Origin of the sequence: Brevundimonas sp., from assembly GCF_035626975.1 — a bacterium.
Classification (GTDB): Bacteria; Pseudomonadota; Alphaproteobacteria; order Caulobacterales; family Caulobacteraceae; genus Brevundimonas.
The window spans coordinates 1-53,480 of record NZ_DASPMQ010000044.1; the positions used below are offsets into that span (position 1 = coordinate 1).

The 53,480-nt window shown below is 68.6% G+C and carries 59 protein-coding genes, 2 tRNA genes and 2 pseudogenes (1 of these 63 running past the window's edge); 28 read left to right on the top strand and 35 right to left on the bottom strand.

The genetic code is table 11. The features are described from left to right. Nucleotides 1-102: 102 nt before the first annotated feature. On the bottom strand, nucleotides 103-741 hold the full coding sequence (locus VEB62_RS11645; RefSeq protein WP_324799644.1) for a DUF924 family protein: 639 nt from the start codon (nucleotides 739-741) through the stop codon (nucleotides 103-105). On the opposite strand from VEB62_RS11645, the gene ilvC reads away from it, so the two are divergent. Further along, nucleotides 740-1,756: a ketol-acid reductoisomerase gene (ilvC, locus tag VEB62_RS11650; protein ID WP_324799647.1), complete on the top strand. Its 1,017-nt coding sequence runs from the start codon at nucleotides 740-742 to the stop codon at nucleotides 1,754-1,756. The two genes, VEB62_RS11645 and ilvC, sit on opposite strands and share 2 nt — an antisense overlap. Nucleotides 1,757-1,840: 84 nt before the next feature. Here ilvC and VEB62_RS11655 read toward each other — a convergent pair. Then, a tRNA-Pro gene (locus tag VEB62_RS11655) sits at nucleotides 1,841-1,917 on the bottom strand. A gap of 156 nt (nucleotides 1,918-2,073) precedes the next feature. Between VEB62_RS11655 and VEB62_RS11660 the strand changes: the two genes are divergently transcribed. Then, a tRNA-Gln gene (locus VEB62_RS11660) sits at nucleotides 2,074-2,147 on the top strand. A gap of 78 nt (nucleotides 2,148-2,225) precedes the next feature. On the opposite strand, the gene VEB62_RS11665 is transcribed toward VEB62_RS11660, so the two are convergent. The 3 genes from VEB62_RS11665 to VEB62_RS11675 are packed head-to-tail and all read right to left on the bottom strand — an operon-like array spanning nucleotide 2,226 to nucleotide 4,640. Further along, a complete protein-coding gene (locus VEB62_RS11665; RefSeq protein WP_324799649.1) occupies nucleotides 2,226-3,641 on the bottom strand; it encodes a hypothetical protein in 1,416 nt (471 codons plus the stop codon). A gap of 59 nt (nucleotides 3,642-3,700) precedes the next feature. After that, nucleotides 3,701-4,039: a hypothetical protein gene (locus VEB62_RS11670; RefSeq protein ID WP_324799652.1), complete on the bottom strand. Its 339-nt coding sequence runs from the start codon at nucleotides 4,037-4,039 to the stop codon at nucleotides 3,701-3,703. Between the two features lie 31 nt (nucleotides 4,040-4,070). Next, nucleotides 4,071-4,640 (bottom strand): GNAT family N-acetyltransferase, encoded by a 570-nt coding sequence (locus VEB62_RS11675; RefSeq protein ID WP_324799653.1) that lies wholly within the window; start codon nucleotides 4,638-4,640, stop codon nucleotides 4,071-4,073. Between the two features lie 81 nt (nucleotides 4,641-4,721). Here VEB62_RS11675 and VEB62_RS16760 point away from each other — a divergent pair. Continuing rightward, nucleotides 4,722-5,096 (top strand): annotated as a pseudogene (locus VEB62_RS16760) (DUF1036 domain-containing protein); the annotation flags it as partial. Here VEB62_RS16760 and VEB62_RS11685 read toward each other — a convergent pair. Beyond that, complete coding sequence (locus VEB62_RS11685; protein WP_324799656.1) at nucleotides 5,016-7,370, bottom strand: S9 family peptidase; 2,355 nt, start codon at nucleotides 7,368-7,370, stop codon at nucleotides 5,016-5,018. The pseudogene VEB62_RS16760 and the gene VEB62_RS11685 overlap by 81 nt on opposite strands. Nucleotides 7,371-7,464: 94 nt before the next feature. On the opposite strand from VEB62_RS11685, the gene VEB62_RS11690 reads away from it, so the two are divergent. Beyond that, nucleotides 7,465-8,283 carry a trypsin-like serine peptidase gene (locus VEB62_RS11690; protein WP_324799659.1) on the top strand — a complete coding sequence of 273 codons (819 nt, stop codon included), beginning with the start codon at nucleotides 7,465-7,467 and terminating at the stop codon, nucleotides 8,281-8,283. Here VEB62_RS11690 and VEB62_RS11695 read toward each other — a convergent pair whose 3' ends face one another. After that, complete coding sequence (locus VEB62_RS11695; RefSeq protein WP_324799663.1) at nucleotides 8,284-10,068, bottom strand: acyl-CoA dehydrogenase; 1,785 nt, start codon at nucleotides 10,066-10,068, stop codon at nucleotides 8,284-8,286. Between the two features lie 126 nt (nucleotides 10,069-10,194). Here VEB62_RS11695 and VEB62_RS11700 point away from each other — a divergent pair, with 126 nt between their 5' ends. From VEB62_RS11700 to VEB62_RS11710, 3 genes are read left to right on the top strand one after another with little or no spacing between them, the layout of a single operon-like run. Continuing rightward, the gene (locus VEB62_RS11700; protein WP_324799666.1) at nucleotides 10,195-10,746 is read left to right on the top strand and encodes a cytochrome b; all 552 of its coding nucleotides are present in this window, start codon (nucleotides 10,195-10,197) and stop codon (nucleotides 10,744-10,746) included. After that, complete coding sequence (locus tag VEB62_RS11705; protein WP_324799668.1) at nucleotides 10,743-11,297, top strand: YceI family protein; 555 nt, start codon at nucleotides 10,743-10,745, stop codon at nucleotides 11,295-11,297. Before VEB62_RS11700 ends, VEB62_RS11705 begins: the two co-directional genes overlap by 4 nt. Before the next feature lie 29 nt (nucleotides 11,298-11,326). Continuing rightward, a complete protein-coding gene (locus tag VEB62_RS11710) occupies nucleotides 11,327-12,211 on the top strand; it encodes an L-threonylcarbamoyladenylate synthase (protein WP_324800102.1) in 885 nt (294 codons plus the stop codon). Here VEB62_RS11710 and VEB62_RS11715 read toward each other — a convergent pair whose 3' ends face one another. The 4 genes from VEB62_RS11715 to VEB62_RS11730 form a co-directional block, all read right to left on the bottom strand. Continuing rightward, nucleotides 12,212-13,258: a patatin-like phospholipase family protein gene (locus VEB62_RS11715; protein WP_324799669.1), complete on the bottom strand. Its 1,047-nt coding sequence runs from the start codon at nucleotides 13,256-13,258 to the stop codon at nucleotides 12,212-12,214. It lies immediately after the preceding gene. A 16-nt stretch (nucleotides 13,259-13,274) separates the two neighbouring features. Then, nucleotides 13,275-14,123 (bottom strand): 3-hydroxybutyrate dehydrogenase, encoded by an 849-nt coding sequence (locus VEB62_RS11720; RefSeq protein WP_324799671.1) that lies wholly within the window; start codon nucleotides 14,121-14,123, stop codon nucleotides 13,275-13,277. A 65-nt stretch (nucleotides 14,124-14,188) separates the two neighbouring features. After that, nucleotides 14,189-14,959, bottom strand: coding sequence for a peroxide stress protein YaaA (gene yaaA / locus VEB62_RS11725; protein WP_324799674.1), 771 nt, complete (start codon nucleotides 14,957-14,959; stop codon nucleotides 14,189-14,191). A 73-nt stretch (nucleotides 14,960-15,032) separates the two neighbouring features. Next, the gene (locus VEB62_RS11730; RefSeq protein WP_324799677.1) at nucleotides 15,033-15,860 is read right to left on the bottom strand and encodes an NAD(P)H-hydrate dehydratase; all 828 of its coding nucleotides are present in this window, start codon (nucleotides 15,858-15,860) and stop codon (nucleotides 15,033-15,035) included. Between the two features lie 119 nt (nucleotides 15,861-15,979). On the opposite strand from VEB62_RS11730, the gene VEB62_RS11735 reads away from it, so the two are divergent. Both VEB62_RS11735 and glnA read left to right on the top strand, forming a co-directional pair. Then, on the top strand, nucleotides 15,980-16,318 hold the full coding sequence (locus VEB62_RS11735; protein ID WP_324777049.1) for a P-II family nitrogen regulator: 339 nt from the start codon (nucleotides 15,980-15,982) through the stop codon (nucleotides 16,316-16,318). A 71-nt stretch (nucleotides 16,319-16,389) separates the two neighbouring features. Further along, nucleotides 16,390-17,796, top strand: a complete 1,407-nt coding sequence (glnA, locus tag VEB62_RS11740; RefSeq protein WP_324799681.1) for a type I glutamate--ammonia ligase — start codon at nucleotides 16,390-16,392, stop codon at nucleotides 17,794-17,796. A gap of 73 nt (nucleotides 17,797-17,869) precedes the next feature. Here the strand turns inward: glnA and VEB62_RS11745 are convergent, their stop codons facing one another. From VEB62_RS11745 to VEB62_RS11775, 7 genes are all read right to left on the bottom strand, one after another. Next, the gene (locus VEB62_RS11745; protein WP_324799684.1) at nucleotides 17,870-18,148 is read right to left on the bottom strand and encodes a hypothetical protein; all 279 of its coding nucleotides are present in this window, start codon (nucleotides 18,146-18,148) and stop codon (nucleotides 17,870-17,872) included. A 67-nt stretch (nucleotides 18,149-18,215) separates the two neighbouring features. Then, nucleotides 18,216-19,184: a hypothetical protein gene (locus VEB62_RS11750; RefSeq protein ID WP_324799687.1), complete on the bottom strand. Its 969-nt coding sequence runs from the start codon at nucleotides 19,182-19,184 to the stop codon at nucleotides 18,216-18,218. 57 nt (nucleotides 19,185-19,241) lie between these two features. After that, the gene (gene tatC, locus VEB62_RS11755) at nucleotides 19,242-20,129 is read right to left on the bottom strand and encodes a twin-arginine translocase subunit TatC (protein WP_324799689.1); all 888 of its coding nucleotides are present in this window, start codon (nucleotides 20,127-20,129) and stop codon (nucleotides 19,242-19,244) included. Next, on the bottom strand, nucleotides 20,126-20,686 hold the full coding sequence (gene tatB, locus VEB62_RS11760; protein WP_324799692.1) for a Sec-independent protein translocase protein TatB: 561 nt from the start codon (nucleotides 20,684-20,686) through the stop codon (nucleotides 20,126-20,128). The genes tatC and tatB overlap by 4 nt, the downstream gene beginning before the upstream one ends. 29 nt (nucleotides 20,687-20,715) lie before the next feature. Continuing rightward, the gene (locus tag VEB62_RS11765) at nucleotides 20,716-20,934 is read right to left on the bottom strand and encodes a twin-arginine translocase TatA/TatE family subunit (RefSeq protein WP_324799695.1); all 219 of its coding nucleotides are present in this window, start codon (nucleotides 20,932-20,934) and stop codon (nucleotides 20,716-20,718) included. 94 nt (nucleotides 20,935-21,028) lie between these two features. After that, complete coding sequence (locus VEB62_RS11770) at nucleotides 21,029-21,418, bottom strand: type II toxin-antitoxin system death-on-curing family toxin (protein WP_324799698.1); 390 nt, start codon at nucleotides 21,416-21,418, stop codon at nucleotides 21,029-21,031. Between the two features lie 3 nt (nucleotides 21,419-21,421). Further along, a complete protein-coding gene (locus VEB62_RS11775) occupies nucleotides 21,422-21,640 on the bottom strand; it encodes a hypothetical protein (protein ID WP_324799700.1) in 219 nt (72 codons plus the stop codon). Nucleotides 21,641-21,726: 86 nt separating this feature from the next. Here VEB62_RS11775 and rnhA point away from each other — a divergent pair, with 86 nt between their 5' ends. Next, a complete protein-coding gene (rnhA, locus tag VEB62_RS11780) occupies nucleotides 21,727-22,167 on the top strand; it encodes a ribonuclease HI (protein WP_414642043.1) in 441 nt (146 codons plus the stop codon). A gap of 51 nt (nucleotides 22,168-22,218) precedes the next feature. On the opposite strand, the gene VEB62_RS11785 is transcribed toward rnhA, so the two are convergent. The 3 genes from VEB62_RS11785 to VEB62_RS11795 form a co-directional block, all read right to left on the bottom strand. Continuing rightward, nucleotides 22,219-22,677, bottom strand: coding sequence for an NfeD family protein (locus VEB62_RS11785; RefSeq protein ID WP_324799702.1), 459 nt, complete (start codon nucleotides 22,675-22,677; stop codon nucleotides 22,219-22,221). A 3-nt stretch (nucleotides 22,678-22,680) separates the two neighbouring features. Next, complete coding sequence (locus tag VEB62_RS11790; RefSeq protein WP_324799705.1) at nucleotides 22,681-23,694, bottom strand: SPFH domain-containing protein; 1,014 nt, start codon at nucleotides 23,692-23,694, stop codon at nucleotides 22,681-22,683. Between the two features lie 92 nt (nucleotides 23,695-23,786). Then, nucleotides 23,787-24,194 (bottom strand): NUDIX hydrolase, encoded by a 408-nt coding sequence (locus VEB62_RS11795; RefSeq protein ID WP_324799708.1) that lies wholly within the window; start codon nucleotides 24,192-24,194, stop codon nucleotides 23,787-23,789. A gap of 56 nt (nucleotides 24,195-24,250) precedes the next feature. On the opposite strand from VEB62_RS11795, the gene VEB62_RS11800 reads away from it, so the two are divergent. Both VEB62_RS11800 and fabD read left to right on the top strand, forming a co-directional pair. Further along, nucleotides 24,251-25,657, top strand: a complete 1,407-nt coding sequence (locus VEB62_RS11800) for an FAD-binding oxidoreductase (protein ID WP_324799711.1) — start codon at nucleotides 24,251-24,253, stop codon at nucleotides 25,655-25,657. A gap of 232 nt (nucleotides 25,658-25,889) precedes the next feature. Continuing rightward, nucleotides 25,890-26,834: an ACP S-malonyltransferase gene (gene fabD / locus VEB62_RS11805; protein ID WP_324799713.1), complete on the top strand. Its 945-nt coding sequence runs from the start codon at nucleotides 25,890-25,892 to the stop codon at nucleotides 26,832-26,834. Between the two features lie 7 nt (nucleotides 26,835-26,841). On the opposite strand, the gene VEB62_RS11810 is transcribed toward fabD, so the two are convergent. Both VEB62_RS11810 and VEB62_RS16735 read right to left on the bottom strand, forming a co-directional pair. Then, a complete protein-coding gene (locus tag VEB62_RS11810; protein WP_324799716.1) occupies nucleotides 26,842-27,123 on the bottom strand; it encodes a hypothetical protein in 282 nt (93 codons plus the stop codon). Beyond that, nucleotides 27,116-28,117, bottom strand: a pseudogene (locus tag VEB62_RS16735) (serine hydrolase domain-containing protein); the annotation flags it as partial. The gene VEB62_RS11810 and the pseudogene VEB62_RS16735, both read right to left, overlap by 8 nt. Before the next feature lie 69 nt (nucleotides 28,118-28,186). Here VEB62_RS16735 and fabG point away from each other — a divergent pair. From fabG to VEB62_RS11850, 8 genes are all read left to right on the top strand, one after another. Further along, nucleotides 28,187-28,927 carry a 3-oxoacyl-[acyl-carrier-protein] reductase gene (gene fabG / locus VEB62_RS11815; protein WP_324799719.1) on the top strand — a complete coding sequence of 247 codons (741 nt, stop codon included), beginning with the start codon at nucleotides 28,187-28,189 and terminating at the stop codon, nucleotides 28,925-28,927. Nucleotides 28,928-28,980: 53 nt separating this feature from the next. Next, nucleotides 28,981-29,580 (top strand): hypothetical protein, encoded by a 600-nt coding sequence (locus VEB62_RS11820; RefSeq protein WP_324799722.1) that lies wholly within the window; start codon nucleotides 28,981-28,983, stop codon nucleotides 29,578-29,580. 184 nt (nucleotides 29,581-29,764) lie between these two features. Further along, the gene (locus tag VEB62_RS11825) at nucleotides 29,765-30,004 is read left to right on the top strand and encodes an acyl carrier protein (RefSeq protein WP_055830235.1); all 240 of its coding nucleotides are present in this window, start codon (nucleotides 29,765-29,767) and stop codon (nucleotides 30,002-30,004) included. 106 nt (nucleotides 30,005-30,110) lie between these two features. Beyond that, complete coding sequence (fabF, locus tag VEB62_RS11830) at nucleotides 30,111-31,391, top strand: beta-ketoacyl-ACP synthase II (protein WP_324799724.1); 1,281 nt, start codon at nucleotides 30,111-30,113, stop codon at nucleotides 31,389-31,391. After that, nucleotides 31,391-32,590, top strand: coding sequence for an endolytic transglycosylase MltG (mltG, locus tag VEB62_RS11835; protein WP_324799727.1), 1,200 nt, complete (start codon nucleotides 31,391-31,393; stop codon nucleotides 32,588-32,590). Before fabF ends, mltG begins: the two co-directional genes overlap by 1 nt. Further along, nucleotides 32,587-33,486, top strand: coding sequence for a YicC/YloC family endoribonuclease (locus tag VEB62_RS11840; protein ID WP_324799730.1), 900 nt, complete (start codon nucleotides 32,587-32,589; stop codon nucleotides 33,484-33,486). The genes mltG and VEB62_RS11840 overlap by 4 nt, the downstream gene beginning before the upstream one ends. Beyond that, a complete protein-coding gene (gene gmk, locus VEB62_RS11845; RefSeq protein ID WP_324799733.1) occupies nucleotides 33,476-34,117 on the top strand; it encodes a guanylate kinase in 642 nt (213 codons plus the stop codon). The genes VEB62_RS11840 and gmk overlap by 11 nt, the downstream gene beginning before the upstream one ends. 284 nt (nucleotides 34,118-34,401) lie before the next feature. Continuing rightward, complete coding sequence (locus tag VEB62_RS11850) at nucleotides 34,402-35,901, top strand: calcium-binding protein (RefSeq protein WP_324799736.1); 1,500 nt, start codon at nucleotides 34,402-34,404, stop codon at nucleotides 35,899-35,901. Between the two features lie 286 nt (nucleotides 35,902-36,187). Here VEB62_RS11850 and VEB62_RS11855 read toward each other — a convergent pair whose 3' ends face one another. The 8 genes from VEB62_RS11855 to VEB62_RS11890 all read right to left on the bottom strand — a co-directional run bounded on the left by VEB62_RS11855 (nucleotide 36,188) and on the right by VEB62_RS11890 (nucleotide 45,340). Continuing rightward, nucleotides 36,188-36,715, bottom strand: coding sequence for a hypothetical protein (locus VEB62_RS11855; RefSeq protein ID WP_324799739.1), 528 nt, complete (start codon nucleotides 36,713-36,715; stop codon nucleotides 36,188-36,190). Next, nucleotides 36,712-37,227 (bottom strand): hypothetical protein, encoded by a 516-nt coding sequence (locus VEB62_RS11860; RefSeq protein ID WP_324799741.1) that lies wholly within the window; start codon nucleotides 37,225-37,227, stop codon nucleotides 36,712-36,714. Before VEB62_RS11860 ends, VEB62_RS11855 begins: the two co-directional genes overlap by 4 nt. 104 nt (nucleotides 37,228-37,331) lie before the next feature. Next, complete coding sequence (rsmA, locus tag VEB62_RS11865; RefSeq protein ID WP_324799745.1) at nucleotides 37,332-38,153, bottom strand: 16S rRNA (adenine(1518)-N(6)/adenine(1519)-N(6))-dimethyltransferase RsmA; 822 nt, start codon at nucleotides 38,151-38,153, stop codon at nucleotides 37,332-37,334. Nucleotides 38,154-38,162: 9 nt separating this feature from the next. Next, entirely contained in the window at nucleotides 38,163-39,164 is a 1,002-nt protein-coding gene (gene pdxA / locus VEB62_RS11870) for a 4-hydroxythreonine-4-phosphate dehydrogenase PdxA (RefSeq protein WP_324799748.1), read from the bottom strand. Further along, a complete protein-coding gene (locus tag VEB62_RS11875; RefSeq protein ID WP_324799751.1) occupies nucleotides 39,161-40,501 on the bottom strand; it encodes a peptidylprolyl isomerase in 1,341 nt (446 codons plus the stop codon). The genes pdxA and VEB62_RS11875 overlap by 4 nt, the downstream gene beginning before the upstream one ends. A gap of 98 nt (nucleotides 40,502-40,599) precedes the next feature. Beyond that, nucleotides 40,600-43,047, bottom strand: coding sequence for an LPS-assembly protein LptD (gene lptD, locus VEB62_RS11880; RefSeq protein ID WP_324799754.1), 2,448 nt, complete (start codon nucleotides 43,045-43,047; stop codon nucleotides 40,600-40,602). Between the two features lie 44 nt (nucleotides 43,048-43,091). Then, nucleotides 43,092-44,210 (bottom strand): LPS export ABC transporter permease LptG, encoded by a 1,119-nt coding sequence (gene lptG, locus VEB62_RS11885; RefSeq protein ID WP_324799757.1) that lies wholly within the window; start codon nucleotides 44,208-44,210, stop codon nucleotides 43,092-43,094. Continuing rightward, entirely contained in the window at nucleotides 44,207-45,340 is a 1,134-nt protein-coding gene (locus VEB62_RS11890; protein WP_324799760.1) for an LptF/LptG family permease, read from the bottom strand. Before VEB62_RS11890 ends, lptG begins: the two co-directional genes overlap by 4 nt. Nucleotides 45,341-45,472: 132 nt before the next feature. Between VEB62_RS11890 and VEB62_RS11895 the strand changes: the two genes are divergently transcribed. The 6 genes from VEB62_RS11895 (at nucleotide 45,473) to VEB62_RS11920 (ending at nucleotide 48,816) form a co-directional block, all read left to right on the top strand. Then, nucleotides 45,473-46,948, top strand: coding sequence for a leucyl aminopeptidase (locus VEB62_RS11895; protein WP_324799763.1), 1,476 nt, complete (start codon nucleotides 45,473-45,475; stop codon nucleotides 46,946-46,948). A gap of 159 nt (nucleotides 46,949-47,107) precedes the next feature. After that, the gene (locus VEB62_RS11900) at nucleotides 47,108-47,572 is read left to right on the top strand and encodes a DNA polymerase III subunit chi (RefSeq protein WP_324799765.1); all 465 of its coding nucleotides are present in this window, start codon (nucleotides 47,108-47,110) and stop codon (nucleotides 47,570-47,572) included. Between the two features lie 20 nt (nucleotides 47,573-47,592). Continuing rightward, the gene (locus VEB62_RS11905; protein ID WP_324799768.1) at nucleotides 47,593-47,898 is read left to right on the top strand and encodes a hypothetical protein; all 306 of its coding nucleotides are present in this window, start codon (nucleotides 47,593-47,595) and stop codon (nucleotides 47,896-47,898) included. A 20-nt stretch (nucleotides 47,899-47,918) separates the two neighbouring features. Then, nucleotides 47,919-48,200, top strand: coding sequence for a hemolysin (locus tag VEB62_RS11910; RefSeq protein WP_324799770.1), 282 nt, complete (start codon nucleotides 47,919-47,921; stop codon nucleotides 48,198-48,200). 26 nt (nucleotides 48,201-48,226) lie between these two features. Continuing rightward, nucleotides 48,227-48,469 carry a hypothetical protein gene (locus tag VEB62_RS11915; RefSeq protein ID WP_324799774.1) on the top strand — a complete coding sequence of 81 codons (243 nt, stop codon included), beginning with the start codon at nucleotides 48,227-48,229 and terminating at the stop codon, nucleotides 48,467-48,469. Next, nucleotides 48,460-48,816, top strand: coding sequence for an I78 family peptidase inhibitor (locus tag VEB62_RS11920; protein WP_324799776.1), 357 nt, complete (start codon nucleotides 48,460-48,462; stop codon nucleotides 48,814-48,816). Before VEB62_RS11915 ends, VEB62_RS11920 begins: the two co-directional genes overlap by 10 nt. A 3-nt stretch (nucleotides 48,817-48,819) precedes the next feature. Here the strand turns inward: VEB62_RS11920 and VEB62_RS11925 are convergent, their stop codons facing one another. Both VEB62_RS11925 and VEB62_RS11930 read right to left on the bottom strand, forming a co-directional pair. Continuing rightward, the gene (locus VEB62_RS11925; RefSeq protein WP_324799779.1) at nucleotides 48,820-49,074 is read right to left on the bottom strand and encodes a DUF2164 domain-containing protein; all 255 of its coding nucleotides are present in this window, start codon (nucleotides 49,072-49,074) and stop codon (nucleotides 48,820-48,822) included. After that, nucleotides 49,071-50,954 carry an ABC-F family ATP-binding cassette domain-containing protein gene (locus VEB62_RS11930; RefSeq protein ID WP_324799782.1) on the bottom strand — a complete coding sequence of 628 codons (1,884 nt, stop codon included), beginning with the start codon at nucleotides 50,952-50,954 and terminating at the stop codon, nucleotides 49,071-49,073. The genes VEB62_RS11925 and VEB62_RS11930 overlap by 4 nt, the downstream gene beginning before the upstream one ends. Before the next feature lie 148 nt (nucleotides 50,955-51,102). On the opposite strand from VEB62_RS11930, the gene ndk reads away from it, so the two are divergent. Together ndk and VEB62_RS11940 are read left to right on the top strand one after the other, a co-directional pair. Beyond that, nucleotides 51,103-51,522 (top strand): nucleoside-diphosphate kinase, encoded by a 420-nt coding sequence (gene ndk / locus VEB62_RS11935; protein WP_324799784.1) that lies wholly within the window; start codon nucleotides 51,103-51,105, stop codon nucleotides 51,520-51,522. 161 nt (nucleotides 51,523-51,683) lie between these two features. Beyond that, nucleotides 51,684-51,896, top strand: coding sequence for a YMGG-like glycine zipper-containing protein (locus VEB62_RS11940; protein ID WP_324799786.1), 213 nt, complete (start codon nucleotides 51,684-51,686; stop codon nucleotides 51,894-51,896). Nucleotides 51,897-51,947: 51 nt separating this feature from the next. Here VEB62_RS11940 and purN read toward each other — a convergent pair whose 3' ends face one another. Next, complete coding sequence (gene purN, locus VEB62_RS11945; RefSeq protein ID WP_324799790.1) at nucleotides 51,948-52,550, bottom strand: phosphoribosylglycinamide formyltransferase; 603 nt, start codon at nucleotides 52,548-52,550, stop codon at nucleotides 51,948-51,950. Then, nucleotides 52,550-53,480 carry the 3' portion of a M20/M25/M40 family metallo-hydrolase gene (locus tag VEB62_RS11950; RefSeq protein WP_324799794.1) on the bottom strand. The gene runs 449 nt beyond the window's last position, so only the last 931 of its 1,380 coding nucleotides appear in the window; the start codon falls outside the window, past its right edge — the gene reads right to left on this strand; it ends in the stop codon at nucleotides 52,550-52,552. The genes purN and VEB62_RS11950 overlap by 1 nt, the downstream gene beginning before the upstream one ends.

Consider the following 53,480-nt stretch of genomic DNA (forward strand, 5'->3'; position numbering starts at 1 on the left):
CGGGCCGGCGAGTCGAGGAGGTCCGAGAAGGGCCGGCAATCGACGGGCGGGTGGAAAACGGCCACGCGGGGCGGCCTGTCTCGTCGAAACGGTAAAACAAACTCATAGCCGGGCGAGGCCCGGCCGCCCCGCACCCTCCCCAACTTGCGTCGGTTCGCCGGCGGAGGACGATGAGACACGCATGGCCTCGACCTCACCCCCGGAACCGGTCCCCTTCCATGAATGCCCGCTCCTCCGCCGTCGTCTCCCGGCCCAGCGCCGGTTCCGATGCGGAAAGCGGCCGAAGCGTTCGATGATGGCGTGGTGATGCTCGGCCCAGCGGTCGTCGGCGGGCCGCTCCATGGTCTGGAACAGGGCCAGCTGCCGATCCTGCAGGGCGCGGTCCTCGGCGTGCTGCAGCGGCAGGTAGAAGAAACGCCTGAGGTCGTTCTCCACCGCCCGGTCGAAGCCGGCGTCCAGCGCCCTGACCGCGAACATCCGCGCCAGCGGATCGGTGGCGAAGGCGTGCGCCGTGCCCCGGAAACAGTTTCTCGGGAACTGGTCGAGCAGGATCAGCAGCGCCAGCGCCCCCTCCGGCGTCTCCGCCCAGTGGTCCAGCTCGCGTCGCGCCGCCGCGAAATGCGCCGCCGCGAACCGCTCGTGAAACGCCGCGTCGAAGGCGTCCTCCTTGGCGAACCACTTTTCCGGCCCGGCCTCTTTCCAGAAGGCGACGACGTTGGAAGGCGTTATGTCTGTGCTCATGACCGATAACCTAGGCGCCCCGCTCCCCGTCTTCCATGACCGCGACTGCGATCTGTCGATCATCCGCGGCCGGCGCGTCGCCGTGATCGGCTACGGCAGCCAGGGCCGGACCCACGCCCTGAACCTGCGCGACTCCGGCGTCGCCGACATCGTGGTCGGGCTCAAGGCCGGCTCGGCCACCCGGGCGAAGGCTCTGGCCGACGGCTTCCCGGTCCTCACCGCCGGCGAGGCCGCCGCCTTCGCCGACGTCGTCGCCGTCATGGTCTCGGACGAGGCCCACCGCGATCTTTGGCGCGACGAACTGGCCCCGGCCATGAAGCCGGGCGCCGCCCTGGTCTTCGCCCACGGCCTGTCGGTGCGCTTCGGCCTGGTCGAGCCGCGCCCCGACCTCGACGTCATCCTCGCCTCGCCCAAGGGCATCGGGCCGCGCATCCGCGACCTCTACGTCGAAGGGGAGGGGGTGTTCGCCCTGTTCGGCGTGCATCAGGACGCCAGCGGCGGGGCCCACGCGCTGGGCCTGTCCTATGCGGCGGCGCTGGGCTGCGGCCGCAAGGGCATTCTGGAGACGTGCTTCGCCGCCGAGTGCGAAAGCGACCTGTTCGGCGAGCAGGTCGTGCTGTGCGGCGGGGTCGGCCAGCTGATCGACGCCGCCTTCACCCGGCTGGTCGAGGCCGGCTATCCGCCCGAGGTGGCGTGGTTCGAATGCTTCTACGAGGTCAAGCTGGTCACCGACCTGATGTTCGAGCGCGGCATCGCCGGGGCCTTCGCCAAAATCTCCAACACCGCCGAATACGGCGCCTATCTGACCGGCCCGCGCGTCATCGGCGAGGCTTCGACGGCGGCCATGGACACGGTCCTGGCCGAGGTCCGCTCCGGCGCCTTCGTGCGTACGCTGATGGCCGACTACGACGCCGGCTCCCCCGATCTGCTGGCCCGCCGCAAGGCCCTGGGCCAGCGCCCCATCGAGGCGGTCGGCGCGCATCTGGCGAACGTCGCGGCAAAGGCGAGGGACTGAAGAGGAGGGGAGGAGGCCGGGAACCTCGATCGGCGCTCAGGTAGTGAGCCGCCGCGCGGCGAGCGATAGCGCCACGAAAGATGATGGTCGGAGTGATAGGATTCGAACCTACGACCCCTGCGTCCCGAACGCAGTGCTCTACCAGACTGAGCCACACTCCGACTTGAGGAGCGGGCTTATAACGACGGGGTTCGACCCCCGCAAGCGGGGAAACGACGCGCCGCGAAATAGTCTGGAATCCGCGTCTTGCATCGCCCGCGGCCTTGTCGTATCTCGCACGCCTCCCGGCGCTACCGCTCCGGAAACGCCGGACCTGCTGGGGAATGGTGTAATGGTAACACTCCGGTTTTTGGTACCGTCATTCTAGGTTCGAGTCCTAGTTCCCCAGCCATCCGCCTCCCGTTGACATTCCGCCCGGCGGACGACGCCGCGCCGCGCTGACCGGGGTCCGCGCGGCGCGACGCCTGCATCAGCCGATCTTCAGACGCACGAAGACCATGCCCCCGTCCGGATCTCCGCCATAGGCCGGCTCCAGCGCCTCGGGGACGCGGTTCAGGCTGTACAGCGCCCCGACGCCGAAGCGGACATGCTCCGCCAGTCGCCAGTCGTGCACCGCTCCGAACGAGGCTTTCGACACGGTATGGAGATCGCCGTGTCCGCCTCCGGGGCCCGGCAGCAGCTCGTCCGTCTCGATCCGCTCGGCCCGCGCGAACACGGTCCAGCGGTCGTCGGGGCTGACCGCCGTCTCCAGCAGCCACGCATCCTTCGACTCGCCGTGGTCGTTGATCTTGCGGCCCCAGGCCAGGGTCGAGGACCACCAGCCTTCCGCGCCGAGGCGGCGGGCGTGGATGGCGCTGGCCGACCATCGGGTCTCGTCCTCGTCCGGCTCGAGCTGTTCCGGCGCGGTCACGTCGGCGTAGGACGCCTGCAGCGACCACTCCGGCGAAGGGTTCCACGACGCCCGCGCCGACCAGCTGTCCAGCTCGGGGCTCTCGATGTCGTAGCGGTCCTCGTCCGGCTCGCGGCCGCGGAAGGACGAGGCCTCCAGCTTGAAGCCGTCGTGCACCCAGCCCAGCGTCGCCACCCCGAACACGATGTGCGTCGAGTCCAGCCAGTGGTGGGTGATCGGCGCCTCCGGGCTGTCCATGGCGCTCATGCGGTGCATGAAGGCGGGCGGTCCGAAGGCCGGCTCTCCCGGCAGGCCGATGTAGGCGAAGACGCTGTCGTGGTCGGTCAGCCGCCGCGCGTAGCTGGCTGACAGCTCCATCACCAGCTCATGCGGATGCTGGCGGTCGATCAGGGGGGTGGCGCCGTCCGCCGTCTCTCCGGCCGCCAGCAGCAAGGGAAAGCCGTCCTTGCCCATGAAGGGCTCGGGGCTGAGCATGCCGCGGAAGTTCAGCGTCGAGCCGTCGGCGAAGTCACGCCGCGCCGACCCCATGAGCATGCCGCCGACAAAGGTCTTCTCGTCCCCGCGCGGACCATCCTGCCAGTCATGGGTCAGGTTCAGCGTGGCGTGGCCCATGAAGGCCCAGTCGCCGCGCGTCGCGTGGACGCCGCCGTGCTCCGACAGGTCTGGTTGCCAGCTGGTGCCGGACGCGTCGCGGGTCATGGGCCAATGGCCGAGCGGGCTGGTCATGGCGTGGTCTTCGCTCTCCGCCATCGCCGACATGTCGTGAGCCTGAGGGCCGCCATCGGGTGTCTGGCGATCGGGGGAGGCGGCGGGCATGTCGTGGCCCGCGTGAGGATCGGCCGGAGGCGTGGCGGGGACCGGGGTTGGAGCCGGGGCGGGCGGGGCAGGGTGGTGCGAATGATCCTGGGCCGACGCCGGGAGGGCGAGGGCGAGCAGGGACGCGCCGGCGAAGGGCGCGAAAAGGCGGGCAGCCATGATGGCCTCCTGAAAGAGCTTGGAAGGCGCGCGGACACATCGCCGCGCGCGGGCTGTCTTCAGAGGAAAGGCGATCGGGGCGGATGCGGTTCAGGGGCCGGCCGTTCGCCGGACGGCAAGGCCGCAGGACGGGAAGCCGTCGCGGGCCGCAGCGAGGTCATCCGGGGGCGGTCGGGCGATCGAAGGGCCGCCGCGGTCACGCAGGCGACGCAGCAGTCCATGGTCTTCACGGCCTTGCCCGACGCGGGCGAGGGCGTCTCGGCGCCGGCATGGTGCATCGTCGTTTCATGACACGGCGGAGCCGAAGCGGCGTCGGTCAGCGCGCTCGCCGGTACGGCGCCCGTCATCAGCACCGCGAGGGCGCCGAGCAGCATCATCATGGCGTGAAGCGCGCGCATCCCGCCCAACTAGACGCTGTGGTTCATCGCTTCAAGCGAGACCGCCGGTCAGGTCGAGCCCCGGCGTCTTCGGCGGCTCGCCGTCGGGGGCGAGATCGAGCTGCATCAGGGTCACGTCCAGCCAGCGGTCGAACTTCCAGCCCACCTGCCGGTAGACCCCCGCGTCGCGGAATCCGAGCGACCGGTGCAGGGCGATCGAGGCGGCGCTGGTGTCGCTGTCGCTGATCGCGCCGATGACGTGCCTCAGACCCATGGCCCGCACCCGCTCGACCAGGGCCCCCAGCAGAGCGCGGCCGACGCCGTGTCCGCGGGCCGTCTCCTCGACATAGATCGAACCCTCGACCCCGTAGCGATAGGCCGGACGTGGGCGGAACGGCGAGGCGTAGGCGTAGCCCGCGAAGGCCCCGTCCAGCTGCGCGACCAGCCACGGCAGGTCGTGCCGCTTCACAGCGGCGAACCGGCCGGCCATCTCGTCCGGTGTCGGCGGGGCCAGTTCGAATGTGGCCGTGCCGTTCAGCACCTCTCGCCCGTACAGGGCGGTGATCCGCGGCAGGTCCGCCCCGGTCGCGTCGCGGATGGTCCGGTTCATCGGGTCAGCCATGGCACTGGTGTCAGCATCCGTCACTGGATTCGTCAGAGACCTTTGATATCCTGACGGCTGCTGTCGGGGGAGGCGAGAGCCGTGAAATCAACCTTCGTCGCGGCGTTCGTCGCCGCCTCCGTACTGGGGCTCACGCCGGGCCTGGCCGTCGCCCAGGTCAAGCCGAACAAGCTGGCCCCGGCTACGGTCGACATCCAGGTCTGCAATGAGAGCGGTCGCAACGGCACGGTCGCCGTCTCCTATGTGGAAGTGGGTACGGGTCAGTTCATCAATCGCGGCTGGTACGAGGTCGCGGACGGAACCTGCCAGAGCATCGTCAGCACCGACAACGCCAACTTCTACATGTACGGCGACACCCTGGACGGCTCGGGCCGGTCATGGTCGGGCGATCATGCCCTGTGTGTCCAGTACCCCGGTCCCTATACCTTCTGGTCCGATGGGGGCGACACCTGCCCGGCCGGCTATGAGGTCCGCGACTTCGTGGCCATGCACGCCGACGCAACCGGGACCTATACCTGGACCCTCGAACCCTGAAACAGGACGCCGGGCGCGGTCAGGCTCCCAGCCCCTGTCGATGGCCCAGACCGCGAAGGCGTAGTCGTGGGCGACCTCCTTCAGATAGTCGAACCGGCCCGAGGCGCCGCCGTGGCCGGCCTCCATGTTGATCTTCAGCAGCACCGGCTTGCCCGAGGTCGTGGCTGGCCGCAGCTTCGCCACCCATTTCTCGGGCTCCCAGTAGGTCACGCGCGGGTCCGACAGGCCGCCGGTGGCCAGCACTGCCGGATAGGCCTTCGCCTCCACCTGGTCGTAGGGGCTGTAGCTCATCATGTAGTCGTAGGCTTCGGCGTCCTCGATCGGATTGCCCCACTCGGGCCACTCCGGCGGCGTCAGCGGCAGCGAGGTGTCGCTCATGGTGTTGATCACGTCGACGAACGGCACCTGGCCGATCACGCCGGCCCAAAGGTCCGGGCGCATGTTGTTGACCGCCCCCATCAGGAGGCCGCCGGCCGAACCGCCCTGGGCGACGATGTTCCCCGCCTTGGCATAGTTCCGCGCGATCAGGTGCTCGGCCGAGGCGATGAAGTCCGTGAAGGTGTTCTTCTTGGTCATCTTCCGGGCGTTGAGGAACCAGTTCCAGCCCTTGTCCGAGCCGCCGCGGATATGCGCGATGGCGAAGATCCAGCCCCGGTCGACGAGCGACAGCCGGTTGGTCGAGAAGCTCGCCGCCATCGGGATGCCGTACGAGCCGTAGCCGTACAGCAGCAGCGGCGCGGAACCGTCCACCGGAGTCGACTTGCGGCGCAGCACGGTCACCGGCACCAGTTCGCCATCGGCGGCCGGGGCGTTCAGCCGCTCGACAACATAGTCCGCCGGGTCGTGGCCGGACGGCACCTCCTGCACCTTGCGCAGGGTCCGCTCGCGGGACTTCAGGTCGTAGTCATAGGTCGAGGTCGGCGTCGAGGGCGAGTTGTAGCCGTAGCGCATGACCGTGGTGTCGAACTCCGACGCGCCGGCCAGCGACAGCGAATACGCGGGCTCGTCCACGGCGATCTCATGCTCGGCGCCGGCGCGGTCACGGATGATGATGCGGGTGTTGGCGTCGGCCCGCTCCTGGCGGCCGATGTAGTCCTTCACCAGCGCCACGCCCTCGATGTAGCGGCCGGGCGTGTGCGGAACGAGGTCCTTCCAGTTCGCCTTGCCGGGCGTGGTGGTCGGCGCCTCGACGATCTTGAAGTCCACCGAGTCGTCGGCGTTGGTGCGGATCACCCAGCGGTCGCCCCAATGGTCGGCCTCGTACAGCCGGGCCACCTGCCGGGGCTCGAGCACCATTGGCGTGGCCGTCGGGTCCGAGGCCGGGATGACCCGGCCTTCCGAGGTCTCCTGGTTGGCGATCGAGATGACCACGAAGGCGTCGTCGGCGGTGCGGCTGACGCTGATGAACATGCCCTCGTCGGCTTCCTCGTACACGAGGGTGGCCTCGCCGCCGCGCACCGGGCGCCGGAAGATCTTGTCGGGCCGGCCGTTGTCGTCGCGGTTGGTCCAGAAGATCCACTGGCTGTCGGGCGAGAAGGTGAAGTTGCCGGTTGCCGAGCCGATCGGATCGGGCAACACCTCGCCCGTGGCCAGGTCCTTGACGAAGATCTGGTGCACCTCGGACCCCTGCGCGTCCTCGGCGTAGGCGAACAGGGCATGGTCAGGGCTGTGCTCCGCGGCGCTGACCTCGGAATAGGCCTTGCCGGCGGCCAGGACGTTGGCGTCGAGCAACAGCTGGGGATCGCCCGCGCCGGCGCGGGGCCTGCGCATGTAGCGGGGGTGCTGGTCCCCGGTCTTGTACTCGGTGAAGTATTCCCACGGCCCGTCGGCGCGCGGCACCGAGCTGTCGTCCTCCTTGATCCGCCCCTTCATCTCCTCGAACATCGCGGCCTGCAGCGGCAGGGTCGAGGCCATCATCGCCTCGCGGTAGGCGTTTTCGGCGGTCAGGTGCTCCTTGACGTCGGCCTTGATCAGGGTCGGGTCGCGCAGCACCGCCTGCCAGTTGTCGTCCTTCATCCACTGGTAGTCGTCGACCCGGACGCGGCCCAGCTGTTCGATCCGCACCGGGATCTTCTTCGCGACGGGCGGGACGGGGGCGGTTTTCGGCATCGGGGCTCCGGGAGTGCGGGCCTGGGCGGGCAGGGCGGTCGCCGCCAGGGCGGCGGCGGAGGTGGCGAGCAGGTCGCGGCGGTTCATGGTCTTGGCCCCCAGGCGGATTTGGTCGCGGGACCTTGTGCGAGCGACGCCGCCGCCGTCAAATGAACAAACGGACAAGGCCCGATCGATCCTCATGTTCGACCTCCAGACCCCGCCCGTTCCGATGCAGGAGCCACCGGTCGCCGCCCTGTCGGCGCCGGCATGGGATCTGACCGTCGGGCTGATCGCGGCCACGGTGCAACTGGACCAGCGCAACGGCGAGGAGGCCACGCGTCGGGTCGGAACCGGCTTCCTGATCGATGCGCCCCGACCGGATGGCCAGCCACGCACCGTGCTGGTGACCGCCCACCATGTGCTGAACGGCATGACCGCGCCCGACGCGCGCATCGGCTGGCGGGTCGAGGCGCCCGGAGGCGGATGGCGATTCGCGCCCGAGCCCCTGCGCATCCGCGATGAGGCCGGCGATCCGGTCTGGACCCGGCACCCGGTGCGGGACATCGCGGTGATGGAGGTGTCCGCTCCGCCGGCCTTCGCCCGCGCCGCCATTCCGCTGGGCTGGCTGGCCGACGCCAATGCGCTGGACGCCTGGCAGGTCGGGCCCGGAGATGAACTGCTCACTCTCGGCTATCCGCGCGGCTACTCGTCCAACACCGCCGGCTTCCCGATCCTGCGCGTCGGCCGGGTGGCGTCGTGGCCGCTGACCCCGATCGAGACCTTCCCGGTCTTCCTGCTCGACTTCCCGGTCTTCCCCGGCAACTCCGGCGGACCGGTGTTCTGGACCCCGTCGGCGCGCAAACTGCCGGGCACGGTCCAGCCCGAACATCCCTTCATCGCCGGGGTGCTGGTCTCGGAAGTCCGTCCCGGCGACGAGCCGCTCGGCATCGGCATCGTCGCCCATGCCGCCTGGGTCCGCGAGGCCATCGCCCTGCTGGACGCCCCGGCCGGACCCTGATCAACCGGCCAGCACCGCCGGGCTCATCCGTTCCAGCAGGTCGCCGCCCTGTTCCACGGCGCCGAGCCGGCTCGAGGCCTGTTCCAACACATTGGCCGCGTAGATCTCGTACAGGGTGATCCGTCCCTCCAGCCACGCCGGGTCACCCTCGCCGGCGTCGAGGATGGCCCGGGCCGCCAGCGCGCCTTTGGCCAGCATCCAGCCGCCGACCACGTCGCCCATCAGCTTGAGATAGGCGTCGGCCCCCGCCAGGACGTCAGCGGCGCCATCGGCCGCGGCCTTGCGGTCCAGCAGCCACTGGGTGGCGTCCCCGGCCGCCTCGACGGCGTTGGCGAAGCGCTCGACCGGCTTGCCCGACCAGAGCCGCGGCAGGATCGCCAAGGTCTCCTTCATGTCCAGGATCAGGTCACGGGCCGACTGGCCGCCGTCCTGCCCCAGCTTGCGCCCGACCAGGTCCATGGCCTGGATGCCGTTGGTGCCCTCGTAGATCGGGGCGATGCGGGCGTCGCGATAGTATTGGGCCGCGCCGGTCTCCTCGATGAACCCCATGCCGCCGTGCACCTGCACGCCCATCGAGGCGACGTCGACGCCGACATCGGTCGACCACGCCTTGGCGATCGGAGTGAACAGGTCCTCCCGGCCCTTCCAGCGGCGGTGGTCCTCTTCCGTCGCTGCGTGTCTGGCCAGATCGGCGGCGACGCCGGTCGACAGGCAGATGGCGCGGGCGGCGGCGATCCTGGCCTTCATCACCGACAGGGTCCGGCGCACGTCCGGATGGTCGAGGATCGGCGCGTTGGCCTCTCCGGTCCATGCCGAGCGGCCCTGCCGCCGCTCCCGCGCATACTCCAGCGCCTGCTGGTAGGCCCGCTCGGCGATCCCGACGCCCTCGACGCCGACCGCCAGCCGGGCCGCGTTCATCATCACGAACATATGGGCCAGGCCCTGGTTCGGTTCGCCGACCAGCTCCGCCGTCGCGCCCTCATAGGCCATGACGCAGGTGGGCGAGGCGTGGATGCCCAGCTTGTGCTCGACCCCGACCGGGCGGAAGGCGTTGCGCTCGCCCAGCGTCCCGTCCGGATTGACCACATACTTGGACGCCAGGAACAGGCTGATGCCCTTCGGCCCCGGCGGCGCGTCCGGCATACGGGCCAGCACCATGTGAACGATGTTGTCGGTGGCGTCGTGATCGCCCCAGGTGATGAAGATCTTCTGGCCGGTCAGGCTGTAGGTCCCGTCGCCATTCGGTATCGCCGTCGCCGTCAGGGCGCCGAGGTCCGACCCCGCCTGCGGCTCGGTCAGCACCATGGCCCCGGTCCACTCGCCGGACACGAGCTTCGTCAGATAGGTCGCCTTCTGCGCTTCCGTCCCGACCGCCTCCAGCGCCTCGATCGCCGCCAGCGACAGCATCGGGCACAGGCCGAACGCCATATTGGCGGCGTGCACCGTCTCATAGGCGGCCAGCTCCAGCGCCTTGGGCAGTTGCTGCCCCCCGGCGTGGGCGGGCGCGGACAGGCCGGTCCAGCCGCCCTCGGCGAACTGGCGGTAGGCGTCGGCGAAGCCGGGCGCGGCCGTCACCGCGCCGTCGGCCCAGGTCGAGCCCTTCTGGTCACCGATACGGTTCAGCGGCGCCAGCACGCCCTCCGAGAACTGGCCCGCCGCCTCAAGCACCGCCGCCATCACCTCCGGGTCGTAGTCGGGGAAGGCCCCGGTCGCGGCCACGGCGTCGATGCCCGCGACCTCGGTCAGGGTGAAGATCAGATCGCGGACGGGCGCGCGGTAGGACATGGGCTGGCTCTCGACACTTTGCGGACGTTCATGCCGCCTTGCCGCCGGGTCAGGCAAGACGCGGCTTGGCGAACCACGTCGTTCGGGCCACGTTGCGGCTCCAACGCGCTGGAGAGGGAGAAGGCCGTGGCCGAACCACGCAACCGCTATTCGACCGTATCGCTGGTCCTGCACTGGCTGATCGCCGCCCTGGTGGTCACCCAGATCGCACTGATCGCGGCCCATGAAGCGACGGAAGGGCCGATCTCGCGCGAGTTCGTCACCCTCCACAAATCCGTCGGCCTGAGCATCCTGATGCTGACCCTGGTCCGTCTGGGGTGGCGCATCGCCAACCCGGCCATCCCGCTGCCGGTGGCCATGCCGCGCTGGCAGAAGCTGCTGGCCCGGACCAACCACGTCCTGTTCTACGTCCTGCTCCTCGCCATGCCGCTGGTCGGCTGGGCGGCGTCCTCGGCGGCCGGGCGCGACATCGTCTGGTTCGGCCTGTTCGAATGGCCGCTGCTGCCGATCAGCGGCGGACGGGAGACGGCCGGTCAGCTGATGGACCTCCACGAAGCCGCGGCCAAACTGCTGATCTTCCTGGTGGTCCTGCATATCGCCGGGGCGCTGAAGCACCAGTTCCTCGACCGGGACAACGTCCTGCACCGGATGATCCCGCTGATCCCGCGCCGGCCGTGAGACGGCGCGCGGTCATCGTCGGACTGGCGGCCCTCGTTCTGATCGCCGCCGCCCCGCCTCCGGACTGGGTCGTCGTGCGCGAGGCCTCGACCATCGACCTGACGGTCCGGGCCCTGGGCGGCTCCCACCATGGCCGGTTCGAGGACTGGCGCGGCGACATCGCCTTCGACCCCGAGGCGCCGGAAGGCACACGGGCGACGGTGGTGGTTCAGGCGGCGTCGCTCAGGATGCGGTCGTCGGCCCTGACCCGCCGCGCCACAGGCCCGGCCATGCTCGATACGGCGCGGCATCCGGTGATCCGTTTTCAACTCAGGTCCCTCGAGCCTCTCGGCGGCGAGCGCTATTCGGCGCGGGCCGAGATCACAATGAAGGGCCGCACCCGGCCGGTGACCTTCCCGCTGGACTTGCGCGTCACCGGCGACCGGGCGCATCTGACGGGCGCGTTCACATTGGACCGCACCCAGTTCGGCATAGGAACCACAGGCGCGTGGAACAGGATCGTCGGTCGCGAAGTGACGGTGCGGGTGGCGCTGCAGGCGCGCCGCGCCTAGGCGCGACCGACGCCCAGGGGGCCGAGGCGCTGGCCGCCGGCGGCCTGGTCATCCTGCCGACCGAAACCGTCTACGGGCTGGCGGCTGACGCGAGCAACGCGGTCGCGGTCGCCGCCATCTTTGAGGCCAAGGGCCGGCCCCGCTTCAACCCGCTGATCGCCCACGTCGCCGACGCCGTCGAGGCCGAGGCGATCGCCGTCTTCGACGACCGGGCCCGCGCCCTCGCCGAGGCCTTCTGGCCGGGTCCGCTGACCATCGTGGCGCCGGTGCGGGACCGCGTCCGGATCTGCGACCTCGCCCGCGCGGGGCTGAACAGCGTCGCCGTCCGCGTGCCCGGCCATGTCCGCGCCCGTGCCGTGATTTCGGCCTTCGGCGGTCCCGTCGTCGCCCCTTCGGCCAACCGCTCCGGCCGCCCAAGCCCCACCACCTTCGCCGACGCCATGGAGGAGACCGGCTTCGCCGCCGCCGACGCCGTGGACGGCGGCCCCTGCGCCGTCGGGGTCGAGAGCACGGTGGTGTCGGTGCTGGACGGCCGCGTCGCCCTGCTGCGCCCCGGCTCCGTCACGCGAGAGGAAATCGAGGCCATCGTCGGGCCGCTGGAGCGCAACGGGGAGGGACATCGTTCTCCGGGCCGCGCGGCCGTGCACTACGCGCCGGACGCGCCGGTCCGCATCAACGCGACGGGGGTGGAGAACGGCGAGATACTGCTCGGTTTCGGCCCAGGCGTCGGCGACCCGCGCTGGAGCCTCAGCCCCTCGGGCGACCTGCGCGAGGCCGCCGCCAACCTGTTCCGCCGCCTGCGCGAAGCGGACCGTGAACGGCCGGCGGGAATCGCCGTCTCGCCCATCCCGGCGCATGGCCTGGGCGAGGCGATCAACGACCGGCTGAAGCGCGCGACGGGGTTCGTGGGCTGATCACAGGAACCGGGCGCCGATGTCGACGCTCGACCGGTCCCCCACTGCCCCGAAGCAGCTGTCCAGCCATCCCTCCGCCGCCTCCCGCCCATACCCCTTGAGCCGGTTCAGGAAGGTCCACTCCGTGTCGAACTTCGATCCCAGCGACAACGATCCCAGCCAAGGGTCGGCCTCGACGGCGTGCAGGCGCAGCTTGCGGTACTTGTCCGGTCCGTTCGGCTTCAGCCGCCCCTCCGCGATCAGGTCCTGAACGAAGGCCACCGCCCGCAGCTCGGCGACGAGGGGGGCGTTGAAGACGATCTCGTTCAGCCGGTCCATGATCTCGCCAGCCTGACGCGGGGTCTCGTCCCGCCGGAACGGGTTCAACGGCAGCAGCAGGATGTCGTCCGGGGTGTCGGCCTGGAACAGCGGCCACAGCGGCGGGTTGGCCAGAAAACCGCCGTCCCAGTAGGGCTCGCCGTCGATCTCCACCGCCTGGAACAGGTGCGGCAGGCAGGCCGAGGCCAGCAGCACCTGATCGGTGATCTCCGTCGTCCCGAACACCCGCGACCGTCCTTCGCGCACTGCCGTCGCCGCCACGAACAGCTTCATCTCCGAGGCCCGCACGGCCTCAAAGTCGATGGCCGTGTCCAGCACCCGTTTCAGTGGATTCAGGTTGAAGGGGTTGAACTTGTAAGGGCTCATCGACAGGGCCGCGGTCTCGGCCTGGCGCCACATCTCCGTGCCCTTGAGCCAGCCGGGGCTGAAGGCGGCGCTCCAGACGGCGCTGTCGCCGAAGACGTTGCGGCCGCCGGACTGGTTCACTTCCCGCCACAGCAGGTCCAGCCGCCTGCGCGCGCCCCCGGTTCCGCCCTCTGTCAGACCACAGACCAAGGCGGCGGCGTTCATGGCCCCGGCCGAGGCGGCGGTCACCGCCCGGATGTCGAGCCGGTCGTCTTCCAGCAACCGGTCCAGCACGCCCCACTGGAAGGCGCCGTGCGAGCCGCCACCCTGGAGCGCCAGGCTGATCGGGCGGCGTTTCGGGGCGGGGCGGCTTCGCTTCAGCATGCCTGTCCCGTGGCGGCTACTGCGCCGTCCAGCCGCCGTCGATCGAGAAGCTGGCGCCGTTGGCCGAAGCCCCCAGGTCGCTGACCAGATACAACATCATCCCGGTCAGCTCGTCCGTGGTGACGAACCGCTTGGTCGGCTGCGAGCCCAGAATGACGTCCCTGAGCACCTGCTCCTTCGACAGGCCGCGCGTGCGGGCCTGATCGGCGATCTGTTTCTCGACGATCGGCGTCTCGACGAATCCGGGGCACAGGGCGTTGCAGGTGATGTTGTCCTGCGCCAGTTCCAGCGCCACCGTCTTGGTGAAGCCGATCACCCCGTGCTTGGCCGCGACATAGGCCGACTTGAACGGACTGGCGACCAGGCCGTGGGCCGAGGCCACGTTGATGATCCGCCCGCGGCCCTGGGCCTTCATGATCGGAATCGCCGCCCGCGTCGCGTAGAAGGTCGACGACAGGTTGATGGCGATGATCTGCTCCCACTTGTCGGCGGGGAACTTCTCGACCGCCTCGACGTGCTGGATGCTGGCGTTGTTGATCAGGATGTCGACCCGGCCCAGCTGGTGCTTGCCGTAGGCGACCATGTCCGCGACCTCGTCGCCGCGCCGCATGTCGGCCCCGTGATAGCGCACCCGCACGCCGCAGCTGGCCTCCATCTCGGCCCGGGTGCGCTCGATCTCCGACGGATCGCCGAGGCCGTTCAGCACCACCTCGCCGCCGCGCGAGGCGATGGCGCGCGCGAAGGCGAGACCGATCCCGGAGGTCGATCCCGAGATGACGGCCACCTGACCCTTCAGGTCGCCGATATCGCGGAAAGGCGCGCTCCCGGCGTCCGAGCCGTCACCGCGTTTGGGCCATTGGAACATTGAGTCTCGTCCGTCTGTGTCTCGGGATCAGCCTAACCGTTCGCGTCTGCGAAGGCGACAGGCCGTCACGAATTTCCTGTTCTGGTGAATATCCAGTCCGTCTCCGTCGATCCAGCCTTGTCGAAGCGGTAGCCGTCGCGATCGAAGGCTTTCAGGTCCCCGGCACGCTCGATCCGCTCGTCGATGGCGAAGCGGGCCATGCCCCCGCGCGCCTTCTTGGCGAAGAACGAGATGATACGGCTCTCGCCATCCTTCGATTCGCGGAAATGCGGCGTCACCACCGGCAGGTTCAGCGCCTTGGCGTCGACGGCGCCGAAATATTCCTGACTGGCCAGGTTCACCACGGTCGGATCGATCATACCCGCGGCGTCGGCGTTCAGGCATTTCGAGATCCGGTCGCCCCAGAAGTCGTAGAGGCTGGAGCCGCGCCGCGTCTTCAGCCGGGTCCCCATCTCCAATCGGTAGGGCTGGATGCGGTCGAGCGGACGCAGCAGGCCGTAAAGACCCGACAGGATGCGGATGTGACGCTGGGCGAAGGCCAGGCCGGCGGAATCCAGCTCGCGGGCCCTCAGCCCTTCATAGACATCGCCGGCGAAGGCGAAGGCCGCCTGGACCCCGTCCGTCGATTCGGCGTCGAACGCCTGGAACCGCTCGCGGTTCAGCCGCGCCAGATCATCGGAGATGCCCATCAGCCGGCGCAGTTCGGCCACGGTGCGGGCGCGGGCGGTCCGGGCCAGCGACGCGGTGTCCTCCAGGAAACGCCGCTCCGAGGCGGGCAGGGCGGGGTCGGCTTCAGTGAAATCCAGCCGCTTGGCCGGAGACAGGACGATCAGCAAGGCGGCGCTCCGGCGATGGGGAGGCCCGGAATAGGCCGCTTCGGCGACGAATTGAACCGGCCAGCGTCGTGGCTCACCCCGCCCGGTCGTACAGCGCCGCCAGCACGGCCGGCAGCCTCTCCGGCAGGTCCTCGGCGATCAGCCCTGGCCCGAAGCCCCGCGCCGCCTCGGCGTGGAGCCAGACGGCCGCCCGGGCCGCATCGAAACTGTCCATCCGCTGGGCGATCAGGCCGCCGATCATTCCGGCCAGCACGTCGCCCGCGCCCGCCGTCGCCAGCCACGGCGTGCCATTTCCGTTGACGGTCAGCCGCCCGTCCGGCGCGGCGATAACCGTCGCGGGCCCCTTCAGCACCACCACCGCGCCGGCCCGCCGCGCCGCCTCGGCCGCGGCATTCTCACGCCCCGTGTCGAGCAGGCCCGGGAACAGCCGTTTGAACTCGCCCTCGTGCGGCGTGAGCACGTCGTCGCGGTCCAGCGCCTCGAACAGATCGTCCGGCCACCCCTCGAAAACCGTCAGCCCGTCGGCGTCCACCACCAGGGCCGCGCCCGTGACGGCCAGCGCCCGGACGTGGGCCTGGGTGGCGTCGGTCACGCCGGCGGCGGGGCCTATGACTACCGCGTCCATCCCCTCGGCGGCCTCGACCAGGGCCTCGGGCGAACCGAAGGGCGTCAGCATGATCGCTTCGATGGCCGGTGCGATGACCGACGCGGCGTCCGGCGGACACAGGATTTTGACCAGCCCCGCCCCGATGCGCAGCCCGCCCCGCGCCGCCAGCCGCGCCGCGCCCGTCTGGGTCGCCTTGCCGGAGACCACGGCCAGGCGCCCGCGCGCATGTTTGTGCGTTTCCGGGCCCGGCCACGGCAAGGCGTCACGCCAGTCTGGCAGGGCGGATCCGGTCATTGCGCGGGTTCTCCGTTCACGGATGGCGACGGGCGCCGAAAAACACTTGCCTTATTGTGCAATGCAATGTCCCTTTGCTGCCCGAGCGCGAGGCCTATTTCGCCCGCCTGGGATTGCCGATGAAAAAGATCGAAGCCGTCATCAAGCCGTTCAAGCTGGATGAAGTGAAAGAAGCGCTCCAGGACGCCGGGGTGCAAGGCATGACCGTACTGGAGGCCAAGGGATATGGCCGCCAGAAGGGCCACTCCGAACTCTATCGGGGAGCCGAGTACGTCATCGACTTCCTGCCCAAGATCAAGATCGAGGTCGTGGTTCCCGACGATATGGTCTCGTCGGTCATCGACGCGATCCAGACCGCCGCCCGCACCGGCAAGATCGGCGACGGCAAGATTTTCGTGTCCGACGTCCTGGACGTCATCCGCATCCGCACCGGCGAAACGGGGGCCCAGGCCGTCTGACCGCCAAGACTGCCGGCCGCCCTTCGGGGCGGCCGTTTCATTATCCTCCCCCAAGAAACGGACCCTCGAGAATGAGCGCCAAGAAAATCCTTTCGGAGATCAAGGACAAGGACGTCAAATACGTCGACCTCCGCTTCACCGACACCAAGGGGCGTCTGCAGCACGTCACCTTCGACATCGATCTGGTCGACGAAGAGTTCCTGGAAGAGGGAACCATGTTCGACGGCTCCTCGATCGCCGGCTGGAAGGCGATCAACGAGTCCGACATGCTGCTCAAGCCGGACCTGACCAGCTCGTACATCGACCCGTTCTACCAGCAGACCACGCTGTTCCTGTTCTGCGACGTGCTGAACCCGGACACCGGCGAGCCCTACAACCGCGACAGCCGCTCGATGGCCAAGAAGGCCCTGGCCTATGTCCAGTCCTCGGGCGTGGGCGACACCGTCTTCTTCGGTCCGGAAGCCGAGTTCTTCATCTTCGACGACGTGCGCTGGAGCACCGCCCCGCACGACACCGGCTACGCCTATGATTCGATCGAGTTGCCGGCCAACACCGGCGCCGAATACTCGGAAGGCAACATGGGCCACCGCCCGGGGCCCAAGGGCGGCTATTTCCCGGTCAACCCGGTGGACAGCGCCCAGGACCTGCGCGGCGAGATGCTGGGCGTGATGCGCGACCTGGGCATGCAGCCCGAGAAGCACCACCACGAGGTCGCCCCGGCCCAGCACGAACTGGGCCTGAAGTTCAGCGACCTGCTGACCATGGCCGACCGCCTGCAGCTCTACAAATACGTCATCCACAACGTCGCCGCCGCCTATGGCAAGTCGGCCACCTTCATGGCCAAGCCGACCTTCGGCGACAACGGCTCGGGCATGCACGTGCACCAGTCGATCTGGCGCGACGGCAAGCCGCTGTTCGCGGGCGACAAATACGCCGGCCTGTCGGACCTGTGCCTCTGGTACATCGGCGGCATCATCAAGCACGCCAAGGCCATCAACGCCTTCTCCAACTCGACCACCAACTCCTACAAGCGGCTGGTGCCCGGCTACGAAGCGCCGGTGAAACTGGCCTATTCGTCGCGCAACCGCTCGGCGTCGATCCGCATTCCGTGGGTCAACTCGCCCAAGGCCAAGCGCATCGAGGCCCGTTTCCCGGATCCGATGGGCAACCCCTACCTGACCTTCGTCGCCCTGCTGATGGCCGGCCTCGACGGCATCGAGAACCGCATCGATCCGGGCGCGGCCGCCGACAAGAACCTCTACGACCTGCCGCCGGAAGAGCGTAGCAACATTCCCGAGGTGTGCGGCTCGCTGAAGGAAGCGCTGGAGAACCTCGACAAGGACCGCGCCTTCCTCAAGAAGGGCGGCGTCATGGACGATGACTTCATCGACAGCTATATTGAGCTCAAGATGGAAGAGGTGATGCGTCTGCAATTGCATCCGCACCCGGTCGAATTCGACATGTACTACAGCTGCTGATCGACAGCCGGGGCTGACGATCGAAGGGGCCGGGCGGGAAACTGTCCGGCCCCTTCTTCATCTGGCGGCCGGATCAGCGGTTGGTGGTTTCGACTTCGAGGCCGTCCCTGCCGGCGCGAACGGTGGTGCTGTCGCCATCGCGGCGGTCTTCGACCACCACCGGCGGCGTCGGGACGGGCACTTCACGCTCGACCACGACAGGGTTGGCTGGAACCTCGCGGGTTTCCACGATCGTCGTATCGGTGTCGCCGTCGGCGGTGTCGGCGTCGTTGTCCGCAGGCGTGCAGGCCGCCGCGATAAGAGCGAAAGCGCCGATCGAGGCGGCGAGGGTCAGACGGTTGAGGCTGGACATGGCGGACTCCTGAAACGGGAACCCTGCCCAAACGGCCACGCTCCGGTCCGGTTCCGGTCGGCGCTCCTCAGGCCGCGGCCCGGTCGACCAACGGCTGCAAGGCCGGATCGACGCCTGGCGCGATCTCCCGCAGGAAACCGATCAGGGCGCGCTCGTTGACGTCGAACTCGCCGTCGCGGCCGATGCGATCCAGCAGCCAGCAGGCCTCCTCACGATCAACAGGTGCGGCGCTGGCGATCTCCCTCTCGTGTCTCGCGACGTGCTCAGCCTGATAGGCATGGTCGCTGCCGAACAGGGCGTCGCGAATGCGGGCGGGCGTCAGTCGGCCGGTTTCCGCCAGGGTTTCGCCCACCAGGCCGACCGGGTCTCCCTCGGGAGCCTCCAGCCAGGCCTGTCGGCGCAGGGCCTCGGCCCGCTCCGGCGGAGCCCAGCCCGCCGCCGCAGTTACCGCATTGGCCACCGCGCGCTTGAAGAAATCGGTCCAGCCGGGATCGTTGTCGCGGCCGCGGGTGGCGTCGTTCAGGTCGAACAGCGCGCCGGCCTCCTCGCGCGTCACGGCCATCCGGCCGGGCCCGGCGAGGGCGAAGACCAGACGCCGCATACGCTCGACCTCGTCGGCCGAAATGATCCCGTCGTTCTCGACCACCGCCCGCGTGACCAGCGACAGGCCGAAGGCGGACAGGGAGGCCGGGGCCTCGTCCGCCAGTTCCAGCGCGCGCACGACCAGTTCCAGTTCAGTGCCGTTGCGAACCCGCCGGTCCGCCTCGATCCGCGCGACCAGCCAGTCGGCCTGCTCCTGGGTGATGTAGCCCGACGGCTCCTGCTGCCGCACCAGCCAGTCGGTCATGGCCTCCAGGAAGAAGGCCCGCCATTCCGGGACCCGGCGTTCCGTGCCCTCATCGACGCGAAACAACGCCTCGACCTCTTCGGGCGTGACGGTGATCTCCCCGAACACCTCGCGACGCAGAGCCAGCACGTCGTTGGCGGTCACTTCGCCGCGCGCCACGATATCGGTGCAAAGGTCCGTCAGGCCCATGGCCGTTCTCCCGTTCGCCGGGAGGTTAGCAATCCAGCGTTACGCTTCGCCTAACGCTCAGGCGGCGACGCCCTCTGCCGCGTCCGCCTTCTTGCGCCGCAGTTCGATCAGCCGCACGCACCAGATCGACACCTCGTAGAGCAGCACCAGCGGCACGGCCAACATGACCTGGCTAATCGGGTCGGGTGGAGTGACCACAGCTGCGACCACCACGACGGCCATGATCGCGTAGCGACGGCCTTCGGCCATAACCTTCGAGCTGATGATACCGGCGAGGCCCAGCAGGGTCATCACCACCGGCAGCTGGAAGCACAGGCCGAACGCTAGCAGCAGGGCCGTGACCAGGTTCAGGTAGTCCGAGACCTTGGGCAGCAGTTCCGCCGAGACGCCGCCGCCCGCGATCTGCTGGCTCAGCGAGAACCACATGACGAACGGCAGCATGACGAAATAGACCAGCGCCGCGCCGAGCAAGAACAGCAGAGGCGCCGCGATCAGGAAGGGCAGGAAAGCGCCCTTCTCGTTGCGGTACAAGCCCGGCGCCACGAACCGGTACAGCTGCCACGCTAGAATGGGGAACGTCACGACAATAGCCCCGAAACCGGCCAGCTTCATCTTGGTGAAGAGGATTTCGAGCGGCGCCGTGTAGATCAAGTTGACCATCTGGCCATCGACGACCGGCAGCGGCTTCAAGCCGGCCGTGCCGAGGATCAGATCCAGCGGCGAGACATGCCCCCCCGGGCCGACCGCTGAGTGGAAGGCCGCGGCGGCCGCGAACGGCTTGACCAGGAAGATGTACAGAGGCTCCGAGAAGGCGAAGCACAGGATGAAGCCAAGCGCGAATGCGATTACGCAGATCACCAGCCGGCCCCGCAGTTCGATCAGGTGATCCATCAGCGGCGCGCGCGACGCCTCGATCTCATCCTCGTCCCGTTCGGCCCGGCTCACAGGTCCACCTTCTTCGCGCGGATCGGCCGGGACTTGCCGCTGGCCAGTTTGACCGAGGCTTCTCGCGCGGCCTTGGGTGTCGCGGCCGTTTTCGGCGCAGCCGTCTTCGTTACGCGCGTCTTCGTCGACGCCGTGCCGGCGCGTGGCTTCGGCTTCGGTTTGGGTTCAGCCAAGATCTCCAGCGGCTCCATGACCGGCGCGCCGTCCGGCCATTCGTCCGGCCCGGTCAGGGTCGGTGGGTCGGCGGGCGTGTAGAGCGGCTTGTTCAGGTCATTGCGGATATCGCGGAAGGCGGAGTCAGCCTCGGCTCCAAGCGGCACCATCCCTTGACCCGTGCGCAGCGCCTCGACTTCTTTGCGCAACTCATCGAGTTCCGATTGCCGCGCCATCTCGTCGAAGCTGGAGCGGAACTCGTTGGCCATAGCGCGCGCCTTGGCCATGGCCTTGCCGAGCTTGCGCATCAGCAACGGCAAATCTTTCGGCCCCACCACCAGCAGGGCCGCTATGCCGATGACAAGAATTTCAAGCCCGCCGATGCCGGGACCAAGTCCACCCATCCGTCAGGGTCTCCGACGTGAGTAGGGAACTACGACTTCAGGTCTTCTTTTTCGGCGTCCGTACGAGGCAGCGCGCCGGCGCGCTCGTCCTTCGGCTTGTCGGCGTCGGTATCCTTCAGGCCCTCGCGAAAGGCCTTGATGCCTTTGGCGGCGTCGCCCATCAGGCCGGAAATCTTGCCGCGCCCGCCAAACAAGACGAGCAGGACTAGAACGATCGGAATCCAATGCCAGGGATTGCCGAGACCCATCAGAAACTCTCCTCGTCCGGCCGATGTCCGACCCGCTCAAACTCTTCCGCCGCATATAGGCCGTTCAGTGGCGCGACGCCAAGCGATTGCCGCGTCAGGTCGCCGCGCTGTTTTCACGAATCCAGACGGCGAGGGCGTCGATGTCGATCCTGCCCTCGGCCACGCCATAGATGGTGGCCGTGGCGTCGTCCTGGGTCGCCCTGAGACGAAGGCCGTTGCGGGCCAGAAACACGACCATGCCGACGAAGGCCGCGCGCTTGTTGCCATCGATGAAGGGATGGTTCTTGGCGATGGCCACCGCATAGGTCGCGCCCAGCACGGCGATGTCGTCCTGACCCTCGTAGCCATAGGCGTTCAATGGCCGGCTCAGCGCGGACAGCAGCAGACCCTCGTCCCGCAAGCCCGCTGCGCCGCCGGTCAGGGCGATGACTTCGTCATGGGCCTGCATCATGGCGGACTGGTCCAGCCAGATCGGTTCGGTCATGATTCAGCGGGCGAGTGCGTCGAGCGTTTCGCGATAGTCGACCATGACCTCACGCACGACGGCCAACTGACGTTCCGTTTCGGACTCGCTGCTCAGAATCTCGATGGCGCTCTCATCGAGCTTCACGGTGTCGCCGATCGCCCCGCCCAGTTTGGCGAGGTCCGCCTCATTGAGCTCAATGACCGTTTTTCCGCCGAGCTCGGATATCTTCAGGTGGATCATGACGTCTCTCCTGCCTAGGAACATACGCCAAACCGGATTCGCCTCCAACCAATCGGAGGTAGGAGCCGCTGACTGAAGGTTCGCTCTTGTCCCATGTGATCATCCACACCGACGGCGCCTGCAAGGGCAATCCCGGTCCCGGCGGCTGGGGCGCGATCCTGCAGACCGGCGGCGGTCACGAGAAGGAGCTGTGGGGCGGCGAGCCGCTGACCACCAATAACCGCATGGAGCTGATGGGCGCCATCATGGCGCTCGAGGCCCTGACCCGGCCCTGCCGCGTCGACCTGCACACTGACAGCAAATACGTCATGACCGGAATCACCGAATGGATCCGGGGCTGGAAGGCGCGCGGCTGGAAGACGGCCGACAAGAAGCCGGTCAAGAACGAGGACCTGTGGAAGCGGCTCGACGTCGCCCGCGCCCGGCACGACGTCAAATGGCACTGGGTCAAGGGGCACGCCGGCCACGTCCTCAACGAACGCGCCGACGGTCTCGCCAATCGCGGGATCGAGGATATGAGGAGCTAGGCTCACAACTCTCCGCTCATCCCGGCGAAAGCCCGGATGAGCGGATGGTGATCAGACGGCCCGAACCTTCAGCTTCGGTCCGTCCATCGCCTCGACGATCACGCTCTCGCCCGCCAGCGGCGCCGCGCCCTCGATCTCGGCGACCCATTCGGCCCCCGAGACGAACACCCGGCCGCGGCCGTCGACGAAGGCCTGCACCACCTGCGCCCGCTGGCCGATAAGGCGGCTGTCGCGGGCGTTGATATCGGGGCTGTCGGACGGGTTGACCCGCTGGATAAGCCGCCGCGACAGCAGGGTGGCCGCGACGGTCAGCACCGCGAACAGCAGTATCTCGCCCAGCGGTCCCAACGGCAGGCCGAGGGCGGTGGCGACCGCCACGACCCCCGCCGCCACCGCCGGCCACAGCAGCCATTCGGTCGAGAAGGCGGCTTCCACCGCCAGCAGCATCACGCCCAGCGCCAGCCAGATCCAGTAGGGCTGTGCGGCGTGCAGGTCGATCAGCGCGTTCATGGCCTAGGTTCCCGGAACGGAGCCGCCGCCGCGAGGCGGGCGGGGCGGGGCGGGGCGCGGCGGGGCGGGCGGCGCATCCCGGCGCACGTCGCTGCGGCCCTGCTGCTGTTCCCGGGCCAGGCCGACCAGCTCGCCCAGGCCGGCGATGGTGCCGACCAGTCCGGACATCTCGGCCGGCACGATGACCGTCTTGGCCGTCGGATTGCGGGCCAGTTCGGCGAAGGCCTCGACGTATTTCTGGGCCACGAAGTAGTTGATGGCGTTGACGTCGCCGCGGGCGATGGCCTCGGACACCATGGCGGTCGCCTTGGCCTCGGCCTCGGCTTCGCGCTCGCGGGCTTCGGCGTCGCGGAAGGCGGCCTCGCGCCGGCCCTCGGCCTCGAGGATGGCGGCCTGTTTGGCGCCCTCGGCGCGGGCGATCGCGGCCTGTTTCTCGCCGTCGGCCTCGGTGATGACGGCGCGGCGCTCGCGCTCGGCCTTCATCTGGCGGGCCATGGCGTTGGTGATGTCCGCCGGCGGGGTCAGGTCCTTGATCTCGATCCGATTGACCTTGACGCCCCACGGTTCGGTCGCCGCGTCGATCACGGTCAGCAGTCGCGAGTTGATCGAGTCGCGCTGGAACAGCACCTCGTCCAGCTCCATCGAGCCGACCACAGTACGCAGATTGGTCGAGCACAGCTGGGTGATGGCGTAGGGCAGGTTTTCGATCCGGTAGGCGGCGGCCGAGGCCTCCATCACCTGGATGAAGACGATGGCGTCGACCTTCACCATGGCGTTGTCCTTGGTGATGACCTCCTGCTGGGGCACGTCGAGGACCTGCTCCATCATGTTCATGCGCCGCCCGACCCGCTCGACGAAGGGCGTCAGAATGCTGATGCCGGGGGCCAGGGTGCGGGTGTATTTGCCGAATCGTTCGACCGTGAATTCACGCCCTTGCGGCACGATCTTTACCACGCTGAATAGCAGAACGAAGGCCAGCGCGACCAGGGCGAGAGTGAAAAGAACCGAGGTGTCCATGATGTCTCCTGTCCGGCTCAGGTTAGCACCCTGTGGCCCCCACGCCACAGAAACCGGACGGCTGAAGATGACATCCGTGTAATCTTTGCCGACTAGAGCGCCGCCGCCATCCCGATCACCCGCCGCGTCTCGGCCCAGTCGACCAACGCCTCCACCTGGTCCAAGGCCACGAATCGCGCCTCCAGCGCGTCGTCGCCGGCGACCGGCTCGCCCGACACCCAGCGGGCGGCGTAGTCGATCAGCACATAGTGCCGGCCTGCGTCCGGGAAGAGACCGTCCACCACATCCACCAGTCCGATGATCTCGGCCTCCACTCCGGTCTCCTCGCGCAGTTCCCGCAGGGCCGCGTCCACCGCCCGCTCGCCCGGCTCGATCCGACCGCCCGGCAGACTCCACTCGCCCTGTCGCGGTGGCCGCCCGCGCCGGATCAGCAACACCTCTCCGCCACGCAGGCAGACCACGCCGACGCATGGGACAGGAGTGGTCAGGACGATGGACATGACCAACCCTAGCTTGGGCCTTTCGCTGCGCCCACGACTTTGACACAACGGGCGCCATGACTCCGCCGTCTCCCACCGCCATCGCCGCCCTCAAGTCCGCCCTCGGCGACGGAGGCTGGACCGATGATCCTGCCGAGATCGCCCCGTGGCTCACGGAGTGGCGCAATCGCTGGCAGGGGCATTCGCCGCTGATGCTGACGCCCCGCTCGACGGAGCAGGTGGCCGCCGCGGTCCGGCTCTGCGCCGAACACCGCGTCGCCCTCGTCCCGCAGGGCGGCGATACCGGCCTCGTCGGCGGCCAGATTCCCTATGGCGAGGTGCTGCTCTCGACCCGCAAGCTGCGCGCTGTCCGCGACGTGACCCCGCTGGACGACGCCATGACCGTCGAGGCCGGGATCACCCTTCTGGAGGCCCAGCAGGCCGCCGCCGCCGTCGACCGGATGTTCCCGCTCAGCCTCGCCGCCGAGGGCACCGCCACCATCGGCGGCGTCATCTCGACCAACGCCGGCGGCACCGCCGTGCTCCGCTACGGCGTCATGCGCGACCTGGTGCTCGGGATCGAGGCCGTGCTGCCCGACGGCGAGGTCTTCCACGGCCTCAAGCGGTTGCGCAAGGACAACACCGGCTACGACCTGAAACAGCTGCTGATCGGCGCCGAGGGCACCCTGGGCGTGGTCACCGCCGCCACCCTGAAGCTGTTCCCGGTCATGCGTTCCCGCGCCACCGCCATGGTCGGCCTCGACAGCCCCGCCGCCGCCATCGATCTGCTGGCCCGGGCCAAGGCCGAGACCGGCGGCGGCGTCGAAGCCTTCGAGCTGATGAAGCGCATCGGCATGGCGTTCGTCCTCGCCAACATCCCCGACACGCGCGAGCCGCTGGACTCGACCCCGCCCTGGTACGTCCTGATCGAGCTGGTCTCCGGCGAGCCCGGCGCCGCCGACGCGGCCATGGAGCGGCTGCTGACCCACGCTTTCGAGACCGGCCTGGTCACCGACGCCGCCATCGCCCAGAACGACAGCCAGCGCGCCGCCTTCTGGAAGGTCCGCGAGGAGCAGTCCGCCGCCCAGAAGCCCGAGGGCGGCGGCTGGAAGCACGACGTCTCTGTGCCGATCTCGCGCATCGCCGACTTCCTCGAGGAGGCCACCGCCGCCGTCGAACGCTTCCACCCCGGCGCCCGGGTCAGCGCCTTCGGCCACGTCGGCGACGGCAACCTCCACTACGACGTCCTGTGCCCGCCCGGCGGCGACCTGAAGGCCTTTCTCGCCCGCTGGGCCGAGGGCTCCCAGGTCGTCCACGACGTCGTCGCCCGCTACGAAGGCTCCATCTCGGCCGAGCACGGTCTCGGACGCCTCAAGACCGACGAGGCCCGCCGCTACAAGTCCCGGCTGGAGATCCGCACCATGCAGGCGGTCCGCGTGGCGCTGGACCCGCACCGGATCATGAACCCGGCCGTGCTGTTCTGAGGGTGACAACATAATCCGCTCATCCCGGCGAAAGCCGGGACCCAGTCCTGTCCAGTTTGACGCCGGCGCTTCAGGACGAACGGTCGGGGGATCGAACCTCGGTTCCATCACCCAAAGCACTGGGTCCCGGCTTTCGCCGGGATGAGCGGAAGGGGGAGATGCGCCCGCGCTTGCTCCCCGGGCGAGCCCGGCTTATCGCTGCCGCCACGATTCACCACCCCGGAGCGCCCCCATGACCCTCGCCCTGCTGTTCCCCGGACAAGGCAGCCAGTCGGTCGGCATGGGCGCGGCGCTGGCCGACGCCTTCGTCTCGGCCCGCGAGGTCTTCGCCGAGGTCGACGAGGCGCTGGGCTTCAAGCTCAGCCAGATGATGCGGGAAGGCCCCGAGGAACAGCTCACCCTGACCGAGAATGCCCAGCCGGCCCTTATGGCCGTGTCGCTGGCCGCCGTCCGAGTTCTCAAGGTCGAGTTCGGGGTCGACGTCACGCGCGCCGCCTTCGTCGCCGGCCACTCGCTCGGCGAATACTCCGCCCTGTGCGCCGTCGGCGCGATCTCGCTGTCCGACACCGCCCGCCTGCTCAAGTTGCGCGGACAGGCCATGCAGCGAGCCGTCCCCGTCGGCCGGGGCGCCATGGCTTCGCTGATCGGCCCGAAGACCGACCTCGCCTTGGCCGAGGCGGCCGCGAAAGCCGGCTCCGAGGTCGGCGTCTGCGTCGTCGCCAACGACAACAACGCCGGCAACATCGTCATCTCGGGTGAGAAGGCCGCCGTCGACCGCGCCATCGAGAAGGCCAAGGAACTCGGGGCCCGCGCCATCCCGCTGAACGTCTCCGCCCCCTTCCACTGCCCGCTGATGCAGCCCGCCGCCGACGAGATGGCCACCGCCCTGGCTGGGGCGACCATCGTCGCGCCCGCCGTACCCGTGGTCGCCAACGTCACCGCCCGCCCGGAGACCGATCCGGAGGTCATCCGCCGCCTGCTGGTCGAACAGGTCACCGGCCGCGTCCGCTGGCGCGAGAGCATGGAGTGGATGGCGACCGAAGGCGGCGTGACCCGCTTCGCCGAGATCGGCTCTGGCAAGGTCCTGACGGGCATGGCCAAACGCATCGCCCCCGACGCCGAAAGCCTGCCGCTGAACACGCCGGAAGAGCTGGAAGCCTTCGCCCGGTCGCTCTGACGGCGCGTCAGGTCATCACGATCCCCAGATCCGCCCGGATCGCCCCACGCACCTCCTCCGCGATCGGCACGGCGCCCCAGGGGAAGAACTGCACCATCATCACGGCGGCGTAGTTGCGGACCGGGTCCAGCCACGCCTTGGTCCCTGCTGCGCCGTCCCAGCCGAACTCGCCGGCGTTCCAGGCGCCCGGCCGCGCCACATAGCCGCCGAAACCGAAGCCGTTTCCATATGAATCCAGTTCCGGCGGCATGATGTCGGTGCGCACCAGCCGGGCGGTTTCGGGCCGCATCACCCCGCACCCGGCCCGCCCGGCCGTCCTCCAGCAGCATCGTCAGGAAGGCCAGATAGTCCTCCGTCGTCGACACCAGTCCGGCCCCGCCCGCGAACAGGGTCACCGGTCGGGAATAGGCCTCGATGGAGGAGCCGCGGTCCGGCCGGCGTCCGGGGGGCGAGTAGTCGTACAGGGCCGCCATCCGGCGCCCCTGTTCGGGCGACACGCCGAACCGCGTGTCATCCATGCCGATCGGATCGAACAGCCGCCGGCGCAGGAAGTCGGGGAAGCTCATGCCCGAGGCCCGCTGGATAACCAGGCCGAGCACGTCCAGGGAGGCGCTGTAGCTGTAGGCCGTCCCCGGCTCGGACGTCAGGGGAAGCTCGCCCAGCCGCCGGACCATCTCGTCCAGATCATGCACCCGGGGCGCTTCCCCGGGGTCCAGATCGCCCGTGTAGGGAAATATCCCGGCCCGGCGATAGGCCGTCGGCACCGGGCCATCGCCCGCGATGTTGTAGCTCAGGCCGCTGGTGTGGGTCAGCAGATGCCGCACCGTCATCACCCGGGTCGCCGGCCGGGCGTCCAGCCCCTTCTCCGGATCGATCGCCACCGTCAGGCGCGAGAACTCCGGCACGAAATCCGTCACGGGCTGATCCAGCGACAGTTTGCCGTCCTCGATCAGCAGGGCCGCCGCCGTCCCGGTGACCGGCTTGCTCATGGAATAGATGCGAAAGACGGTGTCCCGGTTCATGGCCGGGGAGGGGCCGAAGTCCTGGGTTCCCGCCTGCAGGTAGACGTCCTCGTCGTTGGGGAGCCTCAGGCCCACTGTCGCGCCCGGCAGCCGCCCGTCCGCGACATAGCGGTCCAGAACCGCCTGCACCTGCGGAAAGCGCGTGGCGTTCGCGACGCGGGGCGTTCCGGCGCACCCGGTCAGCCCGAGGACGCCCGCGCCCAGCAGCAGCGTCCGGCGGTCCGTCAGGAACCCGCTCGCGGGTGTGGGGCGTTCCGGCATGGCGTTCCTCTGGCGGTGCGGCGCGGCCTCGGATAGGACCGGGTGCAGGACAATGGCGGAGCTTTCGATATGTTCAACCTCTCAGGCAAGACCGCGCTCGTGACCGGCGCCACCGGCGGCATCGGCGGGGCCATCGCCCGCGCCCTGCATGCCCAGGGGGCCGCCGTCGTCCTGTCCGGCACCCGCGAGGCCGTGCTTCAGGACCTGGCGAAGGAGCTCGGTGATCGCGCCTTCGCCGCCGCCGCCAACCTGTCCGACCCCGAATCGGTCGACGGCCTCGTCGCCCGGGCCGAGGAAGCCGCTGGCGCGCCGCTGGACATCCTCGTCGCCAACGCCGGCATCACCAAGGACGGTCTGCTGATGCGGATGAAGGACGAGGACTTCTCCGACGTCATCAAGGTCAACCTTGAGAGCTATTTCCGCCTCTCGCGCGCCGCCATGAAGGGGATGATGAAGCGCCGTTCGGGCCGGATCATCGGCGTCACCTCGGTGGTCGGCGTCACCGGCAACCCCGGCCAGACCAACTACGCCGCCTCCAAGGCCGGAATGATCGGCTTCTCCAAGTCGCTGGCCCAGGAAGTGGGCTCCAGGGGCATCACCGTGAACTGCATCGCTCCGGGCTTCATCGCCTCGCCAATGACTGACGTGCTCAACGACCAGCAGCGCGAGACCATCCTCAAGACCATCCCGCTCGGTCGTCTCGGCGCCGGCGAGGAGATCGCCGCCGCCGCCGTCTATCTGTCCTCCGACGAGGCCGCCTACGTCACCGGCCAGACCCTGCACGTCAACGGCGGCATGGCGATGATCTGATGACCCTCCAGATCAGCCGTCTGACTTTCATGAGCGAAGACTGACCGACCGCTATGACCTTTGCGTCGATCTTTGGCGATGATGAGCACACTGCGGCCGACGATCCGTACGCCCGCGTGCTCAAAGCTCGGAAGTGGGTGCTACTCGCGGCCGGTCTCGTTTGGCTATTCGGAGCAGGTTATTTTGAAGCCAAGCCCTTCGGCGTTCTGCTGGGAACTGCGAACATTCCTGGGTGGGTCTGGTTTCAAGCGTCTCTTTCGGCGATTGCCTATTCGGGGCTGCAGTACATGCTCTTGATAGCGCAACTCGGAAGTCGGTATCGACGGATTCTGGACGGGCGGGTGAATGACCATCTCCACGAGCGAGCGGATCGTTTATTCGGGGAAATGGACACCGTAGCCGATGAAATAGAGACGCTTACGGCGAGACGCTCAAGCAACAGTGCAATCCTGGATCCCGAGGCACTAGAAACGCGTCTCAGGGCAGCGACCAGAAGACGCAAACTGCTGGACGTGAGGATACAGGCCCTCCGAGACGATATGCAGCACCCCAAGTGGTATGTAGCGCTAGAGGGCATCATTGACCTTATTCGCATTGGTGCGCCGATCCTCGCTGCGGCCTTGGCAATAATTTTAGTGAGCCGAGCGAGCTAGACATGGCGAGGATCTGAGGACGTCACGGATAGCTACACCCTATTTCCAGCCGTCCCGCCTGTGCTAAAGCCTCCGCAACCGGTTCGCGTGAGTCTTCGTTGAAGGCTTGCGCAGCCGTCGCCGTCGTCATACGGCAAGGACTGAGACAACAGCCGCTTCGGCGGCCTAACGAGCAGAGACACACATGTCCGATACCCTGGAACGCGTCCGCAAGATCGTCATCGACCACCTGGACGCCGATCCGGAAAAGGTCGTTGAAAAGGCCAGCTTCATCGACGACCTGGGCGCTGACTCGCTCGACAACGTCGAACTGGTCATGGCCTTCGAGGAAGAATTCGACATCGAGATTCCGGATGACGCCGCCGAACACATCCAGACCGTCGGCGACGCCGTGAAGTTCATCGACGAGAAGCTGGCCGGCTGATCGCCTCCAGCCCGATACGGCTCTGATGGCCGCCGTGGCGTCCCCTGGCGGGGCCGCCCGGCGGCCATTACTGTTTAAGGTCAAGATTTTGAGTGAAGGAGCGCGCATGCGCCGCGTCGTCGTCACGGGCCTCGGTCTTCTCACCCCCCTCGGCTGGGGGGTGGAGCACAACTGGAAGGGCATCGTCGAAGGTCGCTCGGGCATCGGCCCGATCACCAATTTCGACGCCACCGGCTGGGGCTGCACCATCGCGGGCGAGATTCCGTCCGTGGACGGTCGCGGCGGCGGCGTCCCCGGCGAGCCGGGCGTGTTCGACCACGAGAAGGTCATGTCGCCCAAGGACCGCAAGCGGGTCGACGACTTCATCGTCTACGCCATCGCGGCCGCCGACGAGGCCCTGGCCGATGCGAACTGGAAGCCCGAGAGCGACGAGGACCGGGAGCGCACCGGCGTCATGGTCGGCTCGGGCATCGGCGGCCTCGGACCCATCGCCGACACGGCCATCATCCTCAAGGAGCAAGGCCCGCGCCGGGTCAGCCCCTTCTTCATCCCGTCGGCCCTGATCAACCTGACCTCGGGCCAGATCTCTATCCGTCACGGGCTCAAGGGGCCGAACCATTCGGTGGTCACCGCCTGCGCCACCGGCGCCCACGCCATCGGCGATGCGGCCCGGATGATCGCCCTGGACGACGCCGACGTCATGGTCGCGGGTGGGGCCGAGAGTTCCATCGTGCCGATCGGCATCGCCGGCTTCCTTGCCTGCAAGGCGCTGTGCACCGCCTTCAACGACGCGCCCGAAAAGGCCAGCCGTCCCTACGACAAGGACCACGCCGGCTTCGTCATGGGCGAGGGCGCCGGCATCATGGTGCTGGAGGAATACGAGCACGCCAGGGCACGCGGCGCGAAGATCTACGCCGAGGTCGTCGGCTATGGCATGTCCGGCGACGCCTACCACATCACCGCCCCGTCCGAGGACGGGGAGGGCGGCCTGCGCGCCATGAAGGCGGCGCTGAAGCGGGCCGGGATGCAGCCGTCGGATCTCGACTACGTCAATGCCCACGGCACCTCGACCATGGCCGACTGGATCGAGCTGCGCGCCATCGAGCGGCTGGTCGGCGATCATGCGAAGGATCTGGCCGTCTCCTCGACCAAGTCGATGACCGGCCATCTGCTCGGCGCGGCCGGCGCCATCGAATCGATCTTCAGCGTCCTCGCCATCCGCGACCAGATCGCCCCGCCGACCATCAACCTCGACAATCCCGAGCAAGAGACCGCCATCGACCTGGTCCCGCACAAGGGCAAGCCGATGAAGATCGATGTCGCCATGTCCAACAGCTTCGGCTTCGGCGGCACCAACGCCAGCGTCATCTTCAAAAAGGTGGGCTGATGTCCGGACGTTTTCGGGGAGCGGGGGCTCCGAAGGCCGGTCGATCCAGATCCGGCGGGGTTACGGCGATGCTGGCCGCCTCGGCCACCTTCAGCGTCTTCCTGATCGTCGCCATCGTCGCCGCCTGGAGCGTCTTCTACGCCCCGGGACCGGCGGCGCGCGAGGGGGACTCCACCATCGTCACCCTGCCCAGCGGGGCGGGGGTGAGCGCCATCGCCGCCAATCTGAAGGCCGCCGGGGTGATCCGGTCGACCGACATGTTCAAGGCCGCCGCCACCCTGACCGGCGCCGACCGCAAGCTGCGCGCGGGAGAGTATGAGGTGCCGGACAAGGCGTCCTTGCGATCGGTGCTCGTGTTGCTGGTCGAGGGCAAGGTGGTCCGCCACTACGTCACCCTGCCGGAAGGCTGGTCCTCCGCCCAGGCCGTCGACATCCTGATGAACCAGCCGCTCCTGACCGGCGAGATCCCCACCGTGCCCGAAGAGGGCTCCCTGTGGCCCGACACCTATGAAATCAGCCGGGGAGAGACCCGCGCCTCGGTCATCGCCCGCATGACCACGGCCCAGGCCGACAACCTCGCCCGCCTGTGGGCCGGGCGCTCGCCGCGCACCGTGGTCCGCAGCCCCGAGGACGCCGTCATCCTCGCCTCGATCGTCGAGAAGGAGACCGGGGTGGCCGCCGAGCGGCCGCGCGTCGCCGCCGTCTTCTCCAACCGCCTGCGCATCGGCATGCGGCTGGAGAGCGATCCGACCATCGTCTACGGCATCACCCGGGGCCGGCCGCTCGGCCGCGGCATCCGCCGCTCCGAGCTGGACCGCCAGACCGCCTGGAACACCTACCAGATCGACGGACTGCCCCCGACGCCCATCGCCAATCCGGGCCGCGAGGCCCTGGCCGCCGTGTTGAACCCGCCGCCCTCGGACGAGCTGTTCTTCGTCGCCGACGGCACCGGCGGCCACGTCTTCGCCCGCACCTTCGACGAGCACCTCGCCAACGTCGCCCGCTGGCGCGAGATCGAGCGGCGCAAGGCCGGCCTGCCTCCCGGCAGCCCACCGCCCGCCGTGCCCGGAACCGTCCCCACCGTGCCCAACGCCGATCCCGACGCCGCCGGAGCGCCCCAAGGGGTCGTCGTGCCCGCCGGCGCGCGGGTCATCCGCGTTCCCCAAACCTCCACCCGACAGACGGCGCCGGCGCAATGACCACGATCAGCGGCATGACAGGCTTCGGCCGGGCCGAGGGCGCGGAGGGCGGCTGGACGTGGTCGGTCGAGGCCCGCTCGGTCAACGGCCGCAACCTCGAGGTCCGCTTCCGCGGCCCGCCCGGCTTCGACAGCCTCGAACGCGCCGCCAGGGCCTCGGCCCAGAAGCATTTCAGCCGCGGCCAGGTCACCGTCGGCGTCCAGGCCAAACGCGCCGACCCCGGCGCCGCCGCGCTCAGGGTCAACGAGGACATCCTCGCCCGCTACCTGACCCTCGCCAACCAGCTGGCGGAGGAGGGGGCGACGCCGCCCTCCGCCGACGGCCTGCTGGCCCTGCGCGGCGTGCTGGAAGCGCCCGAGGAGGACGAGGATCCCGAGGCCCGCGCCGCCGTCGAAACCGCTATGGCCGCCTCGATCGACGCCGCCTTCGACGCGCTGCAGCTGTCCCGCGACCGGGAGGGCTCCCAGCTCCTTCCGCTGGTCACGGCCTTCATTGACTCGGTCGAGCGCCTGATCGCCGGCGCGGAGGTCGGGGCCGCCGCCCAGGTCGAGGCCATCCGCGACCGCTTCACCCGCCGCATGACCGAGCTGGCCCCCAACCTGGTGGAGACGGGCGCCCCCGCCCTGCAGGAGCGTATTTTTCTCGAGGCCGCCGCCCTCGCCACCCGGGCCGACGTGCGAGAGGAGCTCGACCGCCTGACCGCCCACGTCGCCTCGGCCCGCGAACTGTTGCGGCAACCCCCCGCCGGGCGGAAACTCGACTTCCTGATGCAGGAATTCATGAGGGAGGCGAACACCCTCTGCTCGAAATCGGCTACCACGGCGCTCACCGGAATCGGCCTCGAGCTGAAGGCCGTCATCGAGCAGCTGCGCGAACAGGTCCAGAATGTCGAATGAACGCACGCCCCGTCGCGGCGTCCTCCTGATCGTCGCCAGCCCGTCCGGCGCCGGCAAGACCAGCCTGTGCCGCCGCCTGATGGCCGACCACGGCGGCCTCGAACTGTCCATCTCCATGACCACCCGCGGCATCCGCCCCGGCGAGGTCGCCGACCGCGACTACCATTTTGTCGACGACGCCGAATTCCAGCGCATGGTCGAGGCCGACGCCTTCCTCGAATGGGCCGACGTGCACGGCAGCCGCTACGGCAGCCCCCGCGCCCCGATCGACAAGGCCCTGTCCGAGGGCCGCGATGTGCTGTTCGACATCGACTGGCAGGGGGCCCGCGACATCGCCCGCAAATGTCCCGAGGACGCCGTCCGCGTCTTCATCCTGCCGCCCAGCCTCGAGGAACTGCGCCGCCGCCTGGTCACCCGCTCGCAGGACGCCGAGGAGGTCATCGACCGCCGCATCGCCAACGCCAAGGGCGAGATCGAGCACTGCGGCGAGTTCGACTACGTCTTCGTCAACGACGACTTCGACCGCTCCTACGCCGAACTGGCCCACATCTACCACGCCGAACGCTCGAAGCGTTTCCGCAACGTCTGGGTCGACGCCTACAAGACCGCCCTGCTCAACGAGGCGGTCTGATCCGGCATCTCCGGAATGGCGCCTCGACAGCCGGGGCGGGTGCATAGCTTTGCGATTTCAATCGACCTGCGCCGCGTAAGCGGAGTCCGCCGGGTGTCGGAAGCGAAAGTCCAGCAACACAACTGCAAGTCGAAAACTCCCATGCTTAAAAGCAAAGCTATTGGGATTTATTGGGTTTTTTTGCAGTAGCGCTGAACCGAATTCCCGCCAAACACGGTTACGCCCCTCGGCGAACAGTCGCCGGAGTGAGGATGGCGATCGCCGTCCGAGAGGGAGATTCAACCATGCCTACCACTAGAGTGACGTTCACGACTTCGGAAGTCGGGAACGGGAGCAACAACGATTCAGGGACGCTGGCCAACCAGGATGGCGGCGCGGCTGTCCGCCTGCAGAATACAGACGGCTCCGGCGTTCCCACAGGCAGTGAGATACGGGTCGGCGACGAGGATTTGCATCTGGTCGCCGGTGATGGGTCGTTCTTCGACGTACGCGACCTCGTCTCCGGGGCCGCGCGCGGGGCTCTGTTCTCCACTGTCCGTCTCGGAACCAGTGGTGTCGACAACGTCCTGGGCGGCGACCTGAACGACTTCATGGCCGGCGGGCTAGGCGACGACCTGCTCCAGGGCGGGCTCGGCGACGACTTCCTCGTCGGCGGCTGGGGCGCCGATGTCCTGACCGGTGCTGGAGGCGATGACACATTCATCGGCGGTGCGGGCAACGACCGGATCGACGGCGGCGTGGGCATCGACACGGTGACCTTCGAAGACTCGACCGCGGGCGTCACGGTTCGTCTGAACGGCGGGGCCACGACGGACGGCCTCGGTGGAACGGACACCCTGTTCGGCATCGAGAATGCAATCGGCACCGCCTTCAACGATACCCTGGTCGGCAACGGCGTCGACAACGTCCTGAACGGCGGGGCCGGCGCCGACTATCTGCTCGGGCTCAATGGCGACGACGTGCTGATCGGCGGTTCGGGCTCGGCCAACACCCTGCAGGGCGGTGGCGGCAGCGACCGCTACGTCGTGACCGCCAACGACACGATCATTGAAGCCGCGGGCGAAGGGCTCGACACCGTCGAAACGACCATGGCCCGCATGCGCCTGACAGCGAACGTCGAGAATCTGACCTTCACCGGCACGGGCGGATTCACCGGCATTGGCAACAGCGGCCACAATACGATCCGGGGCGGCGAAGGCCGCGACGTCCTGATCGGTCTCGGCGGCAACGACACCCTTGTCGGTGGCTCGGGCGAGGCCAACGAGCTCTACGGCGGCCTGGGGGACGATGTCTACGTCGTCTCCGCCAATGACACGATCGTCGAACGGGACGGCGAGGGTGTGGATGCGGTGCTGACCACCAACAGCACCTTCATACTGGCGGCGAATATCGAGAACCTCGACTTCACCGGCGAAGGCGCCTTCACCGGTCAAGGTAACGCCAGCGCCAACGTGATCCAGGGCGGCGCCGGCGACGACACCCTCACCGGCCTCGGCGGCAACGACACCCTGATCGGCGACGCCGGCGACGACGTCGCGGTGTATCTCGGGAATCGCGCCGACTACACCATCGAGCTTACGCTCGACGGCTATCGGGTCACCGACAACACGGCCGGTCGGGACGGCGTCGACCTGCTGATGGAGATCGAGCGGGTGCGCTTTGCGGATGGCGAGACCGTGATCCTGGCCGACCTGTTCCCGCCCACCGCGCCCGCCGTCCCTGCCAGTTCGCTTGGGATGGAAGGATCGTCGACCTGGGCCGACGACATCCTCTCAGGCGGCTAGGCGGTTTTTGGCGTCGAGGACCGGACCGATCAGGATTTCAGTCCCGGCGCCTGACCGTCAGTTGGCATGCGGGGGAGGACGCCCCTTGACCCCGCCCCAACCCTCCCCATCTCCGCCCCCTGTTCCAACAATGAAAGGAGGTGGTCGAATGTCTCATTGTCTCACGCCGCGCGCGGCCCGTCGGATGAGCCCGGCCTCCCCTCTGGCGGGGTCTGTCGCCTGACGAAGCCGTTCGCCGGCTGACAATGGAAGGGCCGCTCCCCCGGGGGGCGGCCCTTTTTCTGGTCTATTCCGGAACAACCTTGGCCGCGTGGACCGGCCCTGCTTCCGGCCGCCGCGCCTCATCCCTTCGGTTCCGCCGGGTCGCCGTGATCCATTCCGCTCTCGCCCAGGCGGCCTGGCCCGCCGGCGGCGCCCCCGCCAACTGGCGCTCCCAGACGCCGAGCAGCAGGGCCAGATCGATCAGATATCCCAGACCAATCCTGGCGGAGGCCGCCGCATATTGCGAGAACGCCGGATCCAGCAGTTTGACGATATGCGTCAGAACCGTCAGCGCCAAGGCCGCGGTTGCGACGATGGGCCACCAGCGGTCCGATCGGAAACATAGCCAGCCGAGGATCAGCAGGCAGACGCAGTCTTCGATCGTGGCGGCCAGATGGAAGCCGCCGACCTGCCATTGGTAGGTCAGGCTGGAGAGCAGGAAGTTGAGGAGCAAGACGCCCGCGGCGAGCCGTTCCGGGCTCCCGCCCCGGAGCCAGGCGACGGTGTAGGCCCCCAGGCTGAGCCACAATCCGCCGATCTGCCAGGGCGTCATGGGATGCAGATCTCCGCCATTTTGCCCGGGCGGGTCTCATCCCTTCGGTTCCGCCGGGTCGCCGTGAGCCAATCCGCTCTCGCCCACGCGGCCGCCCCCGCCGGCGGCTCCCCCGCCAGCCCGCGCTCGAAAACGCTGAGCAGCAGGGTCAGATCGATCAGATACCCCAGACCGACGTGGGCGGAGGCCACCGCGTACTGGGTGACGGTCGAATCCAGCAGCCGGGCGAAATACATGAAGACCATCAGGGCCAGCGCCGCGGTTATGCCGAAGGGCCACCAGCGGTCCAGCCGGATGCACAACCAGCCGAAGATCAGAAGACGCACACAGTCCCCGGCCATGTGCAGATAGAACCCGTCCGCCCCCCACCTGTAGGTCGCGCCCCAGAACAGACAGGCGAAGAGCAATACGGCCGCGGCGAGCCGCTCCGGCCGGCCGCCCCAGACCCAGGCGACGGCATAGGCCACCAGGCCAAGCACCAGTCCGGCGACCTGCCAGGGTGTCGGTGTCACGTGATGCCATCTCCGCCGGCTCGCCCCGGACGCCGCGCCGATGTCATACCGCGCCCGACCTGTTGTGGCGGATCATCGACGGGCGGAGAGGGCGCCGCAACCCCTCAACGGCCTTGATCCAGCGCCTTCGCCAAACGCAGGAATCCTGCCCCGTCGATCACCTCCGCCCGCGCGTCCGGTTCGATCCCGGCCGCCTCGCACAGGGCCGCGCCGCCCAGCGTCTTCAAACTGGACCGCAGCATCTTCCGCCTCTGTCCGAACGCCGCCGCCGTGACCCGCTCCAGACGCTTCAGCGTCTCGCGGTCGGGCCGGTCCGCCTTCGGGACCAGATGCACCACCGCGCTCGCCACCTTGGGCGGGGGGGTGAAGGCGGCGGCGGGCAGGTGCATGACCAGCCGCGCCTCGCACACCGCCTGGGCGATCACCGCCAGCCGGCCGTAGGCGTCGTCCCCCGGCGCGGCGACGATGCGTTCGGCCACCTCCTTCTGGAACATCAGCGTCAGGGCGTACGGCAGCCACGGCCCGGTCAGCCATTTGATCAGCAGGGCCGTGCCGACATTGTAGGGCAGGTTCGACACCACATGCGCCGGGGCGGGTTCGACCAGTTCAGCCTCGCGCACCTTCAGCGCGTCGCCCTCGACGACCACCAGCCGCCCGGAGCCGTCGTCAAGCTCGGCCAGCAGGGGCAGGAAGCGCGGATCCTTCTCGACCAGCACCACGTTGCCGGCGTCGCTCTCCAGCAGCGCCCGCGTCAGCCCGCCGGGCCCGGGCCCGACCTCGATCACCGCCCGCCCCTCGAACGGCCCCGCCAGCCGGGCGATCTTGCGCGTCACATTGAGGTCCAGCAGGAAATGCTGCCCGAAGCTCTTCTTCGCCAGCAGGCCATGGGCGTCGAGGGTTTGGCGCAAGGAGGGGAGGTCGGTCACAGGGGTGCCTTACCGCGCCGCGCGCGCCGCCGCCATCTCCCCGGCCAGCTTCACCGCCGCGATCAGGCTGTCCGCCCGCGCCACGCCCCGGCCGGCGATGTCGAACCCGGTTCCGTGGTCCGGCGAGGTGCGCACGACCGGCAGGCCCAGCGTGGCGTTGACGCCGCCCCAGAAGTCCAGCGTCTTGACCGGGATGAGCGCCTGGTCGTGGTACAGGCACAGCACGGCGTCATAGCCGGCGCGGGCCTCGTCGTGGAACAGGGTGTCGGCGGGCAGGGGGTCGGTGATCGCGACGCCCTCGCCGCGCAGCGCCGCCGCCGCGGGGGCCAACACCTCGATCTCCTCCAGCCCCAGGGCGCCGCTCTCGCCGGCGTGCGGGTTCAGCGCCGCCAGCGCCAGTCGGGGCCGGGCGATGCCGAAGTCGCGCCGCATCGCCTCGTGCACGACGCGGGCGGTGCGGATCACCCGCTCGGCGGTGACCAGCTCAGGGACCTCGGCCAGCGCCACATGGATGGTCACCAGACAGGCGCGCAGGTCCTTGGCCGTCAGCATCATGACCGGGCCGCGCGTGCCGCTGAACGGTGCGTCGGCGGTCAGTTCGGCGATGAACTCGGTGTGACCGGGAAAGCGGAAGCCGGCCGCGTACAGCGGGGCCTTGGCGATCGGGGCGGTGACCATGCCCGAGACTTCGCCGCCCATGGCCAGGTTGACGGCCTGCTCGATCCAGTCGGCGACGGTTCCGGCGTTGGCGGGGTCCGGCCGGCCCGGCTGGACCGGCGCCGGCAGGGGGGTGTCGAGCACCGGCACGGCGCGGGAGAACGCGCCGGCGACGTCGGACGGCGCGGCCACCGTCTGCACGGGGATTCCCTGCGCCCGCATCAGGGCGGCGTCGCCGATGACGACGAAGGTCCGGTCCCCGTCCCTGAGCGCGGCCCAGGCGCGGGCGATGATCTCGGGTCCAACGCCCGCCGGCTCGCCCATGGTCAGGGCCAGCGGCGGGCCGGCGGTCACTGCTTGAACTCGATCAGGGCGTCATCGCGCAGGTCGCGCATGTAGCGGCGCGCCAGGGTGGCCAGGTTCTGGCGGAACAGCTGGTTCTCGACCGCGCGCTGGTCCGGCGCCTGGGCGCCGCCCGCGCGGCGCCCGCAGACGCCCAGCAGGTGCAGGCCCAGCGGGGTGCGCACCGGGGTGCTGACGGTTCCGACGGCGGCCGATCTGGCCACCTGCTGGAACTGCGGGGCCAGGTTCTGCACATCGGCCTCGCCCAGGTCGGCGCCGAGCAGGCCCTGCTCCGAGGTCGCCCGCTGCAGCATCGTATCGCAGGTCAGCTGCGGCCTCAGGGCCTCCAGCCGCTGCGCCGCCGCCGCCACCTCGGCCTCGCTCGCCGTTTCCGGCAGCTCGATCATCACCTGTTTCAGCTGCACCAGGCTCGCCGCCGCCCCATCCCGCTTGTCCCGCATGTAAATGATATACACGCCCCCCTCGACCGGAATCGGACGAGAAAGCTGACCAGTTTCAAGCTGTTCCATCGCAGCCTGCAGGGTCGGATTGATTGTGCCCGCGACCACCCAGCCGGCGTCGCCGCCGCGCGTCGCGGAGGGCGCTGACGAGAACTGCTGGGCCACCGCCTGGAAAGGCGCGCCCTGGACCATCTGCTGGACCAGCTGGTTGGCGCCGTTCATTGCGGCCTGTTGTCCGCCGACACGCGCGGCCTCGATGAAGATTTCACCGATCAGGTACTGCTTCTTGGACGCCGCTTCGGACGCCTGCCGCATGGCCGCGTCGATCGCGCTCTTGCTCACGCGGGCCCGGCTCTGGAAGCGGCCGCCGACCAGTTGCTGCCAGCCGATCTGGGTGCGCAGTTGCTCGCGAAGGGTCTGCGGACGAATACCGCCGGATTCCAGGAAGGACAGATAGGCTTGCGGAGTCGCGCCGACCTCCTGGGCCATCGCCGCGATTTCCTGCTCGACCTCTTCGTCGGTGACCCTGAGGTCCTCGTAGTTCGCCAGTTCCTGCGTCTGCAGGCGCTCATCGATCAGGGCGTTCAGCGCCTCCTGCTGGATGGCGGGAATATTCTCGGGCGTCGGCTGGACCTGGGTCATCGCGATCAGCAGCAGCATGCGTTGACGCAGATCATAGCCGGTGATGATGCTGTCGTTGACGGTCGCCAGGACCCCCTCAGCCATCTGGAACTGCGGAGCCGCCGGCGGCGCGGCAGGCGGCGCCTGTTCGGCTGCGGGATTCAGCGTGCCCGCCGCGGCGGGCTGCTGCGGCGCCGTCTGGGCCACGGCCGCTCCGGCCAGGAGGGCGGCGATCGCCACGCCCGTCAAGTAACGCTGAAAACGCATGTCAGTCCTGGTTCCTCAAGCGGCGCAGTCGGTTCGAGCCCGGTTCTGGCGACTTGCGCGCAACCGAAATCGCACGCCGGCCGGCGCCCGTCGCCCCGTCAATATCCTGTACCGCCGAAAGTGGCGAGGGTTAGGCGCACATAAGGACCTTCAGAGGGGCCCGACGGCCTGACGCTCGTATTGTCACGCCGCCAACCCAGCTCGAAACGGAAGCAATCATCGTCGAACAGCAGGCCGATTTCCGATTGGACGAGATAGCCGGGATCGGGCTGTCCAGGCCGCGGCGTACGTTCCAGGTCGGCGATGCCGGAGAAGGCGACGCCCCAGTTCCCGTAAACGAACTGCTGCCCCGCCAGCTGCAGGAATTCGTAGTTGCGGTTGTTCGGCCCGGCCAGCGGGTTGGAACGGTCCAGGATGTAGCTGACCGTGGCCAGGTTCCGCCGCCCCCACCGTCCGTCCACCGCGATCTCGGCGCGCCTCACATTACCGCCCGAGTCGATGGTCGCGTGGCCCCATCCGCGGATTCCGTCGGACGGCGAGAAGTCACCCTGGACAACCCAGTCCGAGGTGTCGGACGCCAGCCCGGAGGGGTCGTAAAGCTGGGCCGGAGCATCCGGGATCGGGACCAGGAACGCCGGCTCCTCATCGGCCCGCAGGCTGCGGCCGATGAACAGGCTGGCCTGTCGGCCTTCGTCCCAGCGCAGGGTGGTCCTTACGCCCGTCGTGAGGCGAAGGCCGCCCTCGTAAAGGTCGTATCCCGGGAAGCGGTCGACGCGGAACAGCGAACTCTCGTCCAGCTCGATCGTCTGGCTGTCCTCATTCGGGATACGTGGATCAAGATCGGGATCTGTCGAGATCGACAACTGGGCCATTGGCTCGAGGATCATGTCCGCCGCGCCGAAGCGCCGGATCAGCGGGTAGCTGACGTCGACGCCGGCAGTGGCGCGGCCCCGGCCGATCGCCTCTTCCTCCAGCCCCATGGCGGGCGGCAGGTCGGCGACCGAGTAGAGGTCGGCGCGCACGTCGACGAACGGCTCCCAGCGTACGCCCGACGAGGAGATCATGGTTCGACGCCAGTCGGCCTGGGCGGACACCCGACGGCTGTCCACTCCGGGCAGGCCGAGGGTCGGGCCCGGCGGGATGATGCCGGGGCGCAGCACCGGGCTGCCGACATAGTCATCGCGATAGAGCGAAACCGCAGACCCTCGCAGGCGCAGACGCCCCCCGAGGATGGGCCCGTCGGGCTCCCATCGCGCCTCGATCAAGGGGGCGACGATCGGCAGCGCCCCGTCGCGTTCGAACTCGTTCAGGGCCGGCGTGACCGGATCGAACCGCACCACGCGGAGGCTCTGCAGTGCAAAGGCCGCGACCGAGACGTAGGACCGGTCGGTCTGGTGCTCGGCGTAGATCTGGCTGATCAGCCGGCGCTGGTCGCCATAATAGAGCCCGTTGTCCTGATAGGGATCGCGCACGTCGTAACGGTCGAACAACGTCTTGTCCGAAGTCCGTTCGGCCGTGAATCCCCAGCGCCATGGGCCCTCGGGGTCGAAGCGTCCATGACCGAGGAAATAGCTGCGGCTGGTGCGGTCGCCGAATTTGACGTTGCTCTCGGCGTCGTCGTCCCCGTCCAGATCGAAGTCCCCGAAGCTGCGCTCATAGGTGTAGCCGCCGCGCAGAACCACCGTCCCGTCCTCGAACCGGCGCCGCCATTGCAGGTTCAGCAGCGGTGCGACCCGGCTGTTGATCTGCGGGCTGATCAGCCAGTCCTCTGACGGCGAGATCACCTGCAGGTACGGCGCCTCGAGGCTGAAGCCGCGTCCCTCGTCGTAGCTGGGGATGGGCACGAGGAAACCCGAGGCGCGTTCGACCGTCGGGTCCGGGTGGGCGAACCAGGGCAGGTAGAAGACCGGAACGCCACCGACCCTGAACACGGCGTTGCGGTACAGCACTGCGCGCAGCTCTTCATTCTGGACGACCTTTTCCGCCTGGATGGCGATGCTCGGTTCCTTCGGATTTCCTTCGGCGTCGCAGATCGGGCAGGGGGTGAAGAGGGCGTAATTCAGTTCGTTGACGTTCTCGCTGCGCCGCACCGCGGTGGCCGCCATCAGGCTGGCGCCATTGCGGAAGCGGGTGGCGAAGTCGACGGCCACGCCGGCCTTGAGGTCGGAATCGAGCTCCAGGTGGCTCGCGAAGATGACATTGCCTTCGGGGTCGACGAACTCCACCCGGTCATCGGCCGTCGCGACCCCGGCGTTGAGGTCGTAGCTCAGCCGGCCGGCGCGGAGCGTCGTGTTCCGGAAGCGGGCCAGAACCCGTTCGGTCCCACCCGCCGCGGTGATCAGATCGCCATCGCGCGAGGCTGTATCGGCCTCCAGATAGAGGGCTTCCGGCGTCAGACCGTCCGGGCCGACGGTCTCTGGAGCCGTGGCCGCGGATCCCTCCTGGGCCTGGACCGCGCCGGTCCACGACGCCAGCGCCATGGCTGCGGCGCCGGCCAGAAGCCGGAGGCGCAGGGCTCCTGTTTCGACGCGGCGGTCACGCGGCATTCAGGCTCACTCGGTGGACGGCGGGAGACGACGGGCGGCTTCGCTTAGCCGTCTTCGGTATAGAACAGCAAGGTGAAGGCGGCGAGCGCCGTCAGCAACGGCGGAAGCCACGCCGCCAGCCACGGCGGGATCACCTCGGCCGAGCCGAAGGCGGACGCGGCCTGGTTCACGAAAAAGAAGCCGAAGCCCAACACCACCGCCGCCAGGCTCATCCGCGCCAGGTCGCCCAGCCGCATCAGGCGCAGGGAGAAGGCGGCGGCGAGGATCGACATGGCGGCGAACATCAGAGGCGTGGCCAGTAGTTGCTGCAGCCGCAGCCGGTAGGCGGTGCTCGAGAAGCCCGCCGCCTCGACCCGTGCGACCTGGGCCGGAAGCGACCAGAACGGCGTCGACTGGGGCCGGGCGAATCGTTCGAATGCCTCGTCGTCGGCGAGGCTGGAGAGCAGGTCGAGGGTCTCGTAACGGACCGCCCGCTGCCCGATCTGTGCGCCTACGGCGTCGACCAGTCGCCAGCGCCCCGCGCTCAGAGAGGCCGAAGCGGCGTCGATCCGTTCGCGGAAGGTGCGGCGCCCGTCGCCGTCGTTGGCGTAGATGAAGAAGGTCACGCCCAGCAGGCGGGCGTTGGCCCGGTCCTGCCGCTCGGCCCGAATGACCATCTGTCGTGTGTCGTCGCCTTCCCGAATCCAGACGGCTTCCGTCGCACTGGTCGAGCCCGACAACCGGGTCCGTTCGCGCTGAAAAATGCCATCCGCCGACGCCGCCAGCGGCCCGAGGGCTGTGACGGTAAGGACGCCGAACAGGAAGGCCGCGCCCGCCGCGGGCAGAACGAACCTCCAGGCCGAAAGACCCGCGGCGCGCATCGCGATCAATTCGCTGCGGCGGTTCAATCCGACGAAGGCGGCGAGGGTGCCGAACAGGAAGACGAACGGCAGGAGCTGGATAATGACCTGAGGCGACTTCAACAGCATCAGGAGGAGAATGCGTACGCCGGAGAGGTCGACATCCGAGCCAATCCCGCGCGAGATCTCGACGAAGTCGATCAGCATGATCAGGGCGGCGATAACCCCCAGCGCAAGGGCCAGCGACCGCGCCTGCTGGACCAGCACATAGCGCTCGATCCGCCCCAGCCGGAGCCATGACGGCGCCCGGTCGGCGGCGCTCATGCGAACCTCGCCTTCAGCCGTTCGAAGGCGGGCCAGGCCCGCCGCCGCCGCGGCTTGAGCGCCCGGAACAGCAGGCGCAAGGCGATCACCGTCCCGACGATCGGCAGCAAGTACTGGAACACATTGAGCCAGCCGTTCCAGGCGCTCGCGGCCACCACGCCGTAGCCGACGATGCGGATGATCAGAAAGGCGCCCGCGACCCGGGCGATGCGCAGGCTGTAGCCGGTCCGGCTGAACTGGCCGCCGAGGATGGCCGACAGCGCCATCGCCATCGCCAACAGGGCGTAGAGCGGCGCCGACAGCCGCGAGTGCGCTTCGGCCATCAGTTCACCTGCCGATCCGACCCGCTCCAGGTCCTGCGGCGAGGGATTGAGAAGCTGGGTCAGATAGAGGTCCGACGGCTTGTAGCGGATCGTGTCCGTCACCTCCGAGTACTGGCCGAGCGGCACATCCTGTCGGCCGAAGGACAGGTGCTCCAGCACGCCCCGGCTGGAGTAGCGCTGCCAGGAACCGTCTATCAGGGTCAGGATCGGCTCGCCGTCGATGCGCGAGAAGCGGGCTTCGGCCGCATCCCAGGTGGTCACCCGGTCGTCCTCGGCCTGGTAGATGAAGATGTTCTTGAGCAGGCCGTTCTGCTCGATCTGCTGGACGTAGACGGTCAGACCCTCGGGACCCTGGACGAACCGGCCCTCCTCGACCAGCAGGGCCGCCAGGTCCGTGCGCACCGCGAAGGCTTCGGCGCGTGCCTGCCGCTGCGCCCACGGTTGCAGCACGGTGGTGACGATCAGGGTAAGGACGGCGGCGATGGCCGCGATGCGCACGGCGGGCCGAATCGCCGACCAGCGGGTGACCCCCGACGCGAAAACGGCGGTCAGTTCCTGTTCCCGCTGCAGGCGGGTGAGGGCGATAAGGGCGCCGACGAACAGGCCGATCGGCACGATCACCGCCAGAAGTTGAGGAACGGCGAGCAGGGTCAGCTTGACCATGACCCAGACGCTCTGGCCACGCTCGACAATAACCTCGAGTTGATCGAGGCTCTGGCTCAGGATGCCGATTCCGGCCAGCGCCGCGCACGCTCCGACGACGGGGCGGGCGATCTGGCGAAAAAGATAGCCTTGAATCAGCGTCATAAACGGAGGAAATCGCCCGTTGCAGGCGGCGGCTGGAACGCCTCTAATACACATCCACGCGCGTCGGCGACAGGCGCCGCGCGCGACCCTTGTAAGCATGTCCGGAACGCGCAATTCCGGCTGGAGTAGCCCATGAAGATCGAGTTCGTTGCGTCCGCCAGCGGAGCCGAGGTGCTGGCCGTCCTGGTTCACGAGGGCCGGGTCCTGCACGGGACGGGTGGAACGCTCGACACGGCGGCCTCGGGCGCTCTGACCCGGGCGATGAACGCCAGCCGCTTCACCGGTGGTTCGAACAGCACCCTGGTGGTCGCGGCTCCGACCGGCGTCGATGCGGGCACGATCGTGCTGACGGGCGGCGGCGAGGCGGGCAAGTTCGACGATCTGGCGCTGGAGGCCGCCGCCGGCGCCGCCTATCACGCCGTCAAGCTGTCGGGTGCGAAGTCGCTGACCATCGACGCCTACGCGCTGTCGGCCGGCCAGGCCGCGCGCGCCGCCTTCGCGGCCCGGCTGGCCAGCTATCGCTTCCTGAAGTACCGCACCACGTTGAAGCCCGAGAAGACACCTTCGATCGAGACGATCAAGGTCGTCGCAGCGGACGTGAAGGCCGCCCGGGCGGCTTATGACAAGATTTCGCCCGTGGCCGACGCCGTCGAATTCTCGCGCGATCTGGTCAGCGAGCCCGCCAACGTCCTCTACCCCGAAGAGTTCGCCAAACGCGTCAAGGCGCTGGAGAAGCTCGGCCTCGAGGTCGAAATCCTCGGCGAGAAGGAGCTGACCAGGCTCGGCTTCCGCACCCTGCTGGCCGTCGGCCAGGGCAGTGTGCGCGAAAGCCAGGTCGCCATCATGAAATGGAACGGCGGCAAGAAGGGCGACCAGCCGATCGCCTTCGTCGGCAAGGGAGTTTGTTTCGACACCGGCGGCATCTCCATCAAGCCGGCCGACGGCATGGAGGACATGAAGTGGGACATGGGCGGCGCCGCCGCCGTGGCCGGCCTCATGCATGCGCTGGCCGGCCGCAAGGCGAAGGTCAACGCCATCGGCGTGCTCGGCCTGGTCGAGAACATGCCCGACGGCGCGGCCCAGCGCCCCGGCGACGTGGTCATGTCACTGTCCGGCCAGTCGGTCGAGGTGCTGAACACCGACGCCGAGGGCCGGCTCGTGCTTGCCGACTGCCTCTGGTACACCCAGGAGCGGTTCAAGCCGAAATTCATGCTGGATCTCGCGACCCTGACAGGGGCCATGATCGTCGCCCTCGGCCTCGAATACGCGGGCGTGTTCTCGAACTCGGACGAGCTGGCGAACAACTTCCTCGCCGCCGCGCCAAAGGTCGGCGAGAACGCCTGGCGGATGCCGATTCCGGCGGCCTACGAGCGTCACATCGACAGCCCGATCGCCGACGTCAAGAACACCGGCAACGGCCGCGCCGGGGGCTCGATCACCGCCGCCCTGTTCTTGCAGCGCTTCACCAACGGCGTGCCGTGGGCCCACATCGACATCGCCCCGACCGCCTGGATCAAGGACAGCAAGAGCCCGACCGTCCCCGACGGCGCCGTCGGCTGGGGCGTCCGCACGCTCGACCGTATGGTGGCGGACAGCTACGAGGCGTGACGTTCAGGCGAGTATGAAGTTTCGACCAGTTCCGAACCATTTTGAACACGCCGGAGCGACGATTTTGGCCACTGGCGGCTGAAGATTGCTGCACATTTCGACCGCGTCCATGCTTCGGCGCGCTGCCAACCAGGACGCCGATTCCAACGGGGAAAGAACGTGAGCGCGAGCCCCGGACCCGAAATCTGGTTCTACCACCTTGAGCGGTCGACGCTCGACCAGGTGCTGCCCGGTCTCCTGGAGAAGACGCGCGAGCGGGGCTGGCGGGCGCTGGTTCGCGCCGCCGGCGGAGGCCTGCTCGACGACATGGACGAGCGGCTGTGGACGTATCGGGACGACAGCTTCCTGGCGCACGGCCTCGCGTCGGAGCCTGAGGCCGCGCGTCAGCCGATCCTGCTCACCGACTCCACGGAGAACCCTAACGGCGCTCAGGCGCTGTTCATCCTCGACGACGCAGAGCTTGGCGATACGAAAGGGTTCGATCGATGCTTCATCATCTTCGACGGCAGGAACGACACGGCGCTCGCCGCCGCGCGGGTGCGCTGGAAGACGCTGAAGGACGCCGGAGCCAATCTCGCCTACTGGAAACAGTCGCCCGAGGGACGCTGGGAAAAGGCGGCCTGATCGCCCCGTCCTTGATGGCCATGGCCGCGCTCGCCGCGTGTTCGACACCGGCCTCGGACGCCCCGGCGCCCCGCGCCGTCGAGAAGGCCCAGATGAGTCAGCCGGTCGGCTCCCGCCCGGACAATCCGACGGCCGACCTGTGCCGCGCCGGCGAGATGCAATGGCTGGTTGGGAAACCTAAGACCGACATCCCCGTTCCGGTCGATGTGGTCAACCGCAGGGTGACCTGCACCACCTGCCCCGTCACCGAGGACTATTCGCCCCACCGCCTGAACATCTTCTTCAACGAACAGACCGGGATCGTCGAACAGGTCCGCTGCGGCTGAAGTCACCCACGGAGACGCGCATGAAAATCCCGTTGCTCAGCCTCGCCGCCGCCGGTCTGCTGGCCGCTGCCTGCGCGCCGATCGAGCCCGTTCCGCCGGACGGGGGTCCGTCGCAGTGCAGGGCCGATCAGTACCAGCGGTTCATAGGGCGCAACCGTTCGGAACTGCCCGCGAAGCCGGCCAATGAGACCTGGCGCGTGACCTGCACCACCTGTCCGGTGACGATGGACTACAGCCCCAGCCGGTTGAACATCCTCTACGCACAGTCCACGGGGATCATTCGCGAGGTCAAATGCGGATGAGGAGCGTCTTCCTCGGAATCGGCGGAGTGGCGCTGGCCGCGTGCGCGCCCGTGGCCGGGACGCCGCCGCACGCCGTACCGCAACAGTGCGGCGCAGCGGAGGCCCGCTCGCTGATCGGCTCTCATGTGGGCGCCGTCAGCTTTCCCGCCGGCGCCAACGTGCGCATCGTCTGCACCACCTGCCCGATCACCAAGGACCTGCGTCCTGACCGGCTCAATATCCGTTTCGATCAGGCCACAGGCATTATCAGGAGCGTAGAATGCGGTTGATCGTCATATCCCTCGCCACCGTGGTGGCGCTCGCCGCCTGCACCGAGCAGGCCCCCCCGGCCAAGCCGGCCGGGGACACCCCCCCGCCCGCGTCGTCAGCTTCGACCCCGACCCCTCCGCCGGTGACCAAGGAGCCGACACCGACCCCTCCGGCCGATGCGTGCGGCGCCGCCGAGCGTCAGAACTGGGTCGGCCGCGCACGGTCATCCCTGCCGTCGGCGCCCGCGGGCGCGGTCTGGCGCATCTATGAGACCGGCCAGCCCGTGACCATGGACTTCAGCGCCAGCCGGTTGAACATCGAGATCAACCCCGACACCCAGACTGTGGTCCGTCTCAGCTGCGGCTGATCCTCAGCGCAGTTCGGTCTGGCGCTGCAGCCCATAGAGCGCTTCGTCCATGTCTTCAGCCTTTGCAGCGATGACGGCGCGGGCGTCGCCCAGGGCGCGGTTGTAGAACACCGGGCCAAGGTCGCGCGCGATCTGGTCGAGGATCAGTTCGGCCTGGAGGGATCCGATCTCGACCTCCAGCTCCTCGTGGAGCAGGGCGCGCAGGCGCTCGGCGGCGGCCTGCCGGGCTTCGCGCGACAGTTCAACGGGATTGCTCATGCGACCTCCGCCAGAGCCTCTTCGGCCTGCACCCACGCAGCCTCGGCCGCCTCCAGATCCGACTGGGTCCTGGCCCGCGCCCGCGTCAGGCCCTCCAGCGCCTTGGGATTGCTGACGGCGGCGTTGGCCAGATCGTCGTCTATGCGGGCGATCTCGGCGGTCAGCTGGGCTATCCGCTCCTCGGCCTTCTTCACCGCGTGACGCAGGGTCGAGGGCGAAGGGCCTGATTTCTTGTCGTTCTTCTTCTTGCCCTGTTGAGGCGCGGCGACGGCGGCCGTCTCATCCTTGATCTGGCTCGGCTTCACCGCCGCCTGTTTGGCGCGGTCCAGAACGAACCGGGCGTAGTCGTCCATGTCGCCCTCATACGGCTTCACCGTTCCATCGGCGGCCAGCCACAACCGGTCGGCGACCATCTCCATCAGCGAGCGGTCGTGGGTGATCAGGATCACGGCGCCCGAATATTCGTTCAGGGCATCCAGCAGGGCCCGGCGGCTGTCGATGTCGAGGTGGTTGGTCGGTTCATCGAGGATCAGGATATGCGGCGCGTCCATCGCCACCTGGTTCAGCAGCAGCCGTGCCCGCTCGCCGCCCGACAGGCTGGCGACCGTGGTCTCCTGCTTCTCGTAGCCAAGCCCCCACTGCGCCAGCTTCGAACGGCGGCTGCTTTCGCTCGCTTCGGGCATGGCGCGGCGGATGATCTCCAGCGGCGTATCGGTCGGGTCCATCGCCTCGATCTGGTGCTGGTGGAACCAGCCCACCCGCATCTTGCGATCCCGGTGCAGTTCGCCCTCGGACACGTTCAGGGCGCCGGCGATCATCTTGGCGAAGGTCGACTTGCCGGCGCCATTGACGCCCAGCAGGCCGATGCGATCATCCAGGTCCATGCGCAGGTTCAGATTGCGCAGGATCGGCTTGCCGGGCTCATAGCCGACATTGGCCCGCTCCAGCCGGATCAGCGGCGGCGCCAGCGGGCGCGGTGGCGACGGCAGGATGAAGGGCGCGACGCGCTCCTCGATGGTCGTCGCGACCGGCTGCATCTTGGCCAGCCGCTTCATGCGCGACTGGGCCTGGGCGGCCTTGGAGGCCTTGGCCTTGAAGCGGTCAACGAAGGCCTGGAGATGCGCCCGCTCGGCATCCTGCTTGGCCTTGGCCGACAGCTGCAGCCGGGCCTTCTCGGCGCGGGCCTTTTCGAACTGGTCGTAGTTGCCCGTGTAGAGCGTCAGATTGCGGTTCGCGAGGTGCAGGATGTGGGTGCAGACCTCGTTCAGCATCTCCCGGTCGTGGGAGATGATCAGGGCCGTGTGCGGGTATTTCTTCAACCGCGCCTCAAGCCACAGCGCGCCTTCCAGATCCAGGTAGTTGGTCGGTTCGTCGAGCAACAGCATGTCCGGCTCGGCGAACAGGGCCGCGGCCAGGGCCACGCGCATGCGCCAGCCGCCGGAGAACTCCGACATCGGCCGTTGCTGGTTCTCATGGTCGAAGCCGAGGCCGACGAGGATTTCAGCGGCGCGTGCGGGGGCGGCGTCGGCCTCGATCTCGATCAGCCGGGTCCAGATCTCGCCCATCTCCTCTGGCTCGGCGGTCTCCAGCCGGCCCAGCAGGCTGTGGCGCTCCTCGTCGGCCTCGAGGATGGTCTCGAGCACGCTGACGGGCGTGGCCGGATGTTCCTGGTCCACCGACCCGATGCGCGCCGTCTTCGGCAGGCTGATCTCGTCGCCGCCGGCGGCCAGTTCGCCGAGGATCAGCTTGAACAGGGTGGATTTGCCGATGCCGTTGCGACCGACCAACCCGACCTTGGCGCCGGGCGGCAGGCTGACGGAGGCGTCCTCAAGGAATTTGCGGCCCCAGGCGTTGAAGGTCAGGTCGGTGATCTGGAGCATGGAAACTTCGAGGCCAGCGCGCGTCCCCCAAGCAGCGAGGCGCCGCGCGCCGAGCGATAGGGACACATGAAAAATGGGGCGGTTGGAAACCGGGGAGGGCGCGTCTATAAGCCCGCGACCCTCAATCTCCCAACAAGAAGTCACTCCCATGACCGAACGTACGTTCTCGATCATCAAGCCTGACGCCACGCGCCGCAACCTGACCGGCGCGATCAACGCCGTGATCGAGGCCGCCGGCCTGCGCATCGTCGCCCAGCGCCGCGTCAAGCTGACCGAGGCCCAGGCGAAGAAATTTTACGAAGTCCACGCCGAACGTCCCTTCTACGGCGAACTGGTCGGTCAGATGACGGCCGAGCCGGTCGTCGTGCAGGTGCTGGAAGGCGAAAACGCCGTCGCCCGCTACCGCGAAGTCATGGGCGCCACCAACCCGAAGGACGCCGCCGAAGGCACCATCCGCAAGCAGTTCGCCCTGTCGATCGGCGAAAACTCGGTGCACGGTTCGGACTCGATCGAGAACGCCGGCATCGAGATTGCCCAGTTCTTCACGGAAGATCAGATCGTCGGCTGATCGCGGCTCCAGGACGACCCGAGCGGCCGGCTTACCCGCGGGAAAGCCGGCCGTTTTCGTTCGGGCGGGATGTTCACGGAGTCGGCGGGACGATCTTTGACCGGAACAGCTTTCCGGGCCCGCACGTTCTCGGAAGGCCCTTCTCCCCAAGGAGCTTCACGATGAACAGCACCCTTAAACTCGCCCCGGCCGTCGCCGCGCTGACCCTGCTCGGGGCCTGCGGCACGACCATAGAACAACGCGCCGCGAGCGGCGGCCTGATCGGCGCCGCCGCCGGTCAGGTCATAGGCGGCAACACCAAGTCGACGGTCGCCGGCGCCGCGGTCGGCGCCGTGGCCGGCGCGGTCACCGCGCCCAGTCGTCGGCCCCGCTGACCCCGCGCGTGAAACAGCCCCGGCGGTTTCGCCGGGGCCGCCTCCAGACTCCTAACCTCTCATCCGGGCGCGGCAGAAGTCAGCCAGCGCCTGCGGGTACAACTGGTGCTCGGCCGTCAGCACGCGCTGGCCAAGCGAGGCGGGCGTGTCGCCGGCCAGCATCGGAACGGCGGCCTGGGCCAGGACCGGCCCCTCGTCGACGCCCTCGGTGACCAGATGCACGGTGCAGCCGGCCTCCAGGTCGCCCGCCGCCAGCGCGCGGGCGTGGGTGTCCAGGCCCGGATACTTCGGCAGCAGGCTGGGGTGGATGTTCAACATCCGCCCCGCCCACCGTTTCACCAGCCACGGGGTCAGCAGGCGCATATAGCCGGCCAGGGCGACGACCTCGACCCGGTGCTCGGCCAGCGCCGCGTCGACGGCGCGTTCGTGCGCCTCGCGATCCTTGCCGAACGGGCGGTGGTCGACCACGGCGACGGCGACGCCCTTGGCGCGCGCCACCGCCAGCCCGCCGGCGTCAGGCCGGTTCGACAGCACCAGGACCACCCCGAACGGGCAGTCCTCGGCGCGCGCGGCGTCGACCAGCGCCGCCATGTTGGAGCCGGAACCTGAAATCAGGACGGCGGCGCGGACGCGGCCGGAGCGCGGCTGCGACATCAGCGGGCGGGCGGGGCCGGGTCGCCGACCGAGACGAACGATCCGGCCGGGCCGGGAAACACCACCGGGCTCTCGTAGCCGTCGTCCGATACGGCCGAGACGCCGAAGAACCAGTCGTCGATGACCACGCCGGGCAGCACCATCTCGGTCGCCGATCCCGCCCAGCGGCTGTGGGTCCACTGCGGCGCGGTCGTCGATCGCCACCACACGCGATAGCCCGCGGCGCCGGAGACCGGCTGCCATTTCACCGTCGTATCCGGCTTGACCGCGCCCTCGATGGTGACGCCCAGCGGCGTGGCGGGGGCGTTGGCCAGCGCCGCCATCGAGACGATGTTCAGGCGGGCCACCTGTCCGAGGTAGTCGAAGTCCACGCCGTCGATGGTGTCGCCATAGTGGACGCCGTTCTCGACGCGCAGGTCCTGGTGCTGACGGTCATAGTTCTCGGCGCCCTCGCTGATGCGGACGGCCGGGAAGCCGTGGCGCAGCATCTCGACCTGGTCGCCGCCCCGGCCGTAGCGGTCCGTCCGGTAGATCAGATCCACGTCGAAATTGGTCAGGTAGCGGTCGGCGATGGCGTCGATGAACCGCGCGAGGTTGCGCGACGAGGAGTCGACCTCGCCACCATTGTAGCGACGGCGTTCCTCCTGGGCCTCGGTCTCCACCGTCTTGGTGCCTTCGGAGAAAACCCGCACCCGGGTGGTGTCGCGGACCCCCGACTGGCCCTCCGAGTTGCCGACGATGTCGTTGTTCAGATTGGCCTCGACCCGCCAGCCCTGCGCCTGGGCGTAGTCCGCCAGAATTTTGCCGCCCAGCAGGCCCTGCTCCTCGCCGGAGAGGGCGGCGTAGACGAGGGTGGCGTCGAAGCGGTGCTTTGTCAGCACCCGCGCCGCTTCCAGCACCGCCGCGACGCCCGAGGCGTCGTCGTTGGCG

Excerpts from the sequence above, each read along its gene's own strand:
- ilvC (WP_324799647.1), top strand. The coding sequence starts at position 740 with ATGACCGATAACCTAGGCGCCCCGCTCCCCGTCTTCCATGACCGCGAC.
- VEB62_RS11645 (WP_324799644.1), bottom strand. The coding sequence starts at position 741 with ATGAGCACAGACATAACGCCTTCCAACGTCGTCGCCTTCTGGAAAGAG.
- VEB62_RS11665 (WP_324799649.1), bottom strand. The coding sequence starts at position 3,641 with ATGGCTGCCCGCCTTTTCGCGCCCTTCGCCGGCGCGTCCCTGCTCGCC.
- VEB62_RS11670 (WP_324799652.1), bottom strand. The coding sequence starts at position 4,039 with ATGCGCGCGCTTCACGCCATGATGATGCTGCTCGGCGCCCTCGCGGTG.
- VEB62_RS11675 (WP_324799653.1), bottom strand. The coding sequence starts at position 4,640 with ATGGCTGACCCGATGAACCGGACCATCCGCGACGCGACCGGGGCGGAC.
- VEB62_RS11685 (WP_324799656.1), bottom strand. The coding sequence starts at position 7,370 with ATGAACCGCCGCGACCTGCTCGCCACCTCCGCCGCCGCCCTGGCGGCG.
- VEB62_RS11690 (WP_324799659.1), top strand. The coding sequence starts at position 7,465 with ATGTTCGACCTCCAGACCCCGCCCGTTCCGATGCAGGAGCCACCGGTC.
- VEB62_RS11695 (WP_324799663.1), bottom strand. The coding sequence starts at position 10,068 with ATGTCCTACCGCGCGCCCGTCCGCGATCTGATCTTCACCCTGACCGAG.
- VEB62_RS11715 (WP_324799669.1), bottom strand. The coding sequence starts at position 13,258 with ATGCTGAAGCGAAGCCGCCCCGCCCCGAAACGCCGCCCGATCAGCCTG.
- VEB62_RS11720 (WP_324799671.1), bottom strand. The coding sequence starts at position 14,123 with ATGTTCCAATGGCCCAAACGCGGTGACGGCTCGGACGCCGGGAGCGCG.
- VEB62_RS11730 (WP_324799677.1), bottom strand. The coding sequence starts at position 15,860 with ATGACCGGATCCGCCCTGCCAGACTGGCGTGACGCCTTGCCGTGGCCG.
- VEB62_RS11735 (WP_324777049.1), top strand. The coding sequence starts at position 15,980 with ATGAAAAAGATCGAAGCCGTCATCAAGCCGTTCAAGCTGGATGAAGTG.
- glnA (WP_324799681.1), top strand. The coding sequence starts at position 16,390 with ATGAGCGCCAAGAAAATCCTTTCGGAGATCAAGGACAAGGACGTCAAA.
- VEB62_RS11745 (WP_324799684.1), bottom strand. The coding sequence starts at position 18,148 with ATGTCCAGCCTCAACCGTCTGACCCTCGCCGCCTCGATCGGCGCTTTC.
- VEB62_RS11750 (WP_324799687.1), bottom strand. The coding sequence starts at position 19,184 with ATGGGCCTGACGGACCTTTGCACCGATATCGTGGCGCGCGGCGAAGTG.
- tatB (WP_324799692.1), bottom strand. The coding sequence starts at position 20,686 with ATGGGTGGACTTGGTCCCGGCATCGGCGGGCTTGAAATTCTTGTCATC.
- VEB62_RS11765 (WP_324799695.1), bottom strand. The coding sequence starts at position 20,934 with ATGGGTCTCGGCAATCCCTGGCATTGGATTCCGATCGTTCTAGTCCTG.
- VEB62_RS11770 (WP_324799698.1), bottom strand. The coding sequence starts at position 21,418 with ATGACCGAACCGATCTGGCTGGACCAGTCCGCCATGATGCAGGCCCAT.
- VEB62_RS11775 (WP_324799700.1), bottom strand. The coding sequence starts at position 21,640 with ATGATCCACCTGAAGATATCCGAGCTCGGCGGAAAAACGGTCATTGAG.
- VEB62_RS11785 (WP_324799702.1), bottom strand. The coding sequence starts at position 22,677 with ATGAACGCGCTGATCGACCTGCACGCCGCACAGCCCTACTGGATCTGG.
- VEB62_RS11790 (WP_324799705.1), bottom strand. The coding sequence starts at position 23,694 with ATGGACACCTCGGTTCTTTTCACTCTCGCCCTGGTCGCGCTGGCCTTC.
- VEB62_RS11795 (WP_324799708.1), bottom strand. The coding sequence starts at position 24,194 with ATGTCCATCGTCCTGACCACTCCTGTCCCATGCGTCGGCGTGGTCTGC.
- VEB62_RS11800 (WP_324799711.1), top strand. The coding sequence starts at position 24,251 with ATGACTCCGCCGTCTCCCACCGCCATCGCCGCCCTCAAGTCCGCCCTC.
- fabD (WP_324799713.1), top strand. The coding sequence starts at position 25,890 with ATGACCCTCGCCCTGCTGTTCCCCGGACAAGGCAGCCAGTCGGTCGGC.
- VEB62_RS11810 (WP_324799716.1), bottom strand. The coding sequence starts at position 27,123 with ATGCGGCCCGAAACCGCCCGGCTGGTGCGCACCGACATCATGCCGCCG.
- fabG (WP_324799719.1), top strand. The coding sequence starts at position 28,187 with ATGTTCAACCTCTCAGGCAAGACCGCGCTCGTGACCGGCGCCACCGGC.
- VEB62_RS11820 (WP_324799722.1), top strand. The coding sequence starts at position 28,981 with ATGACCTTTGCGTCGATCTTTGGCGATGATGAGCACACTGCGGCCGAC.
- VEB62_RS11825 (WP_055830235.1), top strand. The coding sequence starts at position 29,765 with ATGTCCGATACCCTGGAACGCGTCCGCAAGATCGTCATCGACCACCTG.
- fabF (WP_324799724.1), top strand. The coding sequence starts at position 30,111 with ATGCGCCGCGTCGTCGTCACGGGCCTCGGTCTTCTCACCCCCCTCGGC.
- mltG (WP_324799727.1), top strand. The coding sequence starts at position 31,391 with ATGTCCGGACGTTTTCGGGGAGCGGGGGCTCCGAAGGCCGGTCGATCC.
- VEB62_RS11840 (WP_324799730.1), top strand. The coding sequence starts at position 32,587 with ATGACCACGATCAGCGGCATGACAGGCTTCGGCCGGGCCGAGGGCGCG.
- gmk (WP_324799733.1), top strand. The coding sequence starts at position 33,476 with ATGTCGAATGAACGCACGCCCCGTCGCGGCGTCCTCCTGATCGTCGCC.
- VEB62_RS11850 (WP_324799736.1), top strand. The coding sequence starts at position 34,402 with ATGCCTACCACTAGAGTGACGTTCACGACTTCGGAAGTCGGGAACGGG.
- VEB62_RS11855 (WP_324799739.1), bottom strand. The coding sequence starts at position 36,715 with ATGACGCCCTGGCAGATCGGCGGATTGTGGCTCAGCCTGGGGGCCTAC.
- VEB62_RS11875 (WP_324799751.1), bottom strand. The coding sequence starts at position 40,501 with ATGCGTTTTCAGCGTTACTTGACGGGCGTGGCGATCGCCGCCCTCCTG.
- lptD (WP_324799754.1), bottom strand. The coding sequence starts at position 43,047 with ATGCCGCGTGACCGCCGCGTCGAAACAGGAGCCCTGCGCCTCCGGCTT.
- lptG (WP_324799757.1), bottom strand. The coding sequence starts at position 44,210 with ATGAGCGCCGCCGACCGGGCGCCGTCATGGCTCCGGCTGGGGCGGATC.
- VEB62_RS11890 (WP_324799760.1), bottom strand. The coding sequence starts at position 45,340 with ATGACGCTGATTCAAGGCTATCTTTTTCGCCAGATCGCCCGCCCCGTC.
- VEB62_RS11895 (WP_324799763.1), top strand. The coding sequence starts at position 45,473 with ATGAAGATCGAGTTCGTTGCGTCCGCCAGCGGAGCCGAGGTGCTGGCC.
- VEB62_RS11905 (WP_324799768.1), top strand. The coding sequence starts at position 47,593 with ATGGCCGCGCTCGCCGCGTGTTCGACACCGGCCTCGGACGCCCCGGCG.
- VEB62_RS11910 (WP_324799770.1), top strand. The coding sequence starts at position 47,919 with ATGAAAATCCCGTTGCTCAGCCTCGCCGCCGCCGGTCTGCTGGCCGCT.
- VEB62_RS11920 (WP_324799776.1), top strand. The coding sequence starts at position 48,460 with ATGCGGTTGATCGTCATATCCCTCGCCACCGTGGTGGCGCTCGCCGCC.
- VEB62_RS11925 (WP_324799779.1), bottom strand. The coding sequence starts at position 49,074 with ATGAGCAATCCCGTTGAACTGTCGCGCGAAGCCCGGCAGGCCGCCGCC.
- VEB62_RS11930 (WP_324799782.1), bottom strand. The coding sequence starts at position 50,954 with ATGCTCCAGATCACCGACCTGACCTTCAACGCCTGGGGCCGCAAATTC.
- ndk (WP_324799784.1), top strand. The coding sequence starts at position 51,103 with ATGACCGAACGTACGTTCTCGATCATCAAGCCTGACGCCACGCGCCGC.
- VEB62_RS11940 (WP_324799786.1), top strand. The coding sequence starts at position 51,684 with ATGAACAGCACCCTTAAACTCGCCCCGGCCGTCGCCGCGCTGACCCTG.
- purN (WP_324799790.1), bottom strand. The coding sequence starts at position 52,550 with ATGTCGCAGCCGCGCTCCGGCCGCGTCCGCGCCGCCGTCCTGATTTCA.